The sequence below is a fragment of the Fulvivirga imtechensis AK7 genome, from assembly GCF_000331535.1.
Taxonomy (GTDB): Bacteria; Bacteroidota; Bacteroidia; order Cytophagales; family Cyclobacteriaceae; genus Fulvivirga; species Fulvivirga imtechensis.
In genome coordinates, this window is sequence record NZ_AMZN01000054.1 from 1 (window position 1) to 56,396 (window position 56,396).

Consider the following 56,396-nt stretch of genomic DNA (forward strand, 5'->3'; position numbering starts at 1 on the left):
AACGAGTGCATGACAGATAAAATAGCGCTTCATCCTCATAAGTCACTTGTTTACTGCTCCTGCGCAATGTCGCTTAGCGCTTAGCCCTCAGCGCTCCGCTCTCCGCTCTCCGTCAGTCCCCTCAGCTTTAACCACCTCCGTCCTTCGGACACCTCCGCCAGCGGAGGACAGTGTGAAACGAGTGCGCGACAGATAAAATAGCGCATCCTCATAAGTCACTTGCTTACTGCTCCTGCGCAATGTCGCTTAGCGCCCCGCCCTCAGCGCTCAGCCCTCCGCTCTCCGCCCTCCGCTCACCTCCTGTTGTCGTCACCTTCTAAGATACTCAGGTAGCTCATGTACCTGCTTTCCGCAATCTCGCCTTCATCTACGGCATCTTTTACGGCACATTTGGGTTCATGAGTGTGTGTACAGTTGTGAAATTTACATTCAGGTTGTAGCGCACGCATTTCAGGAAAATAATCGGAAAGCTCCTCTTTATCGATGTCGATGATACCCAATTCCTTGATCCCCGGAGTATCTATAATGAAGGTGTCTTGGCCGATCCTGAACATTTCCGCAAAGGTGGTGGTGTGGATGCCCTTTTCGGCATAGTCTGACACCTCTCCGGTCTTTTGATTGATCTCCGGGGCTATTTTGTTGATCAGAGTGGATTTGCCTACCCCCGAATGTCCTGAAATGAGGCTTTTTTTACCTTTTAGAAGATCTTTTACATCTTCAATACCCGTTTCTGTCAGTGCTGACACTTCGAGGCATTGGATGCCAATATTTTCATAAAGGCTTCTAATTTCAGCGAGGTAGTGCCTGGCATCTCCGTCCAGCAGGTCGATTTTATTGAAAATCAGTACTTGTGGTATCCTGAACGACTCAGCGGTGACCAGGAAGCGGTCGATGAAGCCCAGGGAAGTTCGCGGATAGGCCAGCGTAACGATGAGTATGGCCTGGTCAATATTGGAGGCAATGATGTGTCCCTGGCTTTTCAGCTTTACCGATTTTCTGATAATATAGTTTTCCCTCGGCAGAATTTCGTCAATAACCCCCTGGCCTTCTACCTCTTCATCCAAAGAAAAAACAACATAATCGCCCACCGCAATAGGATTGGTCGTTTTGAACCCTTTAAGCCTGAGTTTGCCACGGGTACGGCAGGTATAACTTCTGTCATTATCACCGAGTACTTCATACCATGAACCTGTCGATTTCAGTACTAACCCCTTCATTCTATCAGATTTTTACAGTAGCTGATGATCTTTTCCGTGGCACCTGTACTGTCTTTTACATAGTCCCTGTTGATGCCACTCGCAATATTATAGGTTGTTTCATCGCAAAACGCGCGAAACTGGCTTCTTAGTTCGTCATAACCAGCCACCGCTACCGCCCCACCCAGGTTGATGAGGTCTCGGGCCTCCCGGAATTTGTTATAATTTTTATTGCCAAAGAAAATGGGCAGTCCAAATGTAGCCGGCTCAAGGATATTGTGCAGGCCCTGGCCATAAGCGCCACCTACAAAGGCATAATCACCATAAGCATACAGGCTTGATAGCATACCAATGTTATCAATGATCATCACATCATATTTCGCGAGATGCTGATCCTTGATCTCAGAATATCTGATGCATTTTTTTAGCAGGTCATTTTCAATCCTTTCCATGAACCTTTCCTCGATCTCATGCGGGGCAATGATAAATTTAATATCCGTATCATTGATAAATGAGTTGAGTACATCAAAATCTTCAGGCCAGCAACTGCCAATGACCATCAGCTTCTTATTGTCCTTAAATGTAGCCACTTCAGGTAGGCTCACCCTTTTTTCGCTGATATTCATTACCCTATCGAACCTGGTGTCACCGGCAACAGTGGCATTTGTGATCCCAATGCTTTTAAGCAAGTCCCGCGATTTCCTATCCTGAACAAAAAAGTAGGTAAAATTATTTAAGATCTTTCGGTAAAACCGGGCATATGACTTAAAGAAAAGCTGATTTTCCCTGAAAATGGACGAGGTTGACAATACCGGTATGTTTCCGGATCTCAAACCTTTGGAATAATAATACCAGAATTCGTATTTAATAAAGAATGCTATTTTGGGATTGACGTATTTTAAAAATAATCTGGCATTCTTTTTCGAGTCGAACGGCAGATAGTAGATGTGATCAGCGCCCTTATAATTTTTCCGCACTTCATATCCTGAGGGAGAGAAAAACGTAAGCACAATCTTATAGTGAGAGTATTCTTTTTTAAAGGCTTCCATCAGGGGGCGTCCCTGTTCAAACTCACCTAAAGATGCACAATGAAACCATGCTACCGGGCTGTGCGACTGTTGAAGATCCTTTTTTATTTTTTGAAGCAGGTGTTTGCGCCCTTGTATAAATAGCTTAGCCTTTTTATTAAAAATGGAAGCAAGTTGAATAGCTATTTTATAAAAGAAGACAGAACAATTGTAAAAGAATTTACCCATAGAGGTACAAAAATAAAAACCCTCTGGAATACAGAGGGTTTTTTTCTGTTTATTTTATGTCAAATCATTAGTGCTTCGACAGGTAATCCGCTACACCATCTCTTGTAGCTGACATGGCTTCTTTACCTTCCTCCCAGTTAGCAGGGCATACCTCACCGTGCTTTTCTACATGATGCCATGCGTCTACAATTCTTAGCATTTCATCAATATTTCGGCCCAAAGGCAGATCGTTGATAGTTTCGTGTCTTACTACACCTTCTTTGTCGATGAAGAAAGTCCCCCTATAGGCCACCGGGGCGCCTTCAAAAATCAGTTCTCCTTCTTCAGAGTAGTTCCAGTCTCCGGCCAGTACACCATAGTTGCTGGCTACGGTTTTAGAGCTGTCGGCTACCAATGGATAAGTTACCCCTTCGATACCACCATTGTCTTTGGCAGTCATCAACCAGGCCAGGTGAGTCTCCTCAGTATCACAAGAGCATCCGACTACCTGTACACCACGTTTCTCAAATTCCTGGAGTTTTTCCTGGAAAGCGTGTATCTCGGTGGGGCATACAAATGTGAAGTCCTTTGGATAGAAGAAGAACATCACTTCTTTATTTCCTATATAATCAGCCAAAGTAAACGATTCTACAATCTCTTCACCGTTAAGTACGGCAGGCGCTTTGAATAAAGGTGCTTTTTTTCCTACTAATGACATAATTTTTCAATCAGTTTTTATTTATTTAACATTTATTTAATTAGTATATCCTTTTCTGGATCAATTTTATCACCATTGATCTGAAGCGTGATATTTTTGATCTTCAGGTTGTTCACCTTTTTCTTTTTAAAGAAGTTCAGGATCATATCATTGAGTTCTTCATCGTAGTAATCAATGATCTCACTGGTATTTCCGCAATATATATGACCATGATTGTGAAGTTTAGGATCATACCTCATCTGTCCCTCATTTGTAGAGACTTTGGATAACAACCCATTATTCACAAATGTTTCTACTGTTTTATACACTGTACCCAACGATAAACTAGGGTTAGCATCTCTAATAAGATCGAAGATCTGCTCTACAGTCGGATGATTATCCAGCCTCAGTATCGAATCCATGATCACAATCCTCTGGTGTGTAACTTTAAGGCCAGCTTCAGATAATTTTTCTTTGATATGTGAATAGTTGTTGCTCAAAACTAATATCAAATAATAATAATTCTCATTTAAGAATAACTGCTGCAAACCTAAATAACAATTCATGGAATGGCAAGTATTGAAGGATGAATTTTATAGGTTACCTTAATGTATTTTTTAATATCAAGAGGAGTAATGATCTTTATAATGCACCCATTTTTTTTATATTAGTATTAACATAACTATTCATATTTAATTATGAGAAACTTTACCAGAATAATGATGGCTATAGTGGCCATTACATTTTTTAAGTTTACCTCCATCTATGCGCAAGATGATATAGATCAGCTACTTGAGTCTAGCCTGAGCGATGCCAATAAGCTGATCGAAGGCTATATTGATCCGTTTATGAAGGGATTTGGTACGGGCTTGGGCAGTGGATGGTACAACACAGCCAAAGCACATAAAACTGCCGGCTTTGATCTTACTGCTACTGTAAATCTGGCTTATGTCCCCGACAAGGACATGTTTTATAATATCAACAGTAGCCTGGAAAACACACAATTAATATCGCCCAGCGAAGCTCCGACCATTTTCGGGCCTGATGAGGAGCCTACTTATCAATTCACGTATACCGACAGTAATACCGGTGAAACGATAACGGATACCTTTACCGGGCCTCCGGGACTCAACCTAAAGGATGATATCGGATTTAATGCTGTCCCTGTTCCTATGATCCAGTTGGGAATAGGTATTGTAAAAAACACTGACCTGAAGATCCGCTGGACGCCAAAGATTGACATGGGCGATGGTACGCTAAAGGTTATAGGATTTGGTGTGATGCATGATGTAAAACAGCACATACCAGGCATTAAAAATCTTCCTTTTGACCTCTCCGCGTTCATTGGCTTTACCGACATTACCACAGATGTCGATCTTGATGACGACACGACAGTTGATAACAAAGGAGAGTTTGACATCAATACCTGGACATTTCAAGGCATTATATCTAAGAAATTTTCTGTACTCACGTTGTATGGCGGCTTAGGCTTTAATAGAGTAAGGTCAGAGTTGAAAATGCTTGGAGAGTACGAAGTGGGTTCTGGTACAGAAACGGAAATCATTGAAAATCCGGTGGACCTGTCTTTTAAGTCAGGCGGCCCCAGACTTACAGCCGGAATGCGTATAAAATTGGCTATCCTGACGCTTCATGCTGATTATACCCTGCAACAATACAAAACATTAACAGTAGGAGTGGGCTTTAGTGTTAGATAGTTATCTACGATAGTTTTCATCAAAAGAGGCCGGCTCAAAAATCAGTCATTTCAAACTTGATTTGAAATCCCCCTAAAATACGTAGAAACTAATAAGGGGATCCTGAAACAAGTTCAGGATGACGTCATAAGGAGACTTTTGAGCCGGCCTCTTTCAACTAAGAGGGAGTGAAAACACACTCAACCCACCAGCATCCCTGCTACCGTCCTTTGTATTGCGGCCTGCGTTTTTCAATAAAGGCATTCATTCCCTCGCTTTGATCTTCTGAAGCAAAAGTGAGGTAGAAATTCTTCCTTTCAAAGGTAAGGCCTTCGTCAAGGTGCGTTTCAAATGAGCGATTCACTGATTCTTTGGCCAGCATAGCTGCAATAGGCGACATTTCTGCAATTTCTTCTGCCAGTTTGGTGGCTTCATAGAGGTACATCTCTACCGGCACCACTTTATTGGCCAGTCCATATTGCACTGCCTCTTCACCCGATATGAACCGCCCCGTAAGCACCAATTCCATTGCCCGGGCTTTACCAACTGCTTTCGTCAGCCGCTGGGTACCACCTGCTCCGGGCATTACCCCAATTTTTATTTCCGGTTGTCCGAACCTGGCTGTTTCCGATGCTATGATCATATCGCAGGTCATCGCCAACTCGCAGCCACCGCCAAGGGCAAAACCAGACACAGCAGCTATCAATGGCTTTTTAGTTTTACGGATCTGATCCCAGGTGCTGAACTGATCGATCTTCAGCATGTCTACAGCAGACTTATCTGACATTTGTTTGATATCTGCTCCAGCGGCAAAAGCTTTTTCATTTCCTGTGATAATGATCACCCTTACTTCGTCATTATTATCCAAATCTTTCAGCGCATCCCTCAGTTCACCCATGAGTTGCAGGTTTAATGCATTTAACTCTTTAGGGCGGTTCAATTCTATTAGTGCGATATGCTTTTTATATTCGTAATTAACTTTTATAAATTCCATAGGTGTTTAGAAAGGTTTTTTATGAGGTCGCAATAAAAAGAAAAGCCGCCTTTTTTCAAAAGGCGGCTCCAACTAACCATACTAAACAGGTGAGTAAAAGTGCTATGTTACTGTTTTATACCCTGAGATTAGCATAAGTAACCATTCTTTTATTCTTTTGTTAAAAGAATTTAAATAGTGTAGTCTATGGTCAAAGTGCTTTTTGTTTGCCTCGGAAATATTTGCCGTTCTCCCCTGGCCCAGGGGCTTATGGAGAAGAAAATTTCTGAATTAGGTCTCCGTAATTCAATAGAAGTAGATTCTTGCGGTACCAGCTCCTACCATATAGGTCAACAACCCGATGAGCGTACACTTAAAAATGCCCTGAAGAATGGACTTAAATTGAATCATCAGGCACGACAGTTCATCCGAAAGGATTTCAGAGAGTTCGATTACATTCTTACAATGGATCAGGCTAATCTCGATTGCGCCAGACGTTTGGATCAGACCCATGAGTTTTCAGACAAATTGCAGCTTATGAGAGATTTTGACCCGATAGATCCTGGTGCCGATGTGCCTGACCCTTATTTCGGAGGAGAAGAAGGCTTTCAGCATGTGTATAATATACTTGAACGATCAGTAGATAATTTTATTCAGAAAATTATCGCCACACATAATTTGAGGCCGGCTGCTTCTTAAGGCGCTACTAACGCCCGATAATTATTCCGGCTAATCTGTTCCAACAGTATTTTCTGATCCGTTCGGTATTTATCGAGTATAGTCTGAGCGTAATTTTTAACTGTAATAAGTTTCAGGCCGGTATTATACCTGATATCAAAATGATCACGTAAGGCTTCTACCAGCCTTTCCAGTTTTGTAACTTCATAATCCACTACGATGGAAAACGAAATGGCCGAATTCTGCATGATATTGATCTTCAGATCTACCTTAGAAAGCTTTTTGAAGATCAGGCTCAGGTTATCTTCATTGACGAAGGTGTAGTCAATCACCTTAAAAGATACAAGACACTGGTTATCCTTAATGATAATAGTCGGAGGTAAGTCCTTCAGTTCACAGTTGTGTATGATCGTGCCTGGCTCATCCGGGTGATCGAAGCTCTTGACATAGAGCGGGATGCTTTTATTAGCCAGAGGTTTGATAGTTTTAGGGTGGATCACACTTGCACCATAGTATGTCATTTCTGCAGCTTCCTTGTAGGGCAATTCATTAAACAATATGGCTTCAGGGATAAGCTTGGGGTCTGCATTTAGTATTCCCGGTACGTCTTTCCAGACTGTTACCGAGGTGGCGTTTAAACAATAGGCGAAGATAGCAGCAGAAAAATCAGAACCTTCTCTTCCTAATGTGGTAGTAAAATGTGTATCGGATTTTCCGATAAAACCCTGGGTAATGAGTACGTACCCTTCAGCCATTCTGGCTATGTCATGGAGGATCAACTCTTCTGTTAATCGCCAGTCAATTCGCCCGCCGCGATAGTTGCTGTCGGTACGGATATACTCACGAGCGTCAATCCAGCGCGTGGGTGTTGTGCATTGTTCTAAATAAGCGGCAATAATGTTAGAAGATAAAAGCTCCCCCTTTGACACCACCTGGTCATAAAGCTGGCTGTAGTGATAACTTTGATGAAGCTCATTTGTTAACTCATCGAAAATAGCATCTACTATAGCAAAAATAATATGATCACTTTCAAATAGTTCGTTGCAGATAGCGATGTGGTATTTAAGAAGACTCTGAATTTCCTCTTCAGCGGTACCTTTATTTTTTTTTGCTGCTAAGATGGCTTCCAGAGCATTGGTTGTCTTGCCCATGGCTGATACCACCACCAAAAGTTTTTCGTTAGCGTGTGAACGTATAATTTCACACATATTTTTGATGGCGGCAGCGCTTTTAATAGATGCTCCGCCAAACTTGAATACTTTCATCTTATGCAAACGATTGAATGATAATATTTAAATAGTAAATTTGCCGCAAAATAGCAGTTAAATTTTGACAAACTAAAGCCTTACTCGATTTATGGAGGATTCACGGATTGCATTACCCATTGGAACCACACTAGATAGATTTATAAAAAAAAAGCAGGATGAATTTCAGTATGCTACAGGAGAGCTTTCTCAATTGTTAAGAGATATAGCTCTTGCCGGAAAGGTGGTGAACCGTGAAATCAACAAAGCCGGCTTGATCAACATCATGGGGCCGATCGGGAATCAGAACGTACAGGGTGAAGATCAGCAGAAGCTTGATGTATTGGCCAATATCAGGTTTATCAGAGCGCTGACCAAAGGAGGGGAGGCTTGTGCTGTCATTTCTGAGGAAGATGAGGAGATTACCGACCTGTGCAACGATGGTAAGTATGTGATCGCCATTGACCCATTGGATGGCTCTTCTAATATTGATGTCAATGTGTCTATAGGAACTATTTTTTCAGTTTTCAGACGAGTGACTGCGGTCGGAACCCCCATTACCGAAGAGGATGTGCTGCAAAAAGGAGTGGAGCAGGTGGCTGCCGGTTATCTTTTGTATGGATCATCAACGATGCTGGTGTATACTACCGGGCATGGCGTCAATGGTTTTACATATGAGCCTTCTTTGGGTGAGTACTTTTTATCTCATCCCGATATGAAAATACCGGAAGATGGTAAGATCTACTCTATAAATGAAGGATCTTTTGCCAGTTTTCCAGAACCGGTAAAAAAGTACGTTAATTATTGCAAAGACAATCAATATTCCGGGCGATACATAGGTTCTTTGGTGGCTGATTTTCATAGGAATCTGTTGAAAGGTGGCATTTACATTTACCCGCCTACTGCCAGTGCGCCCAATGGAAAGCTACGATTGCTTTACGAATGCAATGCACTTGCTTTTATCATCGAGCAGGCAGGGGGAAGCGCATCTACAGGGCATGGCAGGGTACTGGAAGTGAAGCCTGCAGAGCTGCATCAACGTGTGCCCTTCTTTGTGGGGTCTAAAAATATGGTCGAGAAAGCAGAGGCTTTTTATAGAAAATGACCCCTGTACTTATTTCTGGTGATCACCTTTTGCATTTCCCGTTGCACAATCAGTTCGGCCAATTGAGGGGCCATATTTTCAGGATGTGCTATGGTTAGTACTTCCTTTACCTTCTTTTCGCTAATATCGATTCGATAAAGAGCATTTAGCAGCCTGTTAAGATCCTTATTAAGGAGGTAGTTGATCACCGGAACCAGCGCATTTTTCAGGTCGTCAGTGGAAGCGACTGATTCCGGTAAAGACTCGTGATCGAGTGACAGATCTTTTTGAATTAAATGAACAGCTTGCTTAACATCGCTGGCAGACATTATTCGGATTTTTCTGTTTTCTTACTTTTTTGCTCCTTAGGTTCCTTTTTCTCCTTTTTCTTGTCTTCCTTCTTCTCTTTTAGCAGTTCAGGAGCATTTTCCCGCAGGGCATTATACCAGTTCACTACCTTTTTGATATCTGAGACATACACTCTTTGCTCATCATAGTCAGGAAGTATGTGTTTTAAGAAAGCCTTCAGTTCATCAGGCTCCGAAGTAGCAGTTACGCCAAGATCGTCATCAAATTCTTTATTTATCTTGCGAAATACATCTTCCAGAGGTGTAGAGCCCTCCTGGTTTGTTGTGTAAATAGATATGTCACTAAGAACGGAGATGCGTTGCGTAGCGCTGGCTACCAGCTTTTGTTTTTTGTCATCTAGTGATTCCAGGATCACCCCTGTTCTGGTAGGCTTTACAATTTTAAATAAGCCGCCTTTGCCTGCTACGGATGCTATATCACTGTAGTCCATATACTTGTTTAGATTTTTGTATGATTTTCAATTTTCAAAGCTAGTTAATATTTTACTATTTGTCATATTCTCGCAAGCCGTTCATGGTTGCAGTCCTGATTTCCCTGCCTTTCCCGCCTGGGCTATTGTTTCATCAATAAAGTGCAGCACATCTTCCTTCCCCTCTCCTGATTGTGAAGAGGTAACTAAAACCGGAGGTAACTCAGCCCAATAGTTTAACAAATGTTTCTTGTATTTGGCTATAGAAGACTGGGTCTTATTTTTTGATTGTTTATCCACTTTTGTAAAGATAAGAGCAAAAGGAAGCGCCTGCTGACCCAGCCAGTTGATAAATTCTACATCAATAGGCTGAGGAGCCAGACGAGAATCTATTAGAATAAACGTACATAATAAATTCTCCCTCAGAGTCAGATAATCATGGATCATAGTTCCCCATTTCTCTTTTTCAGTTTTAGCTACTTTTGCCCAGCCATACCCAGGCAGGTCTACTAAAAACCAGTTGTCATTGATCAGAAAATGGTTGATAAGTTGAGTTTTGCCTGGCTTTCCGGATACCTTGGCCAGCTTTTTGTGATTAGTGAGCATGTTGATAAGTGATGATTTACCAACATTGGAGCGACCGATGAAGGCAAATTCGGGACGTTTATCTTCCGGACACTGGTTGTGATGGCTGCTGCTGGTAACGAAATTTGCTTGCGTAATTCTCATTAATCTCCTGCTATGGTTGCGAAAAATTGAAACATTTGACTATATTTAGTAGCTAAACAGTTAGTCTGTTATTTTTTAAGCTTAAAGTAATACTTTAATTCGTTTTTAAATATTATTATTGCTAAGTATATACGGATAACTTTGAAACGCTCATGCTACGTGCTATTTTTTTAACTTAAATCTTAATAAATTGAGCAGCAAATATCATCACAAAATGTATAAAGGACTTAGGTTTTTATTTTTTTCTGCATTTGTACTGGGGATTGTAACCAATGGATTTTCTCAAGATGAGGGCACTGAAGAAGATGGAAAGACTCAGGCTGTAGAGTATCTACAGTTGGCTGAGCTAATGATGGAGTCAGCCCAGCCTATGGTTGACGTGAGAGATCTGTATGTGCTGGCGGCAGAAGCTGATCCTACAAATATAAAAGCGAACTTTTTGGCAGGTGATTTTCATCTTAAAACAATAGGGAAAGACAGAGCTGTAAAATACTTTTTAAAAGTGCTTGAATTAGATCCGGAATATAGATTTGACATTACTTACTGGATTGGTCGTGGCTATCAATATGGAATGGATTTCGATAAAGCCCTTAGTTATTATAACCGGTATAAAGCTAAACTCATCGAGCGAGAGGGCTATCGTGGGCGAGACAGAACAGATCTTTCAGAGGTAGAGCGCAGGATATACGAATGCGAAAATGCGCGGGAATTTGTAGCTAATCCATCACACTACTCAATTGTTAATGTAGGCAATGCTATTAATACGGAATATGAAGAATATGCTCCTGTACTCAATGAAGATGAAACAATTATGATTTTTACTACGAGGCGTAGGGAGGGTAACCTTAACCAAAACGTGTTCAAGGATAATAAACCTTACGAAGATATTTTTATTTCAAAAAAGGAAAATGGAGTATGGTCGCCAGCCCAAAACATCGGTGAAGTGGTAAACACCCCTTTCCACGATTCAAATCTTGCGCTTTCTGCGGATGGATCATTGTTATTTTTGTATAAAGATGATAATAACGGAGATATCTATGTTTCGGAGAGAAAGAGTGATGGTACCTGGACTTTCCCTCACCCCATGAGTGAAAATATTAACTCTGCAGGATTCAAAGAAAGCTCTATTTCCATATCTCCTGACCAGCAGGTGTTATTTTTTGCCAGTGACAGGCCGGGGGGATATGGCGGTATTGATATCTATTACAGTATAAAAGATAAGGCAGGAGAGTGGACCCGCTCGAAAAACCTGGGTCCCGCCATTAATACGCCTTTTGATGACGATGGACCATTTATTGACTATGATGGCAAAACGCTTTATTTCAGTAGCCAGGGGCGAAAAGGAATGGGAGGTCATGATATATTTAAGTCAGAATATGACAGCGCATCCGGCAAATGGAGCGAACCCGAAAACCTTGGTTTTCCTATCAACACCCCTGATGATGATATTTACTTTGTAAGTACCAAAGATGGAAAGCGAGGTTACTACGCTTCAGTGCGGGAAGATGGTTTTGGATATACTGACATATATATGGTGACTATACTTCAGGAAGATGAGCTTGGAAACACTGTGGCTTCGAAAAAAGTAGAAAAAGAGGAAACCAAAGAACCCGATGATAACGGGAAAGATAAGATATCGAAGGTTGAAACAGAAAAGCAAACCGAAAAAATACCGGAAACGAAGGTTGAACTACAACCGGTTACCATTGTAGTGACTGTTCTGGATGAAAATAAACAACCTGTTGATGCAAGAATAAGCATGAAGGGTAGGGAAAATAATCTTGTGGCAGGAAAAGCCAATAAAGGGACAGGTGTTTATGAATTTAAGGTTACCTCTCCTGAAAGCAAAGCATACAGATTGTCTGTGGAGAAAGATGGTTATGTATTCCAAAACCTTGATGTGACAGTAAAAGCTGCTACCGGTGAGCCCCAGGAGATGACCAGAACAGTTAATCTGCAAAAATTAAGAATAGGTACACGTTCCGTACTTAGAAATATCTACTTCAACTTTGACAAGGCTACTTTCAAAGATGCATCCTACAATGAGCTAAACAAGCTGGAAAGTATGATGGCCCAAAACCCTGGTATGGAAATAGAAATTTCCGGTCATACGGACAATATTGGAGGTAAGTACTATAATAAAACACTATCGCAAAGGCGTGCTAACGCCGTGAAAGATTACCTCGTGCAAAAAGGCATCGACTCCAGAAGGATCAAGGCAGTGGGCTATGGAGAGGAAAGACCTTTAGCCAGCAATGATGACGAAAAAGAGGGACGTGAGTTAAATAGAAGGGTAGAGTTCAAAGTGATCGGGGGAAAATAAGGCAGTTCACTGTTCTCCGTTCACAGTTGTCAGTTCAGAGTTCGCAGTTCTTAGTTCACAGTAAGGTTTCATGCCACCACTATCTGCTCAATGGCCAAGTGGTGGCATGAATAGCCAGCAACCAACCAGAGCCAAGTAACCAGTATAACTATTAGGAATTACTACAGGGAAATAAGATATTTGCATCCGGTTAAGCATCCTCGGTTCGTTGGGGGTTAATAATGTAAGTATAAATGACGGTAGTACCTTATAAAGAAAAGCAATCCGGCAAGAAGGAGCAGGTAGCTGAAATGTTTAACAGCATCAGCAGGAAATATGATTTCCTAAATCATTTTTTAAGCCTGGGCATAGACATCTTGTGGAGAAAAAAGGCCATTAGACTTCTTAAGTCAGATGAGCCAAAGGAAATACTTGATATTGCCACAGGTACGGGCGATTTTGCTATTGAATCACTGAGACTTAACCCGGATCAGGTGATAGGAGTAGACATTTCCGAAGGGATGTTAGAGGTGGGGAGAGAAAAGCTGAAGCGGAAGGGATTGGATGATAAGATCGAACTTAGGATGGGAGATTCAGAGAAGCTGCTATTTGATGACAATAAGTTCGATGCAGTGATCGTTTCCTTTGGAGTAAGAAACTTTGAAAACCTTGAAAGGGGAATTGCCGATATGTACCGGGTATTGAAGCCCGGAGGGAAGACAGTAATATTGGAGTTCTCGAAGCCCTCGAAATTCCCGTTCAAGAACATTTATAATTTTTACTTTAAAGCTATTTTACCTAAAATTGGTAGATTGGTTTCCAAGGATAAAGCCGCTTATACATATTTACCTGAATCTGTACAGGCTTTTCCTGACGGAAAAAATTTTCTAAAAGTATTAGAAAAAGTAGGTTTTAAAAATACCCGATGCAAGCCTTTAACATTTGGCATAAGCTCTATATATATAGGAGAAAAGTAGTACTAGTAGCTGCTATTGCCTTTTTCTTTTCTTCAGATGCATTTTCCCAGCGTCAGGTGGGCATGAATAATCCCAACTATGATGATCGCTTTTTGAGCTATGGCTTTTTGATAGGGATACATACCTCCTCCTTTCAGCTAAAATATTCTGATCAATTTGTAGACAGATCGCTTGACTCGGTCTATTCCATCACCCCTAAGTGGTCTGCGGGGTTCTCTCTTGGATTTATTGTGAATATGCGGGTAAGTGACTTGCTTGACCTAAGGGCTACGCCTAAAGTGGCTTTCTATGAACACGCTCTGGAGTATCAAAGGCTTGATGAGCCGATTATCGAAGAGCTGGTAGAGACCACCATTGTAGAATTACCCATTTTATTGAAATTTAAATCTGAGCGAAGGGGAAACACCAGAATGTATTTTGTAGGTGGTGTAAAGCCAGGATTTGAAGCTTCTGGCAAAAATGATGTGGAATCCATTGGAGATAATAATCTTGTGGTTAAAGAATTTAATACTTCTTTAGATGTTGGGTTTGGCCTGGACATCTATTATCCTCTATTCAAATTCTCCCCTGAAGTACGTTTTTCCAAGGGGATTGTCAACATTTTAGGCTCAGAAAATAATGAATTCAGCGCTGGTATTGACAGACTGAATACGAATACCGTCACCCTTTATTTACTTTTTCAATAGCATGTCTAAAAGAATCGCACTTGTTACCGGAGCTACATCAGGCATTGGTTTAGCTACAGCTAAAGTATTGGCTGACAATAATTTTGATCTTATTGCATGTGGAAGACGTAAGGAGCGCCTGGAGCAACTAAAGCAGGAGTTGACTAAAGTTTGTCATGTGCATACATTGTGTTTTGATGTCAGGGACAAATCGGAAGTGACAAATGCTATTTCGTCATTACCAACTGAGTGGCGGCAGGTTGACGTGCTAATAAACAATGCAGGCAATGCTCATGGGTTATCTCCAATTGATAAGGGTGATGTTGACGATTGGGATGCGATGATCGATATCAATGTAAAGGGCCTGCTTTATGTTTCAAAAGCCGTGATGCCTGGTATGGTAGAGCGGAAGTCAGGGCACATCGTTAATATTGGTTCCATTGCGGGAAAGGAAGTATATTCCAATGGCAATGTTTATTGCGCATCAAAACATGCTGTAGATGCTATTAATAACGGTATGCGCATGGATTTAAATCCATATGGCATTAAAGTTACCGCCATCAATCCCGGACTTGTTGAAACGGAGTTTTCATTAGTGAGGTTTAAAGGGGACGAAAACAAGGCTAACCAGGTATACAGTGGAATAAAACCGCTCACTCCCGGGGATATAGCCGAAACAATACTATTTGTGGTGACAAGGCCTGCCCATGTCAATGTCAGCGATTTGATCATTTTTCCTACCGCCCAAGCCAGTTCAACGATTGTTAATCGTTCATAAAGATCTTTTTCAGCGGGCCTTCATCAATGTCGTGCTTACCCTCAAATATAAGGTTAACTGGCTTCACCCTTAGTTTGCCGGAGAGTTGTTTCATTTCAATAAGCGTTTCTTTCGTCAGGAACGGATCATCTGTGCCATATACATAGTAAATGGATTTGCCACGAAGCTTGTCTGTAGCGTTTTCAATGTCCATATCAGGTGGAAATATGCCGGCCCACAGGATTAGTCGGTGAAAGGGTACATGTTCATCAGCGGCCCAGCGTGAAGCTGTAGCAGCGCCCTGAGAAAAACCGATTATGGAGATTTTGATATTGCCATTCCCGGCAGGCAGGAGCTGATCATAGATGGCATTTAGATAAGTGATATAGTTTTTAATATCCGTCAGGCGGTCCTCTTTCGTCATCCAGGTGGCGCCTACACGACCACTGAACCCTTCCGTATAAAATCTGTTAAGACCTTCCGGGGCTATGATGCAGGTTTCGGCAGTGCTTATTGAATTGAATTTTCGGATAAAATACTTTGCTTGTTGGCCATATCCATGAAGCACGAATATTATTTCCCTGGTGCTATCAGTGATCTCGCCAAGCTGAAAATAGCGTGCTTCGAATCCGAATGTGATACTATGCTGTCTCATTTTGGGAAATAAAAAAGCAGGTTTCCCTCGGGAACCTGCTTTCCTGAATAAATTAAGAGGTTTATCTTTTAAAACCCAGTGCGCTACCTCCGCAGAACTGCGCGCTGTTATCAAAGGTATACTGGATATAGTAAATTCCTGTTGTATTGCAAGGGTACGCGATAGCTGAGATGTACTGGCCATTCAGCTTGCTGCTTGCAACCTGATTTCTGTTACTATCAAAAAGTGATACCACTATTCCGTCTGTACTCTCTCCGGTAGCGCAAACGTTGATCATATATTGTGTGCCTTTAGTAAATACGTAAGAGTATTCAACTTTATTTTTTGCACCTCCCTGGCCATCTATTTTGTAGCTTTTCAGGAAATTAAACCCTGAGGCCAGCTTAGGTATACAAGCATCGGTGAATTGCTCCGGGTTGCATTGCCCGTTTGCAGTACCCGATAACAGGAAAAATAAACCCACAACAAAAATTGAATAAATTGCCTTTTTCATATTACGCATGTTTTCCTCTTAACTGATTACTTTTTTTCTTATGGAAGCAACGATGTCTTTTATGTTATCGATATTCTCCTTGGTGATCCTGATCTCGCTGGAGCTGTTATCTTTAATTACCATTACCCCATCAACAATTTCAAATGTCGACTCTTTATAAGTCGTGATTATTTCTATTGACTCGTATTCTTTTTGCAGTCTTTTCATGTCCTCCAAAAGTAGTGCCATATTTGGATCTACCTCTTGATAAAAAGATACAAGCAGTACTATATTCTCTAAAATGATCTTTTGCTCTCCAATTTTTTCTTGTAATTCTTTGTTTCCAGGATCTTTAGCAGATACCTGACAAGTGATGTGCATGGCTTCCATCCAGCCTCCTGTCAGGAGTAGGACACTCAGGTTGGCTCTGTTTTGCTCTTGCAGGTAGTAATTTATATTATTGAAATTCTGTGTAGTGATCAAAAGCAAAGAATCGAGATTTTTGCTGTTGGTGGCTAACCTTCCTATTGTTTCAATATCAAAAAATTGCCCTATATTGAGGCCATTGGCAAGCTCCTTGATCGCGGCCATATAATCCAGACCGTCCTGATTTTGCTCATATATATTGGTATACCCCAGATCAGTGCCGTATATACCAAGGTTTAAAGCTTTTCTGTAATTGCTGTTGTATTTGGAAAGGTTACTGGGAGAATTCAGTAATGTTCTGTCATACTTAGTCCCTGATTCTTTGAGAAGCACCGAGATTTCCAGCGGAGAAGGGATTTGCTGAATAATGCTGCTTATTACCTCCGCAGAAATGGCAGGTCCTTTAACTTCAGCTGAATCCAGGCTTTCTAAAAAGGCTTCTTCATCAGGTCTTTTCCCAGAGTCACAAGCAGTTATAATTAAAGCCAATAATAGCCCAAGTGATAAGATCCTCATAGGTAAAAAATTAAAAGTGGTAACAAAAATATAAATTCATTTATCTAATACAAACCATTATTTACTTTTCAGACATGCACAGGAAGGCTTTTAGGCCTTCTCTTTATGGCCCCATTTTATTTTTCCAAAGCCTTCCAGAGCCTTTTTAAGTAATAAAAAATAAAGTGTAAAATAAAGAATTAACGTCATTATCCAAATAACTATTACGTTAAAATAATACGTATCTATGTAAGTTCCTAAAAAGTACTTCTTTGGAGCAAAAAAATGAGTCCTGTAGTCAAACAGATGACCCGGTGACGTGGGGTCATTGAATACAGGGTTGATCTGTTGGATGAGTTCTCCATTATATTCTATGATCCTGTCTTTTTCACTGATATTCGTAACCAGATCTGCCAGACTTTCATTAAAATACCTGTTTTTATAGTCATTGAGATCATAGTCATAATCTTTATTATTTTCAAACCAGATAACCATCTTGTTAAGCTTAGCATCGGTCTCGTTGTAAACATCCTGGTAATGTGTTTTAAAAGCTTGTAGATAGTTAGCTAGTTGTTGGTCCAATTCCGGATTATAGTTTTCCAGGGTCAAATGTTTTTCTACATCCAGCTTTTCAATGCCGTTACGGAAGGGCTCCTCTTTTAATCTTCCTTTTATTATCGCCAGATCCTTTTCTACAAGTGCTCTTACAGAATCATTCTTGTCCTGATAGTGATCTGATATATAAGATCTTCTGCTTTTTAGCTCCTCTACCAAATATGAAGACTTAAAATCTGCCTGGAATTTAATTTTTTCCAATTGATAGTATGGAGTTTGGTAAGGATTATTCTTAAACTGATCTACTGCCATCGCTTCATATGCCCAACGCGAAGCCATCAGGTCTGCCACAACGGGCACTTTTCCTTTTGTACTTATCAGGTTATTCAGCTTATCAAAGCTAAACAAAAGTCCACTCAGGATCATCTGAGGGATCAGCAAAAGTGGAATAAGTACATATACGGTTACTGCCGAATTAAATGCACTCGATATGTTTAAGCCCAGTACATTGGCCATACATGAGGTACTGAAGAGGACAAACCAAAACGAGAAGGTCATATCCTTGATTTCTAATATGAGGTTGCCTACCAGTACAAAAGAAAAGGTTTGTATTGCTGAAAGCAGGAACAGTATGAATAATTTGGACATAAGATAGCTATTCCAACTCAGGTTAAGGAATGATTCCCTCTTGAGTATTTTTCTGTCGCGTATAATTTCTTCGGCACTTACGGTAAGTCCCATGAATAGGGCTACGATAATGCTCATAAGCATAAAAGCTGGTATATTTTCATTAAACCTGAAAATGTACTCATCCCCAAAGGGTGAGCTTTTATAGCGTATAATAAATGCCAGGATCAGCGCTAATAATGGAGCCTCCAGCAGGTTAATGAGGAGATATTGTTTATTGCTCAGTTTGCTGAGCATATCTCTGGTAGTGAAAATTATGGTCTGTCTGAGCTTATTGGGTATATCAAGTGAGTGAGGAGGCTCCTCATTGATATCCTCTACCTTGTCAATGCTGAAGTTAGTTTTAAAGCTCTCATGCCACTGCTGAGGATTGACTTTCCTTTTGTTTGTCAACTGGCCATACTCATCAACTACTTTAGCCTCTATGATGTTAAATATTTGCTCAGGATTTACATTGCCGCAGGTTTCACACTGCCCTCTCTGGCTGTCTACCTGGTTGGTAGCTCTTTTAAAGTAAGTTACGGCTTCCACGGGGTTGCCGTAGAATACCGGATAGCCGCCCGTATCCATGATATACATCTTATCAAACATTTTATAGATGTCTGACGAAGGCTGGTGGATAACCACGAAAATCAGCTTTCCTTTTAGTGATAGCTCTTTGAGCAGGTCTATTACATTTTCAGAATCACGTGAAGACAACCCGGAAGTAGGCTCATCAACAAAAAGTATTGCAGGCTCACGAATGAGTTCCAAAGCTATATTGAGTCTTTTTCTTTGCCCGCCACTGATGGTCTTGTCGAGCACACTACCTACTTTCAGGTTTTTTCTTTGATCAAGTCCAAGACTTTCCAAGACCTCAAGTACTCTGTTGCTAAGTTCCTCTTCTGTATATGTAGCAAAGCAGAGTTTTGCATTGTAGTAAAGGTTTTCATATACTGTGAGCTCTTCTATCAGGAGGTCATCCTGCGAAACATAGCCAATAACGCCATGGATGTTGTCGGCATCTTCATGGATATCGAAGCCGTTGATCTTGATACTGCCCTTTGAAGGTCGTTCTATGCCTGCCAGTACGTTTAGCAAAGTTGTTTTTCCGGCCCCGCTGGCTCCCATGATACCGATAAGCTTTCCTGGCCCCTCCGTTATTTTCACATCCCTTAAACCCAGAGCTCCATTCGGAAACCGGAATTCCTCAATGTCAGCGTTAAACGATAGCTTGGTAGTGTTAAATTCTTCATTGAACAACGCTATAAGATCGCTGTAATAAAGAGCTGAGCCTAAAGGGGTTTTGATTGTACTGCCATGCGAGAACAAGTACACCCTGTTTTTTAACATGATGAAACCGTTCAGTACAATTTCATCTTTTCCTATGTATTTTGTGAAATACATGTCAACACTCCTTACCCTCAGGAATATGATGCTGCCATGAATATCAGATTGAAGGTGCTTAGCGTTTCTTTCTGTTTCTGCAGTGTTTACCTCTTTGTCGACCAGCAGAATATCATTGTAATCGAGTTCTTCGACACTTTGCTGGATTACAAAGCTTTCGATAAGCTTGTATTCATCTTTTACTATGTTAAATACGGTGCTGATCGTATCAATAATCTCCATTCTTTGAGGGGTGAAGTTCTTGTCAGAACCTACCAGTTCAAGAATTTTGATCAATACAACTACTTTTTGTTTTTGAGTTAGGGTTTTGTTGATCTTTTTGCAAAGACCTAATGTTTTTACTGAGTCGCGTACGGAGGTGAGTTTTCTCTTTTTATTACCTTCTTCCTCCTCTTCATCATCATTTTTTTCTTTACTATAGCCGGAGAATTTGTCATAAAGCTCCAGGTATTCCTTTACGGAATCCTGATCAAGTTCTTGTTTAAAGAAGCTGATTACAAACTGCCGTTCCTTTTCCGTGACACCGCCATCCTGCTTGGTAATGATGGCAAACAATTGGGTCAATGCTTTAAGTATTTCCTCACTCATTGGCTAATTCCGATACTTACAGATTAAAAGTTTAAAAAATTAAGAACGGAAATTAATATGTTTTGAACTCGAACGGAATCTCAACCAACTCCGAAAATTCTTCTCCTGCCTCTTCCATGTCTTCATCATCTTCATGGAAGTACCATAAGATGTTTACTCCATCAATATCTTCCAGTGCTGATAATACATCGAGGATCAACTTTGAAGATGCAGTGTTGAAATATTCTAACTTGAACATGAAATCGGTACTCGGATTTGGACTCTCTGCATATTCATTAATCCAATCCAGGACTGGCTGATAGAATTCAGCAGAATCTTCAGGAAGTGATCTTCCGGAGATTTCAAAGATGCCGTTTCCTTTATCTAATATGATTTTTGGGGTATCTTCAGTTCCTTCTAAATTAAGTATTTCCATTTTTATATGATATTTAAAAAATAGTTGATTCTATGATTAAACTCTTGCAATTGAACACTTTAAGCAGAAAAACGAATCTCCGTTTTCCATATCGAGGAAGTCGTATTCAAGTTTTCTGCCCGATTTTCTGGCCATATCAACAAAACCCAGACCAGCGCCTCCTTTATCGGATATTTCCGTGTTTTTTATGATATCCTTGTACAGATTTTTCAAACCGTCTTTATCAAGGCTGTTGATCTGGTCCAACTTCTCTTTAAGGCTTGCGACATGATTTCTTCTGATAGGATTGCCGGAAACAATAATATATTCATTGTCCTGTTTGCCGATCATGAATATTGCCGAGTGGTTATGTTCTACGTCATCAGCATGCTTGACAATGTTTTGAAGACATTCAACCATGACATTGAAGACCTTGCGTTTGATAGTGGATTCTTCACCTGAAGAGTCCATGTTTCTCTCCGCCATGGCCAGTACTGACTTGGTTATCTCCTGGGTAAATTCACCTTCGTAAACCAATATCAGGTTTTGTTCCAGCATGGTTTGGTGTAAATCGAAAATATACTTCATAAGTCGTTATATTGTTTATTCTAATTGTCGATCAATACTTTGATTCATTTTGTGTCAAGCCTATGGCCAATTGCTCACCAAAATAGTACTTTTAATCTATAAGTTCTAAAATTTTATACCGATTAATAGTACATCATCTGTTTGTTTTTCATCAGCTTTCCAACTTTCCCATTCGTGATCAAACGCCTTAAAGGCTTCTTTCATAGGTTTGGTATGTACTTGCTGTATTAGCTCTCTCAGGCGCTTGGGGCCAAATTTTCTATTTTGAGGGCCTCCAAACTGATCAGGGAAACCATCCGAACAGAAATAAATGGAATCTCCTTTTGATAAATTTACTTTGTAGTTGGTGAAATTCGTCTGGTTTTTATATATCCCGCCTCCTATGGCAAATTTGTTGCCTTTGAGCTCTTCCATCTCACCATCTTTCATGATATATAATGGACGATGAGCGCCCGCATACTCTACTGTTTTATTAGCTACACTGATCTTACAGAGCGCAATGTCCATCCCATCTTTTGTTTTCGAATCGTCCTGATCTTGCCGAAGGGTAGAGGTTACACCTTCATCCAACTGGTCAAGGATCAGTCCGGGATCGGAGATCTTTCTACTTCTGACAATATCATTTAACAGGAAGTAACCTATCAATGACAGCAATGCGCCCGGCACCCCATGCCCTGTACAGTCCACTGCAGCCATGTATATATCTTCGCCTACCTGCACATACCAGGGAAAGTCTCCGCTAACCACATCTTTTGGTTTATACAGGATAAACGAATCAGGCAGTACCCGGTTAATAACGGCTGTGTTAGGTAAAATAGCATTTTGGATACGCTTGGCGTAATTAATGCTATCTGCGATCTTCTTGTTCTTGTTCTGTATCTCCAGCTCGATCATCTTCCTCTCAGTGATATCGTGAGATACCACCAGCACAGACTCCAGGTGATCGGTTTCATCATATTCAGGTATGGCATTCACCTGCATCACCCTATCCCCCATTTCGGAAGGAAAGTCCATTTCTGTGGCTACCTTTTCGTTGGAAGCATTCACCTGCTCCACTATTTTCAGCCACTGCTCAAGCACCAGCTCGTTCAGATCAGTTTCCCGGACCTTGTGATTCAGGTAGTCGGCGGGTCGCTTTCCTGTATATTCTTCAATTACCGGGTTGATATACGAAATGGTCTCATTTTCAAGTCTGGTGATAAGATCAGGTGAATTTTCAGAAAGCGCCTGCATTTTACTTCTCATCCTTTGCTCCTGCTCAGCCCTTCTGCGCTCCGTAATGTCGGTGGAGTTTACGATCAAGCCATGGATAGCTGGGTTCGACATGAAGTTTGTTCCTGTTGATTCCAGCCAGATATAGTTGCCTTCTTTTGTCTGGTACTCATACTGGATGGTCACCTGCTCATCAGGGTTGGCTTTTAGCTGACCGAACATTTCCCTGAAGGCTTCAACGGCATCAGGATGTACCTTGTCAACATCTGATTTGCCCATCATTTCCTTCTGGCTGTAACCCAGGATAGGTTCTACAGAAGGGCTTATGTACCTTATGGTCTCGTCTTCTTCATAGATGGTGATCACCTCAGAGGCATTTTCAAGTAGCAACTGCATACGTTTCTGCGTTCTGTTCACCTCTTCTATTTGTTCTTCCAGTTTGGTGTTCGATTTCTTTAGCTCCTCTTGTGTTGCCTGCATTTCTTCGGCATTTTGCCGGAGTATCTCCTGCTTTTCCTGGAGCTCGGAGCTCATTGCCTGCGATTCTTCAAGCAGCCTTCTGGTACGCTCGTTGACCTTGATGTTGAAAACTGTTCTGGCCAGGATCAGGCTCAGCTCTTCTACAAACTTTACTTTCCCTTCATCAAATTTCTCAAAACCGGCAAATTCTAATACACCATATACTTTTTCATCGGTGATCAATGGCACGATAAGTATGCAGGTAGGCCTTTGGTCGCCTAATATACCGGAGGTGATGGTCACATAGTCGTCAGGGATCTCTGTGCGGAGTACGGTATCCATTTCTGCGGCAGCCTGTCCTACCAGACCTTCCGCAAATTTAAAGCTTACCTGTAGATGTTTTTTGCGGTTGTAGGCATAGCTTGATTTCATTTCAAGCACCATTTCTCTGCTATCATCTTCATCATTAATAACATAAAATGCACCCTGAACCGCTCCGATCTTCTCAATAATATACTTGATGGTCTCATCACCCAGTTGTTCCAGATTGTCGTGCGCCCTTAAGATCTCACCGATCTCAGCGACACCCGTAACGATCCAGTTGCGCTCTTTGTCTCTTTTTTCAGCCTGGATCAGGTTATCGCGCATGTTTACCAGTGATATTCCCAGATCATCTTCCTCACTTATGGGCCTGAAATCCGCAGTGAAGTTGCCTTCCCCGATCTGTTGAGCAAATTGAGCCGTATTTTTTAATGTCTGTACCAGGTGGTCGAGGCTCACGGCCATCATCCCGATCTCATCATTGGTTTGTTTTTCTACTTTTTCGGGCAGTACTCCGTTGCCTACCAGTTCCAGGGTTTTCTTTAATGAAAGCAGTGGGTTAACCAGGTACTTTGAAAAAATTAGGGATATCAGCGTAGCCAGGATAACAATAACCAAACCGGATAACAGGAACCTGTTCCTTAGCGCCTTGGATTCAGACAAAATTTCATCGGTGTCAATTTTCGCCACCAAACCCCAGTCTACACTTGGCAGGTAGCGCCAAACAGCTACCGTTTCAACACCCTTGTGGTCTGTTCTTATTCCCGCTCCGGACTTACCGGAGACGGCATCCTGAACGGCTTTGGCCTTGGTGCTGCCATCCTTTAGAATTTTTACGTTACTATCCATGTCATTACGGACAGTATTAAGAAAATTAATCCGGTCAGATGTGGTATCTACCTTGGCCAGTATGATCTCACCAGTATTACCCAGGCCAGTATGATCATTTACAATGTCATGGATATCATCCATGGAGATCTCTATGAGTAGTAATGAATTGTCGCCTGATGGGTGCGAAATAGGGGCTCCGCCATAGATGTAATACTTGTTGTTATCTTTATTCTTGAAAATATTGCTGAAATAAATACCTTGTAAAGACTTGCTCAACGTGTTTCCATCACGATCCATGAAGTTGCTCCCGGCACTAAGAGAGGAGTTGGTGGAGTATTTTATGATACCATTGCTCTCGGTTATATAGATATTTTCATAGCCTTGCGCTGCTTTTACTTCGTTTAGAAAACCACTAACATCGTAGCTTACCTGTGGCTGAGGCTCAGGTGTGGATTCTTCTTCGAAACCGAAACCAAAGTCTTCTGCTTCATCCTCAGCGGGTGCATCAGCAGAGAAGTCCATGGAAAAGGTATCAAAGCCACCTGAACTGGCGCTGGCCGAAGCGGAGGCTCCTTCTTTAATGGTCTTTGTTTCCTGAAGTAGTTTTAAGTTGGATATAATATGACCAAAGTAGGCGTTTATTCTATCCGATTTACTGTCAGCAACTACTGTCAGGCTTGCCTCATACCGTTCAATGACGGAGTCTTTGGTCATCCTGTAGGATATAAAGCTGATAGCTGCAACAGCTAACATTACTACAACTATTACCAGCGCTGTTATTTTCGTACTTATTGTAAATTGTTTAAACATAAATGGATATATGTTTTATGCTTTGTTACTTCCTTTTTTGGTAGTTCTACTTTTCTTTTCCTTCTTTTCTTCTGCTTCCGGTTCTGTGGGTTTTTCTGTTGTGCCCTCCTCTGCTTTCGTGGCCTTAGTACCTCCGGCTGATTTCTGAGTCAATAATTTGAATGCTGCGCCTACCATTTCAGCTTCATTTTTCCCCAACTCGGTAAAAGATGCAATTTCCACTACTCCAAAAAGCTCATTGTCGCGCTTAACAGGCACGATCAATAGATGAGTAGGTGTGGCGCTTCCAAGTCCTGATACTATTTTAATATAACCCTCGGGAATATCGTCAATTATAAGTGTCTTTTGCTCCAGGGCAGCCTGCCCTACAAGGCCTTCGCCAAACTCGAATTTGATTGTCTGCGACTCACCAAGTGCCAGTGCGTAAGAGGCTTTCATTTCAAGCATTCTTTTTCCATCTTCTTTGGATGTTGTATAAAAAGCGCCAATGCCGGCATCGATGTGTTTGCAAAGGTGTGTTAAAATGTTTTTTGCCAGTATTAGCTGGTCAGCCTCTTTGGCTACCATATCCCTGATAATGTTCAGGTCCAATGTGTGGCTTTTTTGTTCTTCTTTTTCCTCTCCCTGGTCATCGATGTTGTCATTTCTTTTTTTCTCCACATATATCACCTCTACATTACTCTTGTTAAGCGAAAATACCAGCCCTCCTAACCCAATGAGCAAAGTAAGGCCGGTAATGAGGTAGAGCTTGGCAAATACTATACTGGCATCTGAAAGATCCGAAATGCTGAGTACCTGGCTTTCATAAACCAGATCACCCTGAAGCTTAAAGAGTGTATATGCCGTGAAAATCATGAATGCTACATATAACAGTATGAGAGCAATGCTTAATTTTCTAAATTGAAATTTCATTCTAATCTATTTATACTGTTTGTTTAACTCATTAAAAAATTCAACGATCTCATCTATTTTAAGCACATGGTCAATGGTAGTTGCGCTCAGGGCGGCATTTGGCATGGTGTCTATCATGCACTCCTGCGGGTCTTGTACGATAGTAAGGCCCCCTCGTTCCTTGATGTATTTCATCCCCAGGCCACCATCACGATTTGCCCCGGAGAGCAATATGCCAATGAGTTTATCACGATAAACATATGCCGCCGTGCCTAATGTGAGATCGATGGCTGGTCTCGAATTATTGATCATTTCTTCTGTTGACAGACTGAAATAGTTGCCTAATTCTATACATAAATGATAATTAGCCGGGGCAAGGTAAACCTTACCCTTCTTAATATTCTCTTTATCATATGGCTCGGTCACTTCCATAATACTTTTTATGGATAGCGCTTCTACGAAACCGTTTCTAACATGTTTCAGTCTGTGCAAGCACATAATTATTGGTAGCGGAAAGTCTTGAGGTAAGTTGGAAAGTATCTTTACAATTCCCTGAAAACTTCCTGCTGATCCACCAATCACTACGGCTTTATATCTATTATTTAGCTTAAATCGGCTCATCCCCTAATTTTCAGGTTACCTCAATCCTTTATTTTCTTATATACTTTTTCTTCGTTATTAACTACAATAAATTTGCTGGCTATATCGCACCAGATGAGAGATTCTTTTGAGCCTATTGCCAGGTAGCCATATTTAAACAGACTCTCATGAAACTTTCTCAACACATCATTTTGCAGCGTCTGATTAAAGTAGATCATAACATTTCTACACAATATGAGGTCGAACTTATTGAATACTTCTCCCTTTACCAGGTCGTGCTTTCTGAAAGATACATTTTCAATCAATGATTTATCAAGCACCGCCTTACCGTTAGCCTCTTTATAATACTTGCTTAAAGAAGAGGTGCCCTGATACCGGATATAGTTCTTTTCATTAAGTTCCATATTCTTGAGGTTATAGGCCCCTGATTTGGCTACCTCAAGAATATTGGTATCGAGGTCAGTTGCAATGACCGAAACATTTTCCAGAATGCCCATCTCCTTGAGCAAAATGGCCATAGAGAAAACCTCTTCTCCGGAAGAGCAGCCGGCATGCCATATCCTTATCTTTTGATGGTTGAGGAGTATAGCCGGAATAATATCATCGCGCAATACTCTCCAAAATGGAGGATCGCGAAACATTTCAGTAACGTTAACGGTGATCTCGTTTAAAAAATCGTCTAAAAAAGAGGATTCGTGTAGCCTCTTGATCAGTTCTTCAACAGTTAGATTATGGATCTCCAGTATTCTTAGGATCCGCCTCTTGAATGATGACATAGCATAATTAGTGAAATCATAATTATATTTTGTCTTCACTAATTCAGTTATGCGCTTTAAATCTGCAATGTCAATTTCCTTCATTATCTATATGCCAGCTATTCTGTGAGTGTGTAAATTATGTAATTTAATAATTTCTTTTAAAACTTAAAGTTAAGCTTCATCTAAATCAAGGGTATTCTTATCAATTTATATCCATATTAAATAAATGTGGCTTCCGGCAGCGTCTGCACTGATTTCTACCGCTGCCTTGAGCGGTTCCGGTTGGCTTTTTATATTTAACTCTCTTCGGGCAGTAGCGCCAGGTTCGATATCCTGTAAAAAATCCTCTTCTACCAATAGGTCGACAGGCTGGCCTGCAAGTTCGCTATTGCTGTAACCCGTAAGATTCTCAACGGCTTTATTAATATTGATAATCCTTCCGTCAGCTTGTAGGCTGATGATCTTAACTACCTGGTCAATGCTGTTGAGCGCGGCTTCTGACAACTTTAGTTTCTGATCCAACTGCTCCTGGGTGATCTCCAGCTCTTCCAGGTTCTGACGGAGCTCCTCTTCCACTTCCTTCATATTTTTTAGTTCCTCTTTGTCCACGACCGGTGAAGTTGAGGCTGTTTCCACGGAAAGGATTAGCTCAATGACCTTGTAAAGCTCCCCGTTTTTATTTTTTACCGGAGTAAAAGTAGCATTTACATTGATCTCCTCTCCGGACTTCTTTCTCTTCTTAAATTGGCCTGATTGGCTGGTTCCATCACGTAATGTGTTCCATAGGCCTGAGTTATCTTCATTACTTAAAGAAGCAAAAGGTAACTCACTTATTTCATCAATTTGCTGATAGCCTAATAATTTTATGTAGTTAAGGTTGGCATTCATGAGAGTGCCTTTCATATCAAACTCGGCAGTTGAAAGACTGTTATTAATAGCTGTAAGCTGTGCAGTCATTTCTACTTCTTTTCTTGACATCTCTTCCTGGGTGGCAGAAAGCTCCTCCATATTTTGTCGCATCTCTTCCTCTTGAGCCTGCATTTGTTCCGTAAGTGCCTGAGATTCTTCAAGAAGCTGCCTGGTACGCTGATTATTCTTTACTCCAGCAATGGTTGAAGCAATACTTTCCGCCAGCTTTTCGACAAATTCTATTTCGTATGTCTTATATTCTTCAAAGGACGCCAGTTCGATTACACCATATATATCTTCATTGACCTTCAATGGCACCAGCAGTATGGATTTGGGATTGGCGCCACCAAGTCCTGATGTAATGGTAATGTATTCATGAGGCACCTCAATAAGATAAATCGTCTCTCTTTCCTGAAAGGTTTGTCCTACCAGGCCTTCCCCGATACGATAGGAACTCTTGTCGTACTTTTTGGTGTCAAAGGCAAAGAGCGATATCAGCTCCAGGTACTTATTATCCTCATGCTCGTCATTAAGCACATATATACCCCCCTGGTTGGAATGGGTGTATTTCACAAGATTGGAGATAATAACGTCACCAAGTGTATATACATCGTCATTGGAAGATCTTAATATGTCAACAAATTTTGCTAATCCTTCAGTGGACCATTTTCTTTCTCTTTCCTCTTCTTCTACCCGCTTCATTTGATCGCGCATAGTCAATAATGCTCCTTCAAGCCCATGTTGGCTTACATCTTTTTCATTTACTCCTTTAAACTCCTCATCCAGCTTACCATTTTCTATATTGTTGATAAAGGCTGTGGCATTGCGAAGGTTATCGGTTATTTTATTGATTGACCGTGCGATCTTTCCGATCTCATTATTTGCCGTGTACTCTGATTTTTTTGACAGGTCGCCCTGACTTACGTGGTTGGCTACTTTGTCCAGCTCAAGTATGGGCCGGTATACTTTTTTATAAATAACAGTGAGCAGGAAAACAACCAGGGCGATGGAGATACACAGGAAAGCCAGAGGTATATAAGTGAGCACTGCACTTTTATCCTTAAACTGATTCTTTTGCCTCGCCACCAGCCTCTTTGCCAGATCAGAAAGTTCGGAGACGGAAGCCTGCAGGTAATTATTAGCGCGCTCCACGCGTGGGTTGGCGATGGTTAATATTTTTTGAGTAGTCTCCGTGGTGATGGTATTGAGTGAGTCGTAAAGGGGGATTTCTTTTACTTCCTGAACAATGGTGTCTATTTGAGCAGGTTCAAACAACAGGTCCTGGATGTTTTTGGAAACCTTATTCCACTGATTATGCATTCGTCCGAGCAAACTCACCCTGATAATCTCTATGGAGTCTGTAGTTTCAATTATTTCGGGCTCTTCTTTTTCCGTAAAAAGGTTGAGTTTCCTCTCATAGCTTTTGGCTAATTCCTGCACACGGGATTTGGCGGCCTGATCACCATTGATATAAAGGGTTGCAGCAGATGATATTTGCTCGGGGAGTAGTTGCAGCTCTCTGGCTGCTTCTATTTTCCTGGCATTTTCCCTCAGGTCACCCTTCGAAGATGACATCACAAAGAAGTTAATGGCAGCCAGAACAATAAAGCCAGCAAAAATGACAACTGCTTGTTTACCAAGAGATAGATCCTGAAAATCGAGTTTCATTAAAAAATCATGTTTTGAAGCCAACTAACTAATTTACAATTTCTGTCGTAAAATCAATAAAAAGGTGCAACTACAATGCATTTTTATTAAAGCAAAATGGAAGCAATACCTCCACCGAACTTACTTTAATCCATTTATTAGCAGATACTTGCATCAATATTTCTATTGGTAAATTTTGTTTGATCTGATATTCGAGCATTACCTGCCTGCAACTCCCGCATGGTGTAACGGGCAAAAATGCGCTGCCTCCTTTTTTCTTAGCGGTAACAGCAATTTTTTTTATTACCACATCCTTATGGTTTGCTCCTGAATGAAACAGGGCCACCTGTTCAGCACATGATCCGCAAGGATAAGAGGAGTTCTCCTGGTTAGAACCCCGCACCACTTCTCCTGTCTCCAAAAGTAAAGCAGCCCCTACCTCGAAGTTGGAATAAGGGGAATAGGAGCTTTCTGAGGCCTTTTTGGCGTCATCAATAAGAGCTCTGTCCTCAGGCTCCAACTCTGCTTCATCATTATATGCTATATACTTTAATTCTATATCTGAATTTATCATTATGAGATTTGTCGTCTATCTACGCAATATAATACGTCATATCTACTAGAAAAATTTTTACGCCTAAGAATTGATAATAACCTTGTGAATTCCCTTACTTTGGAGCCCTGAAAGTGAAACACAACAACATGAAGAATATTTTGGTACTTGGGGCTGGTAGGTCGGCTTCGTCATTAATAGATTATTTGCTAAGAGAAGCCAAAGATAGCAACTGGCACGTTAGAGTGGGGGATTATTCCCTGGAGCTTGCCTCTGAGAAGTGTCCTCAAAGCGAGTACAGCAGTGCATTTCAATTTGATATACTCAATGAGTCGCAGAGAGTTGAAGAGATCTGCAAGGCTGATATTGTTATTTCTATGCTGCCAGCCAAGTTCCACCCGGTAGTGGCTAAAATATGTGTTGATCAGGGTATTAATATGATCACTGCATCCTATGTTTCTGACGAAATGAAGGCCCTTGACCAGGCTGCCATTGACAAAAATACCATTATTTTAAATGAGTGCGGACTTGATCCTGGTATTGACCATATGTCGGCCATGAAAGTGATCGACCATATCCGAGATCAGGGGCACGAACTCACAGCTTTTGAATCGTTTACAGGAGGTTTGTTAGCGCCCGATACGGATGATGATAATCCATGGGAGTATAAGTTTACCTGGAATCCGAGAAATGTTGTGCTGGCTGGGCAAGGAATTGTGAAGTTTATTCAGGAGGGTACTTATAAATATATTCCTTACCATAAGCTTTTCAGAAGGACAGAGCAGGTGCATGTGCCCGGCTATGGCTATTTTGAAGGATATGCCAACCGTGATTCTCTGAAATACCTTGATGTATATGGATTACGTGGAATTCGCACTATTTACAGAGGAACGTTCAGAAGACCGGGCTTCTGCAGAACCTGGGATATCTTTGTGCAATTGGGGGCAACGGATGATACCTATAAAATGGAAGGTGTTAAGGAAATGACCCATCGGGACTTTATAAATTCTTTCTTATCATATAATCCTTATGACTCGGTGGAGCTGAAGCTGGCTCACTATATGAACCTGGAGTTGGACGGACCCGAAATGCATCGACTGAAGTGGATAGGCATTTTTGATAACACCCCGGTTGGACTGGATAACGGTACTCCGGCTCAGATACTTGAGCATATCCTGAAGAAAAAGTGGACACTAAAAAAGGAAGACAAGGATATGATCGTGATGTGGCACAAGTTTGAATATCTTGATAAAGGAGAGCCAAAGGAGATCCACAGCACTTTAGTAGCCATCGGTGACGATGATATAAACACTGCAATGTCTAAAACCGTCGGATTGCCTGTGGGAATAGCCGCTAAGATGATCCTGAATGGTAAGATCAAATCCAAGGGAGTGAAAATACCCATAGAAAGAGATGTGTACAACCCGATATTGGAAGAATTATCGCAGTTAGGGTTTGAGCTTTCAGAAAAGCAGGTGAAATAATAGTGATTGTAAGAAAACGTCCCCGCCAAAGGGCGGGACCAATGATCTTAAGTTAAGGGTATCACCCCGAGGCAACCAACAACTTTTCGTTGAGGAGTAACAGAAATCATAAACCACTACGTCATCCTGGAATTTTCGCAGAGCAATGGAGAAAATATTCAGGATCCCGTGATCCATCGGCAGAGGCTGAAGTTCAGTTACAGCCAGTAGCGAGGAGATCCCGGATCTTCACTGCGTTACGTCCCGGGATGACGGAAGTGGGGGATTGCTATCCGTATGAAATAGAAACTTGTCATTGGTAGGCGCCCAACAACTTTTTCGTTGATGACAGTTACCTGAACGGCCTTGAGAAAATGGCGTTAAGAATTTCAATGCTACACGTACACTAATTAGGTGGAGTTGTGCGTCTATAAATGCTTCAATATTTTGGCTCCTCTGCTTATAAAACCCGCCGATCCGTAGGGCATTTGATCTTCGATTAAAATGCGAAGCTCATTTTTTAGCTCAGGTTCCTTTTTACAGATGTTAGCCAGGACGGTCATGGCAAATACCTTAACGGCAACCGGTTCGTTTCCTGATCCCATTATTTTAAAACAGATATCCGCTGCGGGTCCCTGAAGGTGATCGGGGAGATCTACATACTGAAGTACACGCAAAGTATTTCTTTTGACGGCCACATGGATATTCCTCCGAAGGTTTAATAAAATTTCATCCAGATGCGGTAATAGCAGCTCAGGGTGTCTATCGGCACAGCAGCTTACCACCTGGGCTGCTCGTTGAGTTACACGGTATTCCTGTCCTAAAAAGCAATCGATCAATTCCGCAAATCTTTTTGGGTCATGTCCAATGTATTGAGCGATCCTCAGCGCGTTTTTTTTGGAATGTTCTTTAAGTATTTCTTCCCTTATATTCATTCTTTTTGTTATAATAGAAGATTAAGCTATGCAATTTTAAATATAAGTATCAATGGATATTTTCTTTGCCGTATTAGGAGGATTATTTATGTTGGCTGGCATCGCAGGATCAGTTTTGCCGGTGCTTCCCGGACCCCCTTTGAGCCTGGTAGGGCTATTATTACTCCAATTACAGGAAAATCCTCCTTTCACAACTAACTTTTTACTTATCTGGACAGCCATAACTATCGGGGTTGTACTGATTGACTACTTTATTCCTGCTTATGGCACTAAGAAATTCGGAGGTACCAAGTGGGGTGTATGGGGCACTTTTGTAGGGTTGATTGTCGGATTGTTTTTTTCTCCCATAGGTATCATCATAGGACCATTGCTGGGAGCGCTTATCGGAGAATTAATTGCCGGTAAATCTTCAGGACAGGCATTTAAAGCTGCCATCGGATCTTTTGTTGGGTTTATTTTGGGGACAGTATTGAAGCTCGGTGTCTGCCTTGTAATGACCTATTATTACATCGATGCACTGCTCTAGCGGTTCGCTCTGCACACAAAGCCAAGCACTATGCTACAACAGGCTTCCATTTCCTTGATTTTCATAGCCAATATCTGGTTTCAGATCCAGGCCTTCTGCTGCCTGAACAGCCAATACATCACAACGCTCATTTTCTATGTTGCCGGCATGTCCGCGCACCCAGATAAATTTCACCTTATGTTTTTGATATAGCGGGATGAATCTCTGCCACAGGTCTACATTGGCCTTATTCTTAAAGCCCTTCTTCTGCCATCCCCAGATCCAGCCTTTTTCAACTGCATCTACCACATATTTGGAGTCTGAATAGATGGTGACTGCGGTGCCTGCCCTTTTTAATGCTTCCAAGCCCTTGATCACAGCGAGCAGTTCCATCCGGTTATTGGTGGTTTTCCTGAATCCTTCCGACAGCTCTTTTCGAAGAGGTTTGCCATTTACCTTAGCCATCAGCACCACACCATAGCCACCCGGACCGGGATTGCCTTTAGCTGCCCCGTCTGTATAAATTGTAATCATCCTATAACAATGTATTCTTTAAATATCTTAACCGCAATGGCCAATAATATGATACCAAATACTCGCCTGAGTATGGCAAAGCCTGATTTTCCAAGCTTTCGCTCCAGCCAGTTAGTGGATTTAAGAACTATGTATACAAAGACAAGGTTGATAACAATGCCTACCAGAATGTTGGGCGTTTCATATACTGCTCTTAGTGATAAGATGGTAGTGAGCGTACCTGCCCCTGCGATAAGCGGAAAAGCTAATGGTACAATAGAGCCGGTCCCGCTGCTGCCGGGCTCATCCCGGAATAATGTAACCCCCAGTATCATCTCCATAGCTATTACAAACATAATAATAGCGCCTGCTACGGCAAACGAGCCTACATCCAGGCCGAAGAGCTTGAGAATGGATTGCCCCAGAAATAAAAATACTACCATCAGCACACCAGAAATTATGGTAGCTTTGACAGAATCTATTTTCCCCTCCTTTTTTCGCAGGTTGATCACTATAGGCACTGAGCCCAAGATGTCTATTACCGAAAAAAGAATTAGCGTGACCGAAAAGATCTCTTTCAAATTGAACATAATGCGAAATTATAAAAAAACCGGAGACCAGACTTTTTATTCCTGTTTTTCAGGCTGAAAGTATTTCTTAAAGAACTTCAGCAGCTTCTTAACTTCCTGTTTTTCGAGAGCCGGGAAATTGGCTATACGAAAAGTCGTCTCTTTATATGGACCATAACCGTTTCCAAGGATCAACCCTGCTTCACTGGCTTTCTCTTTAACCGAGATTATATCTTCTTTGCTGCCTTTAACTACCACTACCGTTTCGGACCTCACCTTCTTGTTTTTTACAAGAAATGAGAATCGCTCATCTTCAGAGAAAATTTCTTCGTACATTTTAAGCCTCTTGTGTAATTTTTTCTCCACTTTTTCAATGTGCTTTCTCCTCTTTAATACGCGCATAAGCAGGTAGATACCCAGCACATTGGGGGTGTAGGTCGTTTGTCTAACAGCCTCCATGTCGATCATAAAACTGAGGCTGTTATAATGCTTATTTTCATTTAGTTTTTTAGCGGTATCAATGGCAGTGGGGGAGCAAATGAGTACCCCGAGCCCTGCGGGAAGTCCAAAGCATTTCTGCACGGAAGCATACCATACATCAGCCTGACTGAAATCCAAATGGATGCCGGCCATTGAGGAAGTAGCATCTACAGCAATCAGGTGTTTTGGATATTTTTTTCTCAGTTTGCCGATGCGCCCATTATCAACGTGTGTGCCATTTGAAGTTTCATTTTGTGTAATACAGATCACACCTTCTTCTGATGACAGGTCTAACTCACCGGTTTTAAGCTCCTGCTCTAGGTCAAACTCATAGCCAATAGCATAAGGCTTTAACTTTTTTGTGTACTCAAACCATTTTTTTCCAAAAGCGCCATTATAAAAGTGGTAGCTATTGGTATGGATAAGCGACTGCGATATAATTTCCCAACACTCTGTTGCTGAGGAAGTGAAAAAAACGCTGTATTCTTCGGGAATGTCTAACTTTTCCTTCAGCAGGTCAACTGTTTGAGAATACATCTTAACAAATGTTTCACTTCGATGATTGATGCTCAAGATGCCATTGTCATAAGCGTCTCTTACATACATTGGTATACGATGATCAACTCTGGAAGGGCCGGGATAAAAACTGATCGCTTTTTTCATTTTCTATTGATTAGATAAGTGAGAGCAAGCAAATAACCTTCCAGTCCCAGGCCTGATATCATACCTATACATTCTTTACTGATGATGCTTTTGTGTCTGAACTCTTCCCGGGCATAAATATTGGATATATGCACCTCAACTACAGGTGTTTTTACAGCCGCAATGGCATCAGAAATAGCAACTGAAGTATGTGTATATCCTCCTGCATTTAGAATAATGCCATCATAGTCGAACCCTTTTTCCTGTATTTTTCCTACAATCTCACCTTCTATATTCGATTGAAAATACTCTATGTCTACGCCACTAAAATTGACTTTTATTTGCTTAAAGAAGCCTTCAAAATCCTGATTACCATATATTTCAGGTTCACGCTTGCCCAAAAGGTTGAGATTTGGGCCATTGATAATTATAATTTTCATATATGTTTAGTATTGAGACCAGTTAATTCATCTTTTGCTGTTCGTATTTCCACTCTTTTTACTCAATACTCATGGCTAAGTACTCATAACTCTATATATTTAATGCACCTTTATGTGAAATTTACTCATGAACTGGGATACCTACATCAATCAATTTAAAAACTACCTGAAGCTGGAAAGATCACTTTCTAAAAATTCCATAGAGGCCTACATTCACGATATTGTAAAGCTAAAACAGTTTGTTGACATGTCCAATTTGCAGGTGAGCCCGATGCAGATCACTTCTGTACACCTCCAGGATTTTCTTGAGTATATTAATGAATTAGGCATGACCCCACATACCCAGGCCAGGGTACTTTCCGGCATCAAGGCTTTCTACAAGTACCTGATGTTTGATGAGTTGATAGACAAAGATCCTACGGCTTTGATAGAGGGACCGAAGCTGGGCCGTAAGCTGCCTGATACACTTAGCTACCATGAGATAGAACTACTGCTTGAGGCGATTGATCACTCCACCCCGGAAGGACAGCGAAACAGAGCGATGCTGGAGGTGCTTTATAGTTCAGGCCTCAGGGTTTCTGAACTTATAGACCTGAGACTAACCAATGTGTATGAAGATGTGGGTTTTTTAAGGATCATCGGTAAGGGCAATAAAGAAAGACTTGTGCCCATAGGGCGGGATGCCTTGAAATACCTGAAGATCTATACAAAAGAGGTTCGGATACACCTTAATATTGCCTCTGGTCATGAGAATTACGTATTTCTTAACAGGAGAGGAAAGAAACTCACACGTGTGATGGTGTTTACCATTATAAAAAATCTGGCAGAAAAAATCGGAATGAAGAAGAATATCAGCCCACACACTTTCCGGCATTCTTTCGCAACACATTTGATAGAGGGTGGTGCGGACCTTCGCGCTGTTCAGGAGATGCTGGGGCACGAATCTATTACTACTACCGAAATCTATACCCATCTGGACAGGGATTACTTACGGCAGGTGATCCAGGAGTTTCACCCGAGAAGCTGATAAAAGTATAAAATGAAAGGGTATACCTATACAGAAATGAACGCGTGGTTGTTCTGTTTATAAATTTATCGTAAACGATATTCCCTTGGAATTACCTTTACTCATGGCTTTAGCTCTATCTATCTCATTTTGTATATGATCAATGTATTCCTTTTCCAAAAAGGTTTGAAACGGCTTTACATCTTCCTTTTCTCGTGATTGTTTAATGGCAGCGATGTAGTCAGTTTTATGCTCATGTCTAATAATGAGTAGCGGTAATTTGTGTTTTAACAAAATTAAGTTTTGCAGCAACCTTGCAGATCTACCATTTCCATCAATAAAAGGATGAATACTTAACAATTGGAGGTGTGCATATGACGACAATGACATTATATCATCTACAGATAGTATGCTGTTGATGCTTTTGTTAATATTCTGATAGAGATCATTCATCATAGGCAAGATTTTTTCATGACTTATGTAATAACTGCCTCCTGCAGCCCGGGAGGCTGATAACCTGAAGTCACCCAAACGAGAGTCAACAGTGCCCAAGGCAGAACTGTACTCTCCTCCGGTGGAGTGCATAACAAGCGCGCCAATTTTCTTTATTATTGGCTCCGAAATTTGATTTATATTTTTTGACTGCTCAATGACATACTTTAATGCTTCATAATGATCTTTGATCATTAATGAATGTTCCAAAGGCTTACCTTTTGGTGTAGCATTTTCCTCAATAAGCATTTCGGTCTCATCTAGTGTAAGTGTTGAACCTTCCATAGCGCTACTTGAATGAATGAGTAATAATTCATTATAGCGATCATAATTTTGGATCTTATCTAGTTGGAGAGACTTGTATTGTTCATATAGTTTACTTAAAGCAGTCATATTTACTATCTATCGGAAGTTAATAAAAAGGTGATGCCCTCTCTTTTAGGAGTATACCAGACAACTTGCAGCATTACCCATCTGGATTTATTTTGTTATCAAATATACAAAAAAGTATTCTCGTAGCTGTTAGGTAGTGTCTGTAAGAAAACTCACAACTTATCGTCATTGGTAACGGAAGTGCGGCAATTCCCTCTTCCTTGGCGTGCATTAAGAGGGGATCGCTTCGACTTCTCCCCGTGGCAAGCCCCATAGCTGTTAACTTAACAGTAAATATAGTCCCAGAGGAGATATGCGGTAACTTAAAGAAACTATGACTTTTAGAAAATACATGTTTCACACCTCACCCATCAAAAGCCTGTGTTTTTACTGCAGTCTGTACATCCCTCTCCTTGAGGAGAGGGCGGTTCTTCTGTGCTTATATTTCAGCCTGTTCAAGGGTGAGGTGATAACTCAATGCGAGGAATAAAAATAATTGGATTTAGAGTTTTTCCATCATTTCACGAGGTCTACAGGCATTGAGTTTCTAGCGGAGTGCTTAAGTTAACGGCTATGGTGGTAAGCCCGGGACAGGCACCATGATGACCAGAGTTTTCTTAGAGACACCAGGTAAGAATTAAAGCAGCCGTGTTTTGATTTCAGTTGTCGGCAGGTTCAGTAAATTGATGTTTCATATCTGAATCATACCAACGTCTAGCTTTTTCATGTATGAAACCTTCCTGTGGGCCAAGAAAAGTGTCTTGGATTCGGGGTTGTTATAAGTATGCACAATTGAACACTTTGACTGTCCGCTTTAGAACGGTATGCTGTTCTTAATGAGCGCTCTCAACCGGATAAAGGCAGATTTTTCCTCTGGCATATATTTAGTTATGAAAAATATTTAAGCCCCAAAATCGTTTACTATTCATGGAAAAACTCAAAATATTCTTCTGGCGCTGCTCCGGTGCTAACCTTACTTTACTTCAAAAGTGTCCTTCTGATGCTACCAAATATGTGGGTATCGGGGCTACAGTACTTTTTACCGGAATTTTTGCAGCCCTGGCAGCCGGTTATGCACTCTTCACAGTAGTGGACAATGCATGGTGGGCTGCTTTGTTTGGTATCGTTTGGGGGCTAATGATCTTTAATCTGGACCGCTATATTGTCTCCAGCATGCGGAAAGAGGGGAGGTTCATGCGGGAATTCGTCATGGCCATACCACGGCTACTGTTGGCTGTATTAATATCACTGGTTATTGCCAAACCCCTGGAAATGAAAATATTTGAAAAGGAAATAAAAAGCGAGCTGGCTATAATGGAGCAGGAAACCTTCTCGCGGCAAGAGCAGGAAGTGACTGCAAGATATGCTGGACGCAGGCAGCAATTGACTAATGAAATTGATGCTTTAAAAACAGAAATTGAACGTAAGGCAGCCAATAGAGATGAGCTAAGGCGTATCGCTCAGCAGGAAGCCGATGGTACCGGAGGAACCGGAAAAAGAAATCCGGGGCCGGTGTATAAGATAAAAAAGGAAAATGCTGATAAAGTAGAGGCGGAACTGACTGAACTGCAACAGAAAAATGGAGCGCTGATCAGCCAAAAGCTGCAGGAACAGGCTACGATTGACGCGCAGATGCAGGGCGAACTGATGGCCATGGAACAGGAACGGCTTGACGGCCCTGCTGCTCGTATGGAAGCCCTGGATCGTCTGACAGCTCAAAGCAGCGCTATTTTTTGGGCTAACTGGTTTGTGATCTTGCTTTTTATTGCAGTAGAAACGGCCCCTATCTTTGTAAAACTAATATCACAACGCGGTCCTTATGATAACCTCTTGAAAATTGAGGAGCATACCTTTGAAGTGCAGCGAGTGGAAGTAATGGCCAGAGTGAATGCCGATGTAAAAGCAAGGTCAGCCAAAATACCAGCTACAGAAAAAGATTTTATTCACGAACGATTGGATCTTAACCTGTACAGTTCGTAGGTATTGAAAGGGGAAGATTTATTGCCTACTGCTTTTGCCAACTGCCAACTAAAATGAGTAGCTACAATTTATGTGGAGGAGTTCTATACTCTGGCCTGACTTCATCTGAACTAATGAAGCATACAGGGCTTGAAGGTTGAATAGGCTCCTTATGAAAACAAACATTGATCTCTTGCAACTGTTTAGGGTTGAGTGGCTTGGTGATAAATCCTTGTACCGATCTGAATTTTTTTGCCTGTTCCTGGTCTTCCGGTATGGCCGAACTGGAGAGAAAGAAGAGCTGCGTTTGTGGAAATTTTTCTACAAATAGTTTCTCATAAACCTCCACGAATGCGAAACCATTCATGTCCGGCATTTGTATATCAACGAAAATACAATCGGGTTTGAACTCTTCTTTCTTTAACCAATCAAGAGCAGCAGTTGCGTTTGATTGGATGGCGTAAAGATCAACAACCTGTGATTTCTTCATCAATATACCCATCAGGAAGTTGGTATCTTCATCGTCATCAATAAGAAGTACGTTCATTTTATTACTTTATTTATAGCTACCGTAAAACCAATTGAGGCAGCCGTCCAACTACTAACTCTGAATATCATCTTCAAAATACATGCCATCCCATCTTAATGTCAGGTTCTGATCTTTATGCCATTTCAATAGAACACCAAATGCCCTCTTTTAATATAATAAATTCTCTTATGAAAACTTTATCTTTGTCACGAAAAATGAACTCATCGTGTATAAACTTCTTGTAAGACCGCTTCTTTTTCGATTTGATCCGGAAAAAATTCATCATTTCACTTTTAAGACCATCAGAATTTTAGGAAAGGTTCCCGGAATTCGTGCCATATGGCGCACCAGGTTTGATTATACTGATCAGCGTCTTGAAAGAAGGATGTTCGGCCTTACATTTAGCAACCCCGTTGGACTTGCTGCCGGGTTTGACAAAGATGCTAAGCTTGTAGATGAACTGGCCTGTTTTGGTTTTGGCTTTATAGAGATAGGAACGCTCACTCCCAAGGCACAACCTGGCAATGACAAACCGCGGCTTTTCAGGCTTCCAGCCGATCAGGCAATTATCAACAGAATGGGCTTTAATAATGGGGGGGTCAATGCAGCCGTGGCACGTCTGAGGAGAAGAAAGTCTTCCGTACTAATAGGCGGTAACATCGGGAAAAATAAAGTTACTCCCAACGAAGAAGCTTTTAATGACTACCGGACCTGCTTTGAGCAGCTATTTGAGGTTGTTGATTACTTTGTGGTTAATGTAAGCTCGCCAAATACTCCTAACCTACGCGCCCTGCAGGACAAAGAGCCCCTTACGCAATTGCTGGGCGGACTTATGAAGCTCAATGCAGAAAAAAAAACTCCAAAGCCGATATTACTGAAGATCGCTCCTGATCTGACAGACGATCAGCTTAATGATATAGTTGATATAGTGAAGGAAGTGAACTTAGATGGTTTAATCGCTACCAATACTACCATTTCCAGAGATGGACTAAAAACACCGGAGCACGAGGTGCAGAAAATTGGAGCGGGTGGCCTGAGCGGGCTGCCACTTCGTGCCCGTTCTACGGAAGTTCTGAAATTTTTGCGTAATAAATTGGGGCCTGACTTTCCGATTATTTCCGTGGGTGGTATTATGTCGGCTGAAGATGCGTTGGAAAAGATCCGGGCGGGAGCTTCTTTAGTGCAGGTATACACCGGCTTTATATATGAAGGGCCTTCACTTATAAAAAAAATCAATAAGGCACTGTTAAATGTCAGGCTTTAGAAATTCCTGCAGATTAAATTTGTATCAGTTTTTATTAAATTTACTTTACAACCGCTTTTTAATGGTCTGAATATCATTGAAAAAATACAGTGAGTAGCAATACATTTTTCCACTGGTTATGGCGTTATTTTTTTATTAGTTTTGTTTTTTTATCACAATGGCCAAGAATACATACAAGTCAAATACCTTTAAGCAATCAAAGAAGGAGAAGGGGAAAAAGCTGAAACTCAACCTCGGCTTTTTAAAAGACAAAAGGTTTCATCTTACTTTTGGCTTCTTTCTTTTGATCAGTTCGCTGTTTTTGTTCACAGCATTTTTGTCTTACTTGTTCACAGGTAAGGCTGATCAGAGTGTGGTGGAGGCTGTAGGACAAACCGGTATGATCCAGTCAGGCCGGGAAGCTGAAAACTGGCTGGGCTTATACGGAGCAGTGGTTTCACACTATTTTATCTTCAGGTGGTTTGGACTGGCGGCCTTTTTTACACCACCATTACTATTTCTGATCGGTTATAAGATCGTTTTCAAAAAGGAGATCATCTCTATTTATTCCACTTTTGTATTTTGTTTCTTTTTTACGCTGTGGCTGAGTATCCTTTTAGGCTACTTTGTGTTTAATGCTGAAGGTGTTTCAGAGTGGGGCTTTTTGAGTGGAGGTATCGGGTACCAGCTTTCCATTATTCTTGAAGGCCTGATAGGCTGGGGTACCATAATGCTTTTGGTATTTTCCTTACTGGCTTTCATTATATTTTACTTTGACGTCACTACTATTCTTACCCCTAAGGGGAAAGTGGATGATGCCGTGAAAAACGAAGATGAGAAAGTGGCAGGAAATGATAGAATGGAAGAGTTAGGAGATGATGACCTGCTGGAAGGTTATCCTGATGATGAGGACAACTGGGTTGTTCAGGAAAAGGAGCAGGATGAAGAAATGGAGCAGGAGATAGTGTTAGAGCCAAGACCTGTAGCGAATACCAGAAAGCCTGAATTAGAGCTGGATGTTAACATTCCTGAAAGGCAGGAGACCCCCGAAGAGCCGGTCTTCTCCATTGAAGAAGAATTTGACGAAGAAACTGCTTCAACACAGGAGAATTACGATCCGACACTTGATCTTGGTTCGTATCATTATCCGACACTTGAACTACTCAATGAATATGATGCCGGGCGGGTACAGGTAACGAAAGAGGAGCTGGAGCAGAACAAAGATAAGATCATTGAAACGCTGGTCAATTTTAAAATTGGTATATCCAGTATTAAGGCCACCATTGGGCCTACTGTAACGCTTTACGAAATAGTGCCCGAGGCAGGAGTAAAGATATCCAAGATCAAGAACCTGGAAGATGATATCGCACTAAGTTTGGCTGCACTGGGTATCAGGATCATTGCTCCTATTCCTGGTAAAGGAACTATCGGCATCGAGGTGCCAAACAAAAACAGGGAGATGGTAAGTATTAAATCAGTACTTTCTACTGAGAAGTTCATGAAGAGTGACAAAGAACTCCCGGTAGCGCTGGGTAAGACTATCTCTAACGAGGTGCATGTGATTGACCTTGCCAAAATGCCCCACATTCTGATGGCGGGAGCTACCGGGCAGGGTAAATCTGTGGGGCTGAACGTACTTCTAACTTCACTACTATATAAAAAGCATCCTTCTCAGTTGAAGTTTGTGCTGGTTGATCCGAAAAAGGTTGAACTGACGCTGTTCAATAAAATTGAAAGACACTTTTTGGCCAAATTGCCTAATAGCGAAGAAGCCATTATTACAGATACCAAAAAAGTGGTTTATACTCTCAATTCTCTTTGTATTGAGATGGACAACCGATACGACCTGCTCAAAGAGGGTGGAGCCAGGAACCTGAAGGAATATAATGCTAAATTTATCAGTCGTAAGCTAAACCCGGAGAAAGGGCATCGATTCCTGCCATATATAGTGCTGGTAATAGATGAGCTTGCCGACCTGATGATGACTGCCGGTAAAGAGGTAGAAACACCTATTGCACGTCTGGCGCAGTTGGCTCGTGCTATTGGTATTCACCTGGTTGTTGCTACCCAGAGACCATCAGTAAATGTAATTACGGGTGTTATAAAAGCTAACTTCCCGGCAAGATTATCATTTAGAGTGACTTCGAAGATTGATTCGAGGACGATCCTGGATACAGGTGGCGCCGACCAGCTTATTGGTATGGGAGATATGTTGTTGTCGCAAGGTTCGGATACTATTCGTTTGCAATGCGCCTTTGTTGACACACCGGAGGTCGAAGACGTCTGTGATTTTATAGGTTCTCAAAGAGGATACGAATCAGCATATATGCTTCCTGAGTTTGAAGGAGACGAAGATAGTTCGGGTGTTGGTGAGATCGATCTTTCCGAACGGGATGCTTTATTTGACGATGCCGCCCGACTGATCGTTATGCACCAGCAAGGAAGTACCTCACTCATCCAAAGAAAATTAAAGCTGGGCTATAATCGTGCAGGCCGTTTAATAGACCAGTTGGAGGCTGCTGGAATAGTGGGCCCGTTTGAAGGAAGTAAGGCACGAGAAGTATTAATACAGGACGAATATAGTTTGGAACAATTATTGAATGACCTGAATTAATTAACTTTGCAAACTATTTTTTCAGTAGATAAACTAACACAACTGTAATGAAAAGAATTACCCTTTTAATGATGATTTGGCTAGTGGGGTTCGCAGCATTCTCGCAGAATGATCCTCAGGCAAAAGAAATACTGGACGCCATGAGCGCCAAGTACAGGAATATGACCGGATTTAGCGCTGAGATAACCTCCTCACTGGTTAATGATGTAGATGGCATCAATGAAGAATTTGGGGGAAAGATCACTGTGAAGGGTGATATGTATAAGCTGGAAATGGATGATCAGATTGTGATCAACAACGGAGTCACAGTTTGGACGTACTTGCCCGATGCCAATGAAGTGAATATTGATACTTACAACCCTGATGAAGATGAAATATCGCCTTCAAAAATCTATGATGCCTATAAAAAGGGTTATAAATACATCTATATAGGTGAAGAGACTTACAAAGGAGAGCCCGTTTCAGCGATTGATCTGGTCCCTAATAATAAGGATGCTCAATTCTTTAAAATCAAACTTTTTGTATCTAAGAAAGATAGCAGTCTGAAAAGCTGGACCATGTTCGACAAAAGTGGTAACAAATACACCTACTCATTCAAGAACTTCAAGGAAAATATTAATCCTAAGGATTCGGAATTTGCATTCGATGCCACTAAATATCCTGGAGTGGAGATCATTGACTTGAGATAGTCGCAGAAAATACAAACCTATAAAAATAAACCCCGGCAAATAGCTGCCGGGGTTTATTTTTATATCCTATAGCAGGCTATCTCTCAACGGGTGGTTAGACTTTATAAACATAATTTCTATTTTTGTTCCATGAATAAAGCTCAGCTCTTCCAGCAGATCAAGGATAAAAGCTCTTACTTGTGTGTTGGTCTGGATACAGACCTCGATAAAATACCCCGGCATTTATTAGATTCGGAAGACCCTGTTTTTGAATTTAACAGGCAGATCATTGATGCTACCCATGAATATGCGGTGGCCTATAAACCTAATATTGCTTTTTATGAAGCGCTCGGGCCTAGGGGGTGGGAAAGCCTGGCGAAAACGCTGGAATATATTCCAAAGAACATATTTACCATAGCTGATGCCAAGCGTGGAGACATAGGCAATACATCAAAGCTATATGCCAAAGCTTTTTTTGAGACTATGGATTTTGACTCAATTACTGTAGCGCCCTATATGGGTGAAGATTCTGTGAAGCCATTTCTGGAGTTTGATAATAAATGGGTTATTCTGCTGGCGCACACCTCAAATGTCGGGAGTGCCGATTTTCAATTGATTATTGATGAGCGCGACCACAGGCCTCTTTATGAGCATGTGATAATAAAAAGCCGGGAATGGGCGACAACCGATCAGTTGATGTTTGTTGTTGGAGCCACCCGTGCTGATAAAGTGGAGCGCATTCGGGAAATAGCCCCCGAAAACTTCTTTCTTGTACCCGGTGTAGGAGCTCAGGGGGGTAGCCTGGAGGAAGTGTCAAAGTATGGACTCAACAGTGAATGCGGATTATTGGTAAATTCCTCACGTGGAATTATATATGTCTCGCAACACGAGAATTTTGCAAAGGAGGCCTCAAAGGAAGCAGCCAAAATACAACAGGAGATGGCACGACTTTTAGATCAATATACCTAAACACCTGGCCATGCAGGAAGCTTTTCTTCATTTTATATGGCAGTATCAGTACTTCGATAAAAGAGCATTGATAACCTCGGAAGGAGCGTCTGTTAATATTATCCACCCTGGTTACTTCAACACCGATGCCGGTCCGGATTTTAAGGAAGCAAGGATCAGGATAGGGGAGATGGAATGGCGGGGTCATGTAGAGCTGCATGTCCATTCTTCAGACTGGTCTGTCCATGCGCACCAGTACGATAAAGCTTACAACAATGTAATTTTGCACGTGGTTTGGAAAAATAACCAGGAAGCCAGGCGGCAGGATGAAACTGTTCTGCCGGTAGTGGAGTTGCAGGGGCTGGTTTCGGAGGAGATGATCTTCAGTTATAAAAAACTGTTGAACAGTCCTTATAACATTCCCTGTGAAAAACAGCTTCACAATATTTCCGACATTACCTGGATATCTACACTGGACAAAATCTTAATGGAGCGCCTGTCTGCTAAAGCGAATTCAGTTAATGAGTTGCTATCTGACAATAAACAGGATTGGGAGGAAACTGCATACCAGCTTTTGGCTAAAAACTTTGGGTTCAAAGTAAATAGCGAACCTTTTCTTCATTTAGCTCGAGTACTTCCATACAAAATACTGAAAAAGCATGCCGATAATGGCATTCAGGTAGAGGCGCTTGTTTTTGGTCAGGCAGGCTTTTTAGACGAAGATCCGGTAGATGGTTATCAAAGTCAGTTAGCTAAGGAATATGCTTTTTTAAAACACAAGTATCAGATGCAGGAGGGGCTCTCAGTTGTCCAATGGCGATTTCTAAGGCTGCGGCCAGCCAACTTCCCCACAGTCAGACTTGCACAATTTGCCGGAATGATCCACCATATCCACCCCTTGTTTAAAAGTCTCTTGGAAACAGAATCCGTTAAAGACCTCAGGAAGCTACTAATTGTAGAGCAGTCGCAGTACTGGAGCGAACACTATCAATTTGGAAAGAGCTCCGGGAAAAAGATGGCTTCGTTAGGGATGTCAAGTGTTGAAAACATAGGGATCAACACCATTGCCCCGTTGCTGGTTGCTTATGGGCAATATACCGATGATGCCTCCTTTATTGATAAAGCGGTAGCGCTGCTTCAGAGCATCAAAGCTGAAAAAAATAAGATCACCAACTACTGGTCCGATCTGGGAGTGAAAAATTCTTCCGCATTTGATTCCCAGGCGCTGATACAATTATATAACGAATACTGCATTAAGCATAGATGTCTTTCTTGTAATATAGGTGTTTCATTAATCCATAAAAGTTGAATCTGCTGTTCTTAATTATCAGCATTCTGCTGTTGGGGCTCTTTATATGGCGGCTCATAAAAAGCCTGGATGGGGTTATCCCGCGAAAAGTGGTAATCACCACCTTGATATTGAAAATTCTTGGAGGAATAGGCATGGGATTGCTCTATAGCTACTACTATGCCGGTGGTGATACCTTTATTTATTTTAGTGAGGCGACCAGGGTTACCACTCTCTTTCGTGAAGATATAGCTACATATTTTAGGTTCATGGCCTTTAATGAGGGAGAAATTATGTCTCAACTGGTTTATTTTCGCCAACCACGAGCTTTATTTTTTGTAAAACTGGTAAGCCTTGTAAACCTGGTCACCTATGATAACTACTGGCTCACATCGGTGTTTTTTTCCGTATTTAGCAGTGCAGGTTTGTTGGCATTTGCTAAAAAGCTATTGCAGCGGTATCCTGGTAGCCGGACAGCCATTTTTGTTTCTCTGCTATATTTTCCGTCCGTGGTTTTTTGGAGCGCAGGTGTTATCAAGGAGGCCGTGGCTGTTGGAGCCATGGGATTTTTATTGGCTTCATTTATCGACTATCTGTTCCATAAAAAACATCTTTCATTCTATGGGGCGCTATCGGATGTTGGGATGATATATCTTCTGTGGAGCACAAAATATTACTATGCAGGTCTTTTGCTATTGGTGATAGTTTCAATTGCTATCACGCATGTTGTAATAAGAAAAATTAATTTAAAGTCTCCTTTATATCAAGTGGCCCTGCAGTTATTTTTGTCGGCATTGCTATTACTTGCAGTGTCTAGGCTACACCCCAATTTTTATTTGGAGAGGATGCCTGAAGTTATTGCAGATAATTATCATACCTATGTAGAATTATCATCTCCGGAAGATATAATTCATTATCGTAACCTTACTGCTGCTGACTGGTCAAGTATTCTATACAACAGCCCGATGGCGCTTATTTCGGGCTTATTCAGACCGTTCATAGGGGAAGGGGGGCAATGGCATCAGGTACTGGCAGGAATGGAGAACCTCATTCTTTTTTTTCTTTTTGTTTTAGCTTTTTTTCAGATTTCCCAAAGGCTGGATAATAAAAGTCGACTGCTTGTATGGGGCGGCATTATCTACTGCGTTGGTTTGGCCGTATTCCTCGCTCTTTCCACACCTAACTTTGGGACTTTGGTTCGTTATAAAGTAGGATTCCTTCCGATACTTCTTCTTCTGATCACTATGGGCAATCCTTTCATTGAAAAACTGAATAGATTGATTAAATAGATATCGAATTGTAACTTTGGCCTCCTTAAAAAAATAAGAGCTATGAGAAATCCCGTTATAATTTTCGGTGCTAACAATTTAGGAAGAGCAGCCAGAGATATATTTGAAAGCAATGAGGTGGTTATTTATGGTTTCTTAGATGATGATGCCAGCCTGCATGGTACTGAGCTGGATGAGATCAGTGTTTTAGGAAGCACTGATGACGATGGGTATTTGAAGCTTATAGGTAAAAAATGTGAGGCTTTTGTTGCCGTGGATGACAACAAGTATCGAAAGAGCATTGTGAAAATGCTTAATGAGCGAAGAAAAGTGATGCCGGTAAATGCTATTCATAGAGCCGCTGTAATTGCAGAAACGGCATATATCGGACATGGCAATTTTGTGAATATGGGCGTGAAAGTTGCTGACAATGCGAAAGTATCCAATCATTGTATTTTAAATACCAATGCTGTAATTGACTATGGTGCGGAGATAGGAGATTTTGTTCAGGTAGGTGCCGGAAGTGTGGTAAACACTGGTGTTGTGGTGGGTGACGAGGTTTTTATAGGATCGGGTGCTACTGTAGTCAGTGGTGTTAAAATAGGAAAAGGAGCCAGAATAGGAGCCGGATCTGTGGTAATTGCAGATGTTCCTGCAGGAAAGACTGTATTTGGGAACCCCGCCCAAATTGTGGAAGCATAACACAAGGTAAACGTTTAATTAATAACTAAAATTTTTCATTATCACGGTTAAATACCTATCTTTTGAGGCTTAAGCTTTAAATGTTAATGGCAAAGATCCCTGAATCTGAATTGATCCTGAATAAGGACAACAGCGTATATCACCTCAATTTATTACCCAAGCATATATCGGATACTATCATAACTGTGGGTGACCCCAGCAGAGTGTACATGGTGAGCAAGTATTTTGACGATGTAGACTTTGAAATGAACCGGAGGGAATTTATAACTCACCGGGGCACTTATAAAGGAAAAAAAGTAACGGTCATTAGTACTGGCATGGGCACCGATAATATTGAGATCTTTCTGACTGAATTGGATGCGCTGGCCAATATTGACCTGAAAAAAAGGGAAATAAAAAGTCGAAAGCGAAAGCTGAAGATCATTAGAGTAGGCACATCAGGAGCGCTTCAGGAAGATATACCACTGGGTGCACATCTGGTGTCTGATTATGCCGTGGGATTGGATACATTGATGTGTTTTTACAACCTTCCCCAGGATAATTTTGAAAAGGAGATAGGCCGTGGGCTACAGCAACAAACCGGACTTCCGTTCGTGCCTTATGTGGTGAGAGGCTCCCAGTCACTGAAGGATTGGATAGCAATGGATATGGTGGTGGGAAATACCGTCACCTGTCCCGGATTTTATGCGCCCCAAGGGCGAAAGATACGTACCGAACTCAGGTACCCCAAGCTATTGGACTCGCTGAATCATTTCCATCACCAGGGATTCTGGCTTACCAATTTCGAGATGGAAACGGCCGGCTATTATTCGCTCGGGCGTTTGTTGGGTCATGAAGTATTGAGCGTAAATGCCATAATAGCCAACAGGGTCCAAAACAAATTCGCTAAAAATTCTGCAGAGATCGTAGATAATCTCATACAGAAGGTTTTAGATAGAATTTAGCAGGTAGACTACACAAGAAATTTTCTACCTTAGCGCGGCTATACTTTAGCGTGTTCGCATATTTTTCATATCCACGATCTGCCTTTTGGCAAAAGAAGGATCGTAGTTGTTATAAAAACCCGACAAAATCTTGTGAGCAATATGTGAGATGATCAGTTCTTCGTCACTTTTTCCTTTTTTTCCAATCCAATAAACTCTGTTAGGGTGCTTCTTCATGTCCTCGACATATTCCTGAGCCTTCCGGTATTGATCTTCGGTGTAATTTAAAGTGAAAGTTGTTTCTACGGTTTCCATCTTATCGCGAGATTGGTTACGTATAGTTCTTATACAAGGTATGTGCCAAACAAAATGTTGCTTTTTGAGCTCATTTTACATAATACCTATTCTATGCATGCCCGCTGGCGGTCGATCGTGTTCGTTCATGAGTAAAATGACAAATTGATAAAGCGTCCTTTGAACCGGATTTTTTCTTGTAAATTTGCAGCTTGAAGGAGTCAAAGAAAAAGATGATCGATTATGAGATGCATACCCTTTCCAATGGGATCAGGGTTTTACATAAACAGGTGACCACTACCAAAATAGCACATTGCGGCTTTATGCTAGACATTGGTAGCCGCGATGAAACGCAGGAAAACCAGGGCATTGCTCATTTTTGGGAACACATGGCTTTTAAGGGCACAGGCAAAAGAAAAGCCTTTCATATTCTTAACCGCATTGATTCGGTGGGGGGTGAACTCAATGCTTATACCACCAAAGAAAAAATAGCCTTTTATGCTTCCGTATTAGATAACTATTTTGAAAATGCAGTAGAGCTATTAGCTGACATTACCTTTGATTCTGTATTTCCGGAAAAGCAAATAGAAAAGGAAAGAAACGTAATACTGGAAGAAATGGCCATGTATTATGACAGCCCGGACGATGCCATACAGGATGAATTTGATCATGTAGTTTTTAACGAGCATCCATTGGGAATGAATATATTAGGAACCGCCGAGAGCGTGCGTTCCTTTCATAGGGAAGATTTTACCAGGTTTATCAAGGATCATATAAATACAGAAAGACTGGTATTTTGCTCCGTAGGGAGTATGCCGTTTAAAAAGGTGGTCAGGCTGGCGGAAAAGCACCTGAAGGATATTCCTCAATATGCTGCCGGTTATGAGCGACAGCCATTTTTGGCTTATCGTCCCGCTATCAGAAAGGTGCAAAGGAATCTTTCTCAATCGCATTGTGCTATAGGCGGTACGGCATATTCCAACATGGATGACAAAAGGCTGCCATTCTTTATGCTGGTGAATATTTTGGGTGGCCCGGGTATGAATTCACGGCTAAACCTGGCCTTGCGTGAAAAGCATGGCTTTGTCTACTCCATTGAGGCGACTTACCAACCCTATACCGACACAGGATTGTTTGGCGTATTTTTTGGAACGGAACCAAAACAACTGGAAAAGAGCTTACGTTTAGTGAAAAAAGAATTGGAAAAGCTCAAAGAAAAGCCATTGGGAACACTGCAGTTGCACACAGCCAAAGAGCAACTGATGGGGCAATTGGCCATGGCAGAGGAAAACAATGTGAGCTTGATGCTTATGATGGGAAAGAGTATATTGGACAAAAATAAAATAGAATCCCTGGAAGAGGTGTTTAATGATATACGCACCATGACATCAACCAGGCTCAGAGATATAGCCAATGAAATGTTTGATGAGAATCAATTAAGCCAACTTATTTTTTTACCTAACTAATGTCTTTAAGAAAATGTCAATGTATGCGTTATGCTCGCCCTAAAAATGCTCATCCCGACAACGGTACGGGACTCCGCTTTTTGGCACTTCGCAAGCCTTGACCTTAATTTTTTCTTAAAGTCACCTAGAGTTCAAACACTAACTAATATGGATTTTTTAAGCGAGGAATTACAAAAGTACGTTGAAGACCATACAGCGCCCGAATCAGAGCTTCTTAAACAATTGAACAGGGAAACTCATGCGCACGTAATGATGCCCCGTATGCTTTCAGGCCATGTGCAGGGCAGAGTACTGGCTGCGTTCAGTCACATGATCAAGCCACACAATGTGCTTGAAATAGGTACTTATACAGGTTATTCCGCCATTTGTCTTGCAGAAGGACTGAGCAAAGACGGGAAGCTGTATACCATTGATATCAATGAAGAATTGGAGGAAATGGTAAAGGATTATTTTGTCAAGGCAGGGGTGTCAGACAAGATCGAGTATCTTATTGGCAATGCTGTTGATCTTATACCGGCTCTAAAAGTACAATTTGACCTGGTTTTTATAGATGCTGATAAGATCAACTATTCGAATTATTTTGACCTGGTTATTGACAAAGTAACAGCGGGTGGCTTTATTGTGGCCGATAATGTGTTGTGGAGCGGTAAAGTAGTCAACCAGGACAAAGCAGATAAAGATACTCAGGCATTACTCGATTTTAACCGCAAGGTACATAATGATACCCGGGTGGAGAACGTTCTGTTTCCTGTAAGGGATGGTTTAATGGTAATGCGTAAAATAGCAGATTGATGTAATGAGGGTACTATTTTTTCTTTTATTGGTTCCTGTATGGGTATTCGGGCAAAGTCCGGTGGTCCCTACCCGGATGGAGTTTGCAGGTATTAAGCTCAGACTAATGGATGATGCGCGGGCAGAGATCCAAAAAGATGTAGATGCACTCACCAAAAGTCCCAAATATTTCAACATCAAAGTGGAACGTGCCAAAGCTTACTTTCCCATAATAGAGCGCGTGTTAAAAGAGGAAGGTATCCATGATGATTTCAAATACCTGGTGCTCCAGGAAAGTGCGCTTATCCCTGATGCTGTTTCTACTTCTGATGCGGTGGGCTTCTGGCAGTTTAAGGATTTTACAGCATTGGAAGTTGGTCTGAGGGTGGATAACCATATCGATGAGCGGATGAATATTGTATCTGCTACCCGTGGCGCTGCACGATACATGAAAAAGAATAACCAGTTTTTTGACAATTGGCTGCATACCCTTCAAGCCTACCAGATGGGTGCGGGAGGAGCTATGAGAGCATTGAACAAAGACGAAAAGGGCGCCCGCTCCATGGTGATCAATAAAAAAACCTATTGGTATGTAAAAAAATACCTGGCTCACAAGGTCGCTTTTGAGGGCGCTGTCGGAGGAGCTGGAGAAACCAGGCTTATGGAATACGCGAAAGGCGCTAATAAAACCCTGAAAGATATATCGCAGGAGACCGGCATTGCCCATGAGCAGCTTGAGGCATACAACAAGTGGCTCAGAAAGGGAAAGATCCCCAGCGACAGGCAATATACGGTTATACTTCCCGTAAGCACATTGGATAATATCACTCTGGCGTCTATTACCAAACATGACAAACCTGTTGTTGATAAGAAAATAGAGTATAGGTTTCCGCAAGCTGATAACTTTCCTAAAATAGAAGATAAGAAACTGGCCTCCCTCGGTCGTGTGGTTGAGATCAACGATCTGCCCGGAGTTATTGGTAAGCCCGGAGATAATGCTAAGGCTCTGGCGGAAAAAGGTGAGGTTGACCTGAGCAAATTCCTGAAGTACAATGATCTGGAGATCTCCGAACAAATACAAGAGGGACAGGTTTATTATTTTAAGTCTAAACGAGCTAAAGCCAATGCACATTACTATGTGGCGCAACCCGATGAAACACTCTGGTCCATTTCGCAGAAATTTGGGATCAAGCTGAAAAAGCTCAAAATGAAGAACAGGATACGTGGAGAGGAACAGATCAAGCCGGGAAGGGTGCTCTGGCTGAGGTATATAAGGCCGGCCAGAATAGCCATTGAATATCGCCAGGTGGAGTATAAACCGGCAGGACAACAAATAATAATGGCTCAAAACGCGCCAAAAGCCGATCACACACCTTCTGTAGCTATTAAAAATGATCCGGTAGGAGATACTTCGGCAGTTCAAATAGTGGAGCCCGATACCACGAGGACAATGAGTGAAGAAACCACTTTAAAAGATGATGAGAAGGAAAAAATACTCATAGCAGAGCAAAAAGATACGATAGAGAGTGATATGGAAGTAGCAGATGAGCCTCTGCTTCATGAGGAAGAAGAGCCCGGGGTGAAAAGCATCAAACGAGTACATATTGTAAAGCCAGGAGAAACGCTGTATGCGATATCAAAACAATATGAGGTGACAGTTAAAGAATTACTCGAATGGAACAACCTCAATATTTCGGATGGACTGAGCATAGACCAGAAGCTGGTAGTACTTGAAAAAGCTAAGCGGGATAAAATTGATCCTGCAGCCCAGGCCAAAAAAACAGAAAATATAATTTATCATACAGTGGCACAAGGAGATACGCTCTATAAGATTGCCCGGTCATACGATGTCACAATTGAAGAAATAATGACATGGAACGATAAGAAGGACTTCAGTATAAGTTTAGGAGAAAAGATAGAAATCAGAAAAAGACAGGTAAATTGATTGAAATATAAGTATTAATAATTAATTTATTGCAGAAAAATTTTCATATTGAAGCAGTGAGAGATTTAAAGTTATCTCTGGAGACCGTTAAAAATATTTGTGCTTAATTGCTATGTTTGCAGTGCTGAGCGGAGAAGTGGCAAGTATTTTTATTTTTGGTCTGGATTTTTCGTTCAAATTCGTACATTTAGAAACAATAGTATTAATAACTAAATATTTAAGAAGTTGAGTGACTCTAAAGCGATTGATTTAGTAATGCTTGTGGACGATAACGATACTGATAATTTTATCAGTAAAAGGATTATCGAGATCACAAAGTTTGCTAATAGGGTTGAAGTAAAAAATTCAGGCAAGAGCGCCCTGGATTATTTAAGAGAAAATCAGGATAATGTTGAAAATCTTCCCAATCTTATCTTTTTGGATATCAACATGCCTATAGTTGACGGATTTGTCTTTCTATATGAATTTGAGAAATTCAACGATCTCATAAAGGACAAATGTAAGGTTATTATTCTCTCGAGTTCGGACAATAAGAGAGATATTGACAAGATTGTCAACAACAACCATGTCATCAAATTTATTACAAAACCTCTCACGGAAACTGCACTTGAGGAGGTTAAAATAAACAATTTGTAGTCAACTTCGTTTTAATTCTAAGTTTACTTATCATATCCCACGTTAACTAGAATAAAATGAAGTATGTATTGGCTTTAAAACGCTACTCTATACTGGCTGTTTTACTGGTAATCATTTGTTTACACGGACAGCTTTCCTTCGGACAAACCACTGATACCTCATATTGGAAAAAGGATTTCCGGGTAGGCCTAAGCTTTAATCAGGCTTCTTTTTCTGACAACTGGCAGGGTGGTGGCGTTAACTCTATTGGTTTGAATACCTTTTTAAACTACAAAGCCAACTATGCCAAAGGCGTCCACTCCTGGGACAATATTATAGACCTGGCTTATGGGGTGCTGAAAAACGAAGGGCAAAGCAGCCGTAAATCTGTAGACCGCTTTTTTCTCGATACCAAGTACGGCCGTCAGCTTTCAACGCGTTGGAACTTCTATACTTCACTTTCTTTTCTATCGCAGTTTGACAAGGGCTACCAATACGATGTGGAGGACCCGCTAACCGGAGAGCGTATGGATATTCTTATCTCCAATTTTATGTTACCCGCTTTCATCACATCTTCATGGGGATTGGAGTACAAGCCTGTAGATTATTTTAAAGTACGTTTAGGGCCTTTCTCTCCGAGAGCAACAATTGTGACGGATGAGGATGTGGCCATAAATGGAGAAATAGACGGTGAACCGGCAAGGTATGGGGTGAAAGTAGGGGATAAGGTACGTTTCGAGTGGCTGGCATTTCAACTGATGGCTGATTTTAACAAGGATATAGCCCCCAACCTTAACCTGAAGTGGAATTATATCTTATACGCCAATTACGGAGAACTCGAATGGAGAAAGGTGGATCACCGGTTAGACGCTATGCTGACAGCTAAGGTCAACAACTTTATTGATGTTGGATTGGGGGCGATATTGATCTACGATTACGACCAGATAGACGAGGTACAGCTCAGTCAGGCGCTTAACCTTGGTATTGTTTACAAATTTAAGAATTACGTAGATTAATGTGAGTTCGATATAGTAGAACCGATTAAATTGTGTTCGTATAGAAACAAACCTAAAAAACCTCTTTTTAATGTCATTTTGCCTGTCCCGAACTTGCCTAACGTGCCTCGGAGAGGCACGAAGAATCTTACTAAGTTCAAGGATACCATTAACAACTTAGGAAGATCCTTTCTCACGTACCAATGACAAGTTTTCATTACATGCTGATAGTCAGAGATTATTCAATTCCTCACTACCGTCAATTCCAGGGTGACGTGGTGGTTTGGTTTCTTCAGTTGCGCGGAAGTTACTTCCGTGACATGCCATGCAGCAAGTCAGCAGGTATAGATGTATATATTGAGAACAAGACTAAACTAAGTCTGAGAATAGAAAAGTGGGTGAAGAAGTTTGGCAAATACAGATGCTAAGCTTTGATCCCTATCTGCAGATCCCTCCTTGGGTACCAATGACAAGTTTTCATTACATGCTGATAGTCAGATAATTA

The 56,396-nt window shown here is 41.3% G+C and carries 54 protein-coding genes; 25 read left to right on the top strand and 29 right to left on the bottom strand.

Going from position 1 to position 56,396, the window contains the following annotated elements:
• Positions 1–293 precede the first annotated feature (293 nt).
• From rsgA to C900_RS16165, 4 genes are all read right to left on the bottom strand, one after another.
• The gene (gene rsgA / locus C900_RS16150) at positions 294–1,217 is read right to left on the bottom strand and encodes a ribosome small subunit-dependent GTPase A (protein WP_009581130.1); all 924 of its coding nucleotides are present in this window, start codon (positions 1,215–1,217) and stop codon (positions 294–296) included.
• Positions 1,214–2,452, bottom strand: a complete 1,239-nt coding sequence (locus C900_RS16155; RefSeq protein WP_009581131.1) for a 3-deoxy-D-manno-octulosonic acid transferase — start codon at positions 2,450–2,452, stop codon at positions 1,214–1,216. Before C900_RS16155 ends, rsgA begins: the two co-directional genes overlap by 4 nt.
• 67 nt (positions 2,453–2,519) lie before the next feature.
• Positions 2,520–3,149, bottom strand: coding sequence for a peroxiredoxin (locus tag C900_RS16160; RefSeq protein ID WP_009581132.1), 630 nt, complete (start codon positions 3,147–3,149; stop codon positions 2,520–2,522).
• 32 nt (positions 3,150–3,181) lie between these two features.
• Positions 3,182–3,694 carry a Fur family transcriptional regulator gene (locus tag C900_RS16165; protein ID WP_157494057.1) on the bottom strand — a complete coding sequence of 171 codons (513 nt, stop codon included), beginning with the start codon at positions 3,692–3,694 and terminating at the stop codon, positions 3,182–3,184.
• 132 nt (positions 3,695–3,826) lie between these two features.
• On the opposite strand from C900_RS16165, the gene C900_RS16170 reads away from it, so the two are divergent.
• Positions 3,827–4,843, top strand: coding sequence for a DUF6588 family protein (locus C900_RS16170; protein ID WP_040496940.1), 1,017 nt, complete (start codon positions 3,827–3,829; stop codon positions 4,841–4,843).
• Between the two features lie 199 nt (positions 4,844–5,042).
• Here the strand turns inward: C900_RS16170 and C900_RS16175 are convergent, their stop codons facing one another.
• Positions 5,043–5,816, bottom strand: coding sequence for an enoyl-CoA hydratase-related protein (locus C900_RS16175; RefSeq protein ID WP_009581135.1), 774 nt, complete (start codon positions 5,814–5,816; stop codon positions 5,043–5,045).
• A 186-nt stretch (positions 5,817–6,002) separates the two neighbouring features.
• On the opposite strand from C900_RS16175, the gene C900_RS16180 reads away from it, so the two are divergent.
• Positions 6,003–6,494 (top strand): low molecular weight protein-tyrosine-phosphatase, encoded by a 492-nt coding sequence (locus C900_RS16180; RefSeq protein ID WP_009581137.1) that lies wholly within the window; start codon positions 6,003–6,005, stop codon positions 6,492–6,494.
• Here the strand turns inward: C900_RS16180 and C900_RS16185 are convergent.
• Positions 6,491–7,738, bottom strand: coding sequence for an aspartate kinase (locus tag C900_RS16185; protein ID WP_009581138.1), 1,248 nt, complete (start codon positions 7,736–7,738; stop codon positions 6,491–6,493). The two genes, C900_RS16180 and C900_RS16185, sit on opposite strands and share 4 nt — an antisense overlap.
• Before the next feature lie 91 nt (positions 7,739–7,829).
• Between C900_RS16185 and fbp the strand changes: the two genes are divergently transcribed.
• On the top strand, positions 7,830–8,822 hold the full coding sequence (gene fbp, locus C900_RS16190; RefSeq protein WP_009581139.1) for a class 1 fructose-bisphosphatase: 993 nt from the start codon (positions 7,830–7,832) through the stop codon (positions 8,820–8,822).
• Here fbp and C900_RS16195 read toward each other — a convergent pair.
• The 3 genes from C900_RS16195 to yihA all read right to left on the bottom strand — a co-directional run bounded on the left by C900_RS16195 (position 8,810) and on the right by yihA (position 10,308).
• On the bottom strand, positions 8,810–9,130 hold the full coding sequence (locus C900_RS16195) for a hypothetical protein (RefSeq protein WP_009581140.1): 321 nt from the start codon (positions 9,128–9,130) through the stop codon (positions 8,810–8,812). The genes fbp and C900_RS16195 overlap by 13 nt on opposite strands.
• Positions 9,130–9,600 carry a DUF5606 family protein gene (locus tag C900_RS16200; RefSeq protein WP_009581142.1) on the bottom strand — a complete coding sequence of 157 codons (471 nt, stop codon included), beginning with the start codon at positions 9,598–9,600 and terminating at the stop codon, positions 9,130–9,132. Before C900_RS16200 ends, C900_RS16195 begins: the two co-directional genes overlap by 1 nt.
• 81 nt (positions 9,601–9,681) lie before the next feature.
• Complete coding sequence (yihA, locus tag C900_RS16205) at positions 9,682–10,308, bottom strand: ribosome biogenesis GTP-binding protein YihA/YsxC (protein ID WP_009581144.1); 627 nt, start codon at positions 10,306–10,308, stop codon at positions 9,682–9,684.
• 214 nt (positions 10,309–10,522) lie between these two features.
• Here yihA and C900_RS16210 point away from each other — a divergent pair, with 214 nt between their 5' ends.
• From C900_RS16210 to C900_RS16225, 4 genes are all read left to right on the top strand, one after another.
• Positions 10,523–12,631 carry an OmpA family protein gene (locus tag C900_RS16210; RefSeq protein WP_009581145.1) on the top strand — a complete coding sequence of 703 codons (2,109 nt, stop codon included), beginning with the start codon at positions 10,523–10,525 and terminating at the stop codon, positions 12,629–12,631.
• A gap of 233 nt (positions 12,632–12,864) precedes the next feature.
• Positions 12,865–13,587 carry a bifunctional demethylmenaquinone methyltransferase/2-methoxy-6-polyprenyl-1,4-benzoquinol methylase UbiE gene (gene ubiE / locus C900_RS16215; RefSeq protein ID WP_009581146.1) on the top strand — a complete coding sequence of 241 codons (723 nt, stop codon included), beginning with the start codon at positions 12,865–12,867 and terminating at the stop codon, positions 13,585–13,587.
• The gene (gene porT, locus C900_RS16220) at positions 13,536–14,273 is read left to right on the top strand and encodes a type IX secretion/gliding motility protein PorT/SprT (RefSeq protein ID WP_040496941.1); all 738 of its coding nucleotides are present in this window, start codon (positions 13,536–13,538) and stop codon (positions 14,271–14,273) included. Before ubiE ends, porT begins: the two co-directional genes overlap by 52 nt.
• Position 14,274: 1 nt before the next feature.
• Positions 14,275–15,030 (top strand): SDR family NAD(P)-dependent oxidoreductase, encoded by a 756-nt coding sequence (locus C900_RS16225; protein ID WP_009581150.1) that lies wholly within the window; start codon positions 14,275–14,277, stop codon positions 15,028–15,030.
• Here the strand turns inward: C900_RS16225 and C900_RS16230 are convergent.
• The 12 genes from C900_RS16230 to cdd all read right to left on the bottom strand — a co-directional run bounded on the left by C900_RS16230 (position 15,017) and on the right by cdd (position 30,267).
• On the bottom strand, positions 15,017–15,664 hold the full coding sequence (locus tag C900_RS16230; RefSeq protein WP_009581152.1) for an alpha/beta hydrolase: 648 nt from the start codon (positions 15,662–15,664) through the stop codon (positions 15,017–15,019). The two genes, C900_RS16225 and C900_RS16230, sit on opposite strands and share 14 nt — an antisense overlap.
• Before the next feature lie 61 nt (positions 15,665–15,725).
• Positions 15,726–16,157, bottom strand: coding sequence for a hypothetical protein (locus C900_RS16235; RefSeq protein WP_009581154.1), 432 nt, complete (start codon positions 16,155–16,157; stop codon positions 15,726–15,728).
• 18 nt (positions 16,158–16,175) lie between these two features.
• Positions 16,176–17,078 carry a hypothetical protein gene (locus tag C900_RS16240; protein WP_009581156.1) on the bottom strand — a complete coding sequence of 301 codons (903 nt, stop codon included), beginning with the start codon at positions 17,076–17,078 and terminating at the stop codon, positions 16,176–16,178.
• A gap of 90 nt (positions 17,079–17,168) precedes the next feature.
• Complete coding sequence (locus tag C900_RS16245) at positions 17,169–20,273, bottom strand: ATP-binding cassette domain-containing protein (RefSeq protein WP_009581158.1); 3,105 nt, start codon at positions 20,271–20,273, stop codon at positions 17,169–17,171.
• Between the two features lie 52 nt (positions 20,274–20,325).
• Positions 20,326–20,688: a DUF1987 domain-containing protein gene (locus tag C900_RS16250; RefSeq protein ID WP_009581160.1), complete on the bottom strand. Its 363-nt coding sequence runs from the start codon at positions 20,686–20,688 to the stop codon at positions 20,326–20,328.
• Positions 20,689–20,724: 36 nt separating this feature from the next.
• On the bottom strand, positions 20,725–21,255 hold the full coding sequence (locus tag C900_RS16255) for a SiaB family protein kinase (protein ID WP_009581162.1): 531 nt from the start codon (positions 21,253–21,255) through the stop codon (positions 20,725–20,727).
• Between the two features lie 105 nt (positions 21,256–21,360).
• A complete protein-coding gene (locus tag C900_RS16260) occupies positions 21,361–24,888 on the bottom strand; it encodes a PAS domain S-box protein (RefSeq protein WP_009581165.1) in 3,528 nt (1,175 codons plus the stop codon).
• Positions 24,889–24,903: 15 nt separating this feature from the next.
• On the bottom strand, positions 24,904–25,800 hold the full coding sequence (locus C900_RS16265; protein ID WP_040496942.1) for a GAF domain-containing protein: 897 nt from the start codon (positions 25,798–25,800) through the stop codon (positions 24,904–24,906).
• 6 nt (positions 25,801–25,806) lie between these two features.
• Positions 25,807–26,400 (bottom strand): chemotaxis protein CheB, encoded by a 594-nt coding sequence (locus C900_RS16270; RefSeq protein ID WP_040496943.1) that lies wholly within the window; start codon positions 26,398–26,400, stop codon positions 25,807–25,809.
• A gap of 20 nt (positions 26,401–26,420) precedes the next feature.
• The gene (locus C900_RS16275) at positions 26,421–27,239 is read right to left on the bottom strand and encodes a CheR family methyltransferase (protein WP_009581168.1); all 819 of its coding nucleotides are present in this window, start codon (positions 27,237–27,239) and stop codon (positions 26,421–26,423) included.
• A gap of 105 nt (positions 27,240–27,344) precedes the next feature.
• Positions 27,345–29,714 carry a PAS domain-containing protein gene (locus C900_RS28550; RefSeq protein WP_009581169.1) on the bottom strand — a complete coding sequence of 790 codons (2,370 nt, stop codon included), beginning with the start codon at positions 29,712–29,714 and terminating at the stop codon, positions 27,345–27,347.
• A gap of 70 nt (positions 29,715–29,784) precedes the next feature.
• On the bottom strand, positions 29,785–30,267 hold the full coding sequence (gene cdd, locus C900_RS16285; RefSeq protein ID WP_009581170.1) for a cytidine deaminase: 483 nt from the start codon (positions 30,265–30,267) through the stop codon (positions 29,785–29,787).
• 128 nt (positions 30,268–30,395) lie between these two features.
• On the opposite strand from cdd, the gene C900_RS16290 reads away from it, so the two are divergent.
• Positions 30,396–31,730 (top strand): saccharopine dehydrogenase family protein, encoded by a 1,335-nt coding sequence (locus tag C900_RS16290; protein ID WP_009581171.1) that lies wholly within the window; start codon positions 30,396–30,398, stop codon positions 31,728–31,730.
• A gap of 407 nt (positions 31,731–32,137) precedes the next feature.
• Here C900_RS16290 and C900_RS16295 read toward each other — a convergent pair whose 3' ends face one another.
• Entirely contained in the window at positions 32,138–32,644 is a 507-nt protein-coding gene (locus tag C900_RS16295; protein ID WP_009581172.1) for a hypothetical protein, read from the bottom strand.
• Positions 32,645–32,696: 52 nt separating this feature from the next.
• On the opposite strand from C900_RS16295, the gene C900_RS16300 reads away from it, so the two are divergent.
• Complete coding sequence (locus tag C900_RS16300; RefSeq protein WP_009581173.1) at positions 32,697–33,170, top strand: DUF456 domain-containing protein; 474 nt, start codon at positions 32,697–32,699, stop codon at positions 33,168–33,170.
• Positions 33,171–33,203: 33 nt separating this feature from the next.
• Here the strand turns inward: C900_RS16300 and rnhA are convergent, their stop codons facing one another.
• The 4 genes from rnhA to aroQ are packed head-to-tail and all read right to left on the bottom strand — an operon-like array spanning position 33,204 to position 35,793.
• Complete coding sequence (gene rnhA / locus C900_RS16305; RefSeq protein WP_009581174.1) at positions 33,204–33,683, bottom strand: ribonuclease HI; 480 nt, start codon at positions 33,681–33,683, stop codon at positions 33,204–33,206.
• Complete coding sequence (locus tag C900_RS16310; protein WP_040496944.1) at positions 33,680–34,252, bottom strand: MarC family protein; 573 nt, start codon at positions 34,250–34,252, stop codon at positions 33,680–33,682. The genes rnhA and C900_RS16310 overlap by 4 nt, the downstream gene beginning before the upstream one ends.
• A 36-nt stretch (positions 34,253–34,288) precedes the next feature.
• The gene (locus C900_RS16315; RefSeq protein WP_009581177.1) at positions 34,289–35,374 is read right to left on the bottom strand and encodes an aminotransferase class V-fold PLP-dependent enzyme; all 1,086 of its coding nucleotides are present in this window, start codon (positions 35,372–35,374) and stop codon (positions 34,289–34,291) included.
• Positions 35,371–35,793, bottom strand: a complete 423-nt coding sequence (gene aroQ / locus C900_RS16320; protein WP_009581178.1) for a type II 3-dehydroquinate dehydratase — start codon at positions 35,791–35,793, stop codon at positions 35,371–35,373. The genes C900_RS16315 and aroQ overlap by 4 nt, the downstream gene beginning before the upstream one ends.
• A gap of 127 nt (positions 35,794–35,920) precedes the next feature.
• Here aroQ and xerD point away from each other — a divergent pair, with 127 nt between their 5' ends.
• Complete coding sequence (gene xerD, locus C900_RS16325; RefSeq protein ID WP_009581179.1) at positions 35,921–36,820, top strand: site-specific tyrosine recombinase XerD; 900 nt, start codon at positions 35,921–35,923, stop codon at positions 36,818–36,820.
• 57 nt (positions 36,821–36,877) lie between these two features.
• Here xerD and C900_RS16330 read toward each other — a convergent pair whose 3' ends face one another.
• Complete coding sequence (locus tag C900_RS16330; protein ID WP_040496945.1) at positions 36,878–37,684, bottom strand: Fic family protein; 807 nt, start codon at positions 37,682–37,684, stop codon at positions 36,878–36,880.
• Between the two features lie 906 nt (positions 37,685–38,590).
• Between C900_RS16330 and C900_RS16335 the strand changes: the two genes are divergently transcribed.
• Positions 38,591–39,643 (top strand): DUF4407 domain-containing protein, encoded by a 1,053-nt coding sequence (locus tag C900_RS16335; protein WP_009581181.1) that lies wholly within the window; start codon positions 38,591–38,593, stop codon positions 39,641–39,643.
• A 61-nt stretch (positions 39,644–39,704) separates the two neighbouring features.
• Here C900_RS16335 and C900_RS16340 read toward each other — a convergent pair whose 3' ends face one another.
• A complete protein-coding gene (locus C900_RS16340) occupies positions 39,705–40,169 on the bottom strand; it encodes a response regulator (protein ID WP_009581182.1) in 465 nt (154 codons plus the stop codon).
• Positions 40,170–40,377: 208 nt separating this feature from the next.
• On the opposite strand from C900_RS16340, the gene C900_RS16345 reads away from it, so the two are divergent.
• The 8 genes from C900_RS16345 (at position 40,378) to C900_RS16380 (ending at position 49,826) form a co-directional block, all read left to right on the top strand.
• Entirely contained in the window at positions 40,378–41,415 is a 1,038-nt protein-coding gene (locus C900_RS16345; RefSeq protein ID WP_040496946.1) for a quinone-dependent dihydroorotate dehydrogenase, read from the top strand.
• A gap of 157 nt (positions 41,416–41,572) precedes the next feature.
• Positions 41,573–44,008, top strand: a complete 2,436-nt coding sequence (locus C900_RS16350; protein ID WP_009581185.1) for an FtsK/SpoIIIE family DNA translocase — start codon at positions 41,573–41,575, stop codon at positions 44,006–44,008.
• Between the two features lie 47 nt (positions 44,009–44,055).
• Complete coding sequence (gene lolA1, locus C900_RS16355) at positions 44,056–44,697, top strand: outer membrane lipoprotein periplasmic chaperone LolA1 (protein ID WP_040496947.1); 642 nt, start codon at positions 44,056–44,058, stop codon at positions 44,695–44,697.
• 129 nt (positions 44,698–44,826) lie between these two features.
• Complete coding sequence (gene pyrF, locus C900_RS16360) at positions 44,827–45,645, top strand: orotidine-5'-phosphate decarboxylase (protein WP_040496948.1); 819 nt, start codon at positions 44,827–44,829, stop codon at positions 45,643–45,645.
• A 10-nt stretch (positions 45,646–45,655) separates the two neighbouring features.
• Entirely contained in the window at positions 45,656–46,933 is a 1,278-nt protein-coding gene (locus tag C900_RS16365; RefSeq protein ID WP_009581188.1) for a DUF2851 family protein, read from the top strand.
• Entirely contained in the window at positions 46,930–48,201 is a 1,272-nt protein-coding gene (locus C900_RS16370; protein WP_040496949.1) for a hypothetical protein, read from the top strand. Before C900_RS16365 ends, C900_RS16370 begins: the two co-directional genes overlap by 4 nt.
• A 42-nt stretch (positions 48,202–48,243) precedes the next feature.
• Positions 48,244–48,882, top strand: a complete 639-nt coding sequence (locus C900_RS16375; RefSeq protein ID WP_009581190.1) for an acetyltransferase — start codon at positions 48,244–48,246, stop codon at positions 48,880–48,882.
• An 86-nt stretch (positions 48,883–48,968) separates the two neighbouring features.
• On the top strand, positions 48,969–49,826 hold the full coding sequence (locus C900_RS16380) for a nucleoside phosphorylase (protein ID WP_009581191.1): 858 nt from the start codon (positions 48,969–48,971) through the stop codon (positions 49,824–49,826).
• Positions 49,827–49,871: 45 nt separating this feature from the next.
• On the opposite strand, the gene C900_RS16385 is transcribed toward C900_RS16380, so the two are convergent.
• The gene (locus C900_RS16385; RefSeq protein ID WP_009581192.1) at positions 49,872–50,120 is read right to left on the bottom strand and encodes a hypothetical protein; all 249 of its coding nucleotides are present in this window, start codon (positions 50,118–50,120) and stop codon (positions 49,872–49,874) included.
• A 212-nt stretch (positions 50,121–50,332) separates the two neighbouring features.
• Between C900_RS16385 and C900_RS16390 the strand changes: the two genes are divergently transcribed.
• The 6 genes from C900_RS16390 (at position 50,333) to C900_RS29960 (ending at position 56,319) form a co-directional block, all read left to right on the top strand.
• Positions 50,333–51,565, top strand: a complete 1,233-nt coding sequence (locus C900_RS16390) for a M16 family metallopeptidase (RefSeq protein ID WP_040496950.1) — start codon at positions 50,333–50,335, stop codon at positions 51,563–51,565.
• A gap of 147 nt (positions 51,566–51,712) precedes the next feature.
• Entirely contained in the window at positions 51,713–52,357 is a 645-nt protein-coding gene (locus tag C900_RS16395) for an O-methyltransferase (protein ID WP_009581194.1), read from the top strand.
• A gap of 4 nt (positions 52,358–52,361) precedes the next feature.
• Positions 52,362–54,281, top strand: a complete 1,920-nt coding sequence (locus C900_RS28555; protein WP_009581195.1) for a lytic transglycosylase domain-containing protein — start codon at positions 52,362–52,364, stop codon at positions 54,279–54,281.
• A gap of 255 nt (positions 54,282–54,536) precedes the next feature.
• Complete coding sequence (locus tag C900_RS16405) at positions 54,537–54,917, top strand: response regulator (RefSeq protein WP_009581197.1); 381 nt, start codon at positions 54,537–54,539, stop codon at positions 54,915–54,917.
• Positions 54,918–54,973: 56 nt separating this feature from the next.
• Positions 54,974–55,912: a DUF3078 domain-containing protein gene (locus C900_RS16410; RefSeq protein WP_009581198.1), complete on the top strand. Its 939-nt coding sequence runs from the start codon at positions 54,974–54,976 to the stop codon at positions 55,910–55,912.
• Between the two features lie 200 nt (positions 55,913–56,112).
• Positions 56,113–56,319 (top strand): hypothetical protein, encoded by a 207-nt coding sequence (locus C900_RS29960; protein ID WP_009581199.1) that lies wholly within the window; start codon positions 56,113–56,115, stop codon positions 56,317–56,319.
• Positions 56,320–56,396 lie beyond the last annotated feature (77 nt).

Coding starts and splice junctions, on each gene's coding strand:
- yihA (WP_009581144.1), bottom strand. CDS start 10,308: ATGAGAATTACGCAAGCAAATTTCGTTACCAGCAGCAGCCATCACAAC.
- pyrF (WP_040496948.1), top strand. CDS start 44,827: ATGAATAAAGCTCAGCTCTTCCAGCAGATCAAGGATAAAAGCTCTTAC.
- C900_RS16365 (WP_009581188.1), top strand. CDS start 45,656: ATGCAGGAAGCTTTTCTTCATTTTATATGGCAGTATCAGTACTTCGAT.
- C900_RS16395 (WP_009581194.1), top strand. CDS start 51,713: ATGGATTTTTTAAGCGAGGAATTACAAAAGTACGTTGAAGACCATACA.
- C900_RS16265 (WP_040496942.1), bottom strand. CDS start 25,800: ATGAAATTTCAATTTAGAAAATTAAGCATTGCTCTCATACTGTTATAT.
- C900_RS16335 (WP_009581181.1), top strand. CDS start 38,591: ATGGAAAAACTCAAAATATTCTTCTGGCGCTGCTCCGGTGCTAACCTT.
- C900_RS16295 (WP_009581172.1), bottom strand. CDS start 32,644: ATGAATATAAGGGAAGAAATACTTAAAGAACATTCCAAAAAAAACGCG.
- C900_RS16275 (WP_009581168.1), bottom strand. CDS start 27,239: ATGAAGGAAATTGACATTGCAGATTTAAAGCGCATAACTGAATTAGTG.
- C900_RS16155 (WP_009581131.1), bottom strand. CDS start 2,452: ATGGGTAAATTCTTTTACAATTGTTCTGTCTTCTTTTATAAAATAGCT.
- fbp (WP_009581139.1), top strand. CDS start 7,830: ATGGAGGATTCACGGATTGCATTACCCATTGGAACCACACTAGATAGA.
- C900_RS28555 (WP_009581195.1), top strand. CDS start 52,362: ATGAGGGTACTATTTTTTCTTTTATTGGTTCCTGTATGGGTATTCGGG.
- C900_RS16375 (WP_009581190.1), top strand. CDS start 48,244: ATGAGAAATCCCGTTATAATTTTCGGTGCTAACAATTTAGGAAGAGCA.
- rnhA (WP_009581174.1), bottom strand. CDS start 33,683: ATGATTACAATTTATACAGACGGGGCAGCTAAAGGCAATCCCGGTCCG.
- cdd (WP_009581170.1), bottom strand. CDS start 30,267: ATGATAAATTCAGATATAGAATTAAAGTATATAGCATATAATGATGAA.
- C900_RS16225 (WP_009581150.1), top strand. CDS start 14,275: ATGTCTAAAAGAATCGCACTTGTTACCGGAGCTACATCAGGCATTGGT.
- C900_RS16290 (WP_009581171.1), top strand. CDS start 30,396: ATGAAGAATATTTTGGTACTTGGGGCTGGTAGGTCGGCTTCGTCATTA.
- C900_RS16350 (WP_009581185.1), top strand. CDS start 41,573: ATGGCCAAGAATACATACAAGTCAAATACCTTTAAGCAATCAAAGAAG.
- C900_RS16410 (WP_009581198.1), top strand. CDS start 54,974: ATGAAGTATGTATTGGCTTTAAAACGCTACTCTATACTGGCTGTTTTA.
- ubiE (WP_009581146.1), top strand. CDS start 12,865: ATGACGGTAGTACCTTATAAAGAAAAGCAATCCGGCAAGAAGGAGCAG.
- C900_RS16260 (WP_009581165.1), bottom strand. CDS start 24,888: ATGTTTAAACAATTTACAATAAGTACGAAAATAACAGCGCTGGTAATA.
- porT (WP_040496941.1), top strand. CDS start 13,536: ATGCAAGCCTTTAACATTTGGCATAAGCTCTATATATATAGGAGAAAA.
- C900_RS28550 (WP_009581169.1), bottom strand. CDS start 29,714: ATGAAACTCGATTTTCAGGATCTATCTCTTGGTAAACAAGCAGTTGTC.
- C900_RS16385 (WP_009581192.1), bottom strand. CDS start 50,120: ATGGAAACCGTAGAAACAACTTTCACTTTAAATTACACCGAAGATCAA.
- C900_RS16235 (WP_009581154.1), bottom strand. CDS start 16,157: ATGAAAAAGGCAATTTATTCAATTTTTGTTGTGGGTTTATTTTTCCTG.
- C900_RS16195 (WP_009581140.1), bottom strand. CDS start 9,130: ATGTCTGCCAGCGATGTTAAGCAAGCTGTTCATTTAATTCAAAAAGAT.
- xerD (WP_009581179.1), top strand. CDS start 35,921: ATGAACTGGGATACCTACATCAATCAATTTAAAAACTACCTGAAGCTG.
- C900_RS16405 (WP_009581197.1), top strand. CDS start 54,537: ATGCTTGTGGACGATAACGATACTGATAATTTTATCAGTAAAAGGATT.
- C900_RS16330 (WP_040496945.1), bottom strand. CDS start 37,684: ATGACTGCTTTAAGTAAACTATATGAACAATACAAGTCTCTCCAACTA.
- C900_RS16230 (WP_009581152.1), bottom strand. CDS start 15,664: ATGAGACAGCATAGTATCACATTCGGATTCGAAGCACGCTATTTTCAG.
- C900_RS16310 (WP_040496944.1), bottom strand. CDS start 34,252: ATGTTCAATTTGAAAGAGATCTTTTCGGTCACGCTAATTCTTTTTTCG.
- C900_RS16170 (WP_040496940.1), top strand. CDS start 3,827: ATGAGAAACTTTACCAGAATAATGATGGCTATAGTGGCCATTACATTT.
- C900_RS16160 (WP_009581132.1), bottom strand. CDS start 3,149: ATGTCATTAGTAGGAAAAAAAGCACCTTTATTCAAAGCGCCTGCCGTA.
- C900_RS16270 (WP_040496943.1), bottom strand. CDS start 26,400: ATGAGCCGATTTAAGCTAAATAATAGATATAAAGCCGTAGTGATTGGT.
- C900_RS16180 (WP_009581137.1), top strand. CDS start 6,003: ATGGTCAAAGTGCTTTTTGTTTGCCTCGGAAATATTTGCCGTTCTCCC.
- C900_RS16200 (WP_009581142.1), bottom strand. CDS start 9,600: ATGGACTACAGTGATATAGCATCCGTAGCAGGCAAAGGCGGCTTATTT.
- rsgA (WP_009581130.1), bottom strand. CDS start 1,217: ATGAAGGGGTTAGTACTGAAATCGACAGGTTCATGGTATGAAGTACTC.
- C900_RS16315 (WP_009581177.1), bottom strand. CDS start 35,374: ATGAAAAAAGCGATCAGTTTTTATCCCGGCCCTTCCAGAGTTGATCAT.
- C900_RS16390 (WP_040496950.1), top strand. CDS start 50,333: ATGATCGATTATGAGATGCATACCCTTTCCAATGGGATCAGGGTTTTA.
- C900_RS16255 (WP_009581162.1), bottom strand. CDS start 21,255: ATGAAGTATATTTTCGATTTACACCAAACCATGCTGGAACAAAACCTG.
- C900_RS29960 (WP_009581199.1), top strand. CDS start 56,113: ATGCTGATAGTCAGAGATTATTCAATTCCTCACTACCGTCAATTCCAG.
- C900_RS16165 (WP_157494057.1), bottom strand. CDS start 3,694: ATGAATTGTTATTTAGGTTTGCAGCAGTTATTCTTAAATGAGAATTAT.
- C900_RS16245 (WP_009581158.1), bottom strand. CDS start 20,273: ATGAGTGAGGAAATACTTAAAGCATTGACCCAATTGTTTGCCATCATT.
- C900_RS16210 (WP_009581145.1), top strand. CDS start 10,523: ATGTATAAAGGACTTAGGTTTTTATTTTTTTCTGCATTTGTACTGGGG.
- C900_RS16240 (WP_009581156.1), bottom strand. CDS start 17,078: ATGAGGATCTTATCACTTGGGCTATTATTGGCTTTAATTATAACTGCT.
- C900_RS16175 (WP_009581135.1), bottom strand. CDS start 5,816: ATGGAATTTATAAAAGTTAATTACGAATATAAAAAGCATATCGCACTA.
- C900_RS16300 (WP_009581173.1), top strand. CDS start 32,697: ATGGATATTTTCTTTGCCGTATTAGGAGGATTATTTATGTTGGCTGGC.
- C900_RS16250 (WP_009581160.1), bottom strand. CDS start 20,688: ATGGAAATACTTAATTTAGAAGGAACTGAAGATACCCCAAAAATCATA.
- C900_RS16380 (WP_009581191.1), top strand. CDS start 48,969: ATGGCAAAGATCCCTGAATCTGAATTGATCCTGAATAAGGACAACAGC.
- lolA1 (WP_040496947.1), top strand. CDS start 44,056: ATGAAAAGAATTACCCTTTTAATGATGATTTGGCTAGTGGGGTTCGCA.
- aroQ (WP_009581178.1), bottom strand. CDS start 35,793: ATGAAAATTATAATTATCAATGGCCCAAATCTCAACCTTTTGGGCAAG.
- C900_RS16340 (WP_009581182.1), bottom strand. CDS start 40,169: ATGAACGTACTTCTTATTGATGACGATGAAGATACCAACTTCCTGATG.
- C900_RS16185 (WP_009581138.1), bottom strand. CDS start 7,738: ATGAAAGTATTCAAGTTTGGCGGAGCATCTATTAAAAGCGCTGCCGCC.